The following is a 55,235-nucleotide window of genomic DNA, read 5'->3' on the forward strand; positions in this document are numbered from 1 at the left end:
AGAGGTCGAGGTGCAGGCCCAGGGCGTCGGCGACGAGGGCCTTGATGATGTCGCCGTGCGAGCACACCAGGTAGCAGGCGTCGTGTCCGTGCTCGCTCTCCATGCGGGCGTTCCAGTCCCGTACGGCGTCGACGGCACGGGCCTGCATGGCGCGCACGGACTCGCCGCCCGGGAAGGCGGCGGAGGACGGGTGGCGCTGGACGACCTCCCAGAGCGGTTCGCCCGCGAGCTCGGAGATCTTGCGGCCGGACCAGTCCCCGTAGTGGCACTCGCCGACGCGCTCGTCGGTGTGCAGGGGCAGGCCGGGGCGGGCGGCGAGCAGGGGCGCCAGGGTCTCGCGGCAGCGCTGGAGGGGGCTCGTGACGGCCGCTGCGAGCGGCACCTGCGCGAGCCGGGCCGGGAGGGCGGCCGCCTGGGCGGCGCCGCGCTCGTCCAGGGCGATGCCGGGGGTCCATCCCGCGAGCAGTCCCCCGGTGTTGGCGGTGGACCGGCCGTGCCGGACCAGGATCAGCGTGGGCATGGCCGCCAGCGTAGGCCGTTCCGGCGGATCGCGGTGGGCCGGTCTTCCGGTGGAAGAAGGGCGGCGTGGCGTGTGTACGAAGCCGATCAGCGGCAAAATGCCCAGCGTGATCGTGGACTGCGCCATCTACCGGGACGGACGCCGCACCGAAGGCCCCGCCGACTTCTCCGACGCCCTCGACGAGGCGCGCGCCTCGGGGGACGCCTTCTTGTGGGTCGGGCTGCACGAGCCGACGGAGGAGGAGTTCGACCTCATCACCAGCGAGTTCCAGTTGCACCCGCTGGCGGTGGAGGACGCGCTGAAGGCGCACCAGCGGCCGAAGCTGGAGGTCTACAACGGTTCGCTGTTCCTGGTGCTCAAGCCCGTCACGTACGACGACGAGGCGGACACGGTCGCGACGGGCGAGCTGATGCTGTTCGTGGGGGACTCCTTCGTCGTGACCGTGCGGCACGGCGAGGGCAGCCCGCTCGCGCAGGTGCGGCAGCGCCTGGAGCACGAGCGGGAGGTGCTGCGGCACGGGCCGACATCGGTGCTGTACGCGGTGTGCGACGCGGTCGTGGACCAGTACACGGAGGTCGCCACGGAGCTCCAGCTGGACCTGGAGGAGCTGGAGGCGGAGGTGTTCGCCCCGCTGGGCCGGGACAACCGGAACACCGCGTCGCGGATCTACTCCTTCAAGCGCCAGGTGCTGGAGTTCCGGCGGGCCACGATGCCGCTGGCCGAGCCGATGGAGCGGCTGGCGGGGGCGGGCGTGCCGTTCGTGCCGGAGCGGTCGCAGCCGTTCTTCCGCGACGTCAGCGACCACCTGACGCGGGCGAACGAGGCCGTCGAGGGCCTCGACCGGCTGCTGTCGGACATACTGTCCGCCCACCTCGCGCAGATGGGCGTCCAGCAGAACGACGACATGCGCAAGATCTCGGCGTGGGCGGCGATGGCGGCGGTCCCGACGATGATCGCCGGGATCTACGGGATGAACTTCACGCACATGTGGGAGCTGCGGCAGCCGTGGGGCTATCCGGCGGCCGTGCTGGTGATGGCGGGGCTGGTGTTCTGGCTGTACCACTTGTTCAAGCGGCGCGGGTGGCTGTGAGGCCGCGGCGGGAGGCGGCGCGCCGGAGCCCGCCGGGCCGGCCGCCCGTCAGGCGAACTCGGGCTCGGTGGCCGGTGTCCTGCCCAGTGCGTCGCGGTGCTCCGGCATGCGCAGGGTGACCATCCGCCGCCGGCCGGTCAGCCGCTCGCGGCAGTACACGGCCCGGATGCCGAGGGCCAGTGCGAGCGCCTTGGGCCGGGACCAGCCCAGGATCGCGCCCATGCGCGCCATGACGGCCAGGCTCACGTCCCGGTAGACGCGGGCCTCGGCGCGGGCGCTCTCCCGCAGGACCGCGCGGATGGTGCGGCCGTGGCCCCGGCGCGCCAGGCGCAGCAGCTCCTCGTGGCAGTACGCGAGGTGGTTGGCCTCGTCGTGGCCGATCATCCGGATCGCCCTGCCGACCTCGGGGTGGTCGCCGAAGTGCGTGGTGAGCATCTCCATCTGGTCGGCGGCGCGCTGCTCGGTGACGCGGCTGTGCGCGAGGTAGGTGACGATGTCCTCCACGGTCAGCGGCTTCTCGCCGCGGAGGAGGGCGTGGGGCAGGCCGATGCCGCGGCGTTCGAGGAGCATCGTGTAGTCGGTGGCGGGCGGCACGGGGACGGGGTCGAGGCCGCGCTTGCGCAGCAGGGCGAGGAAGATGCGGCCGTGCTTGTCCTCGTCGGCGCCGTGCCGGGCGATCTTCGGTGCGAGGGCGCGCTGTTCCTCCGGGACGAGGGCGGCGATCCGGCCGTTCTCCCAGCCGCCCTGCGCCTCGCCGCCCGCGGCGATGGAGCAGAAGAGCCGGTACGCCTCGTCGTTGCCGAGGATCTCCTGGAACAGGCTTCTGGCCGAGAGCACGACCGGCACCTCCGTTCACGGCACATATCCCGTATTTCGCGAATGTCCCGTGAAGTACGAGTCAAGTGCCGCGCGCGGGGAGCGGCAATCGGGGGCGCCGTCCGCTCGGCCGAATGCGCGACAGCGGGGGTGTCCGGGGCCGGATGCCGAAGGTGCGGCCGGGCGCGTAACCCGGCGCCGGTACGGGCGTTGTCTTCTGTACCGGCCGTGGCGGGGAGGCCCCCGAGCCCCCACCACGGCCGTTGGTCCGCCCTCCGCGGTCCTGCCTTCCCCCGTCAGGCCAGGTCTCCCCCCGGTTACGCCAGGCCGACGCGCTCCAGGGCGTCGACGCCCGCCCGCAGGCTCGCGAGCCGCTCGTCCAGCGTGAAGCCGGCCGGGGCGAGGGACAGGGTCGTCACACCGGCTGCGGCGTAGGCCTGCATACGGTCGGCGATGCGCTCCACGGAGCCGATGAGCGTGGTGGAGTCGATCAGGTCGCGCGGGACGGCCGCGGCGGCGCCCGCCTTGTCGCCCGACAGGTACTTCTCCTGGATCTCGGCGGCGGCCTTCTCGTAGCCCATGCGCTGCGCGAGCTTGTTGTAGAAGTTCTGCTTGGCGCTGCCCATGCCGCCGACGTAGAGGGCGGTGTACGGGCGGAAGAGGTCGGCCAGCCCGTCGACGTCGTCGCCCACGGCCATGGGGACGGTCGGGACGATGTCGAAGCCCTCCAGGTCCTTGCCGGACTTCGCGCGGCCGGCGCGGAGCGCGCCGAGCGTGGTCTCCTCGGCGTGCTCGGGGGCGAAGAAGACGAGGAGCGCGCCGTCGGCGATCTCGCCGGTCTGCTCCAGGTTTTTCGGGCCGATGGCGGCGATGTAGAGCGGGATGTGCTCCCGGACGGGGTGGACGGTGAGCTTGATGGGCTTGCCGGGGCCGCCGGGGAGCGGCAGCGTCCAGTGCGCGCCCTCGTGCGCGAGGCGCTCGCGGGACATGGCCTTGCGGATGATCTCGACGTACTCGCGGGTGCGGGCGAGGGGCTTGTCGAACCGCACCCCGTACCAGCCCTCGGAGACCTGCGGGCCGGACACGCCCAGGCCGAGCCGGAAGCGGCCGCCGGAGAGCGAGTCGAGGGTGGCGGCGGTCATCGCCGTCATGGTGGGCGTCCGGGCGGGGATCTGGAAGATGCCGGAGCCGACGTCGATGCGCTCGGTCTGGGCGGCGACCCAGGACAGGACGGTGGCCGCGTCGGAGCCGTAGGCCTCGGCGGCCCAGCAGACCGAGTAGCCCAGCCGGTCGGCCTCGCGGGCGACGGCCAGGTTGTCGGCGTCCATCCCCGCGCCCCAGTAGCCGAGGTTGATCCCGAGCTTCATACGACTCATGCGGGCTCCCCTTACTCATCAGTAACGTCGTCGTTGCGGGGACTGTAGCGCGCCGGCGCGGGGTACGTCACCGGGCGGCCGGATCCCCGGCCGGGTCGCCGGCGGGTCCCTCTCCCGGGTGGGGCCGCGGCGCGTCGTCCACGGGGCGCCGCGGGGCGTTGTCCACAGGCGGCCACGGCGCGGGCCGCGGCCGATAACCTCAGCGCTCATGGAACTAAGGCATCTCGGCCGCACGGGCCTGCGGGTCTCCCGGATCGGGCTCGGCACGCTCACCTGGGGCCGGGACACCGACGAGGGCGACGCCGCGGAGCAGTTGAAGACGTTCTGGGAGGCGGGCGGCACCCTGGTCGACACCGCGGACGTGTACGCGGACGGCGCCGCGGAGTATCTGCTCGGGCAGCTGATGGAGGATCTGGTGCCGCGGCGCGACCTGGTCATCGCGACCAAGTCGGGCAGCGTCCCCGATCCCGACCGGCGCTTCGACGGCTCCCGCGGCCATCTGCTCTCCGCGCTCGACGCCTCCCTGGAGCGGCTCGGCACGGACCACGTGGATCTGTGGCAGATCCACGCGTTCGATCCGCACACGCCCGTCGAGGAGACCCTCCAGGCCGTCGACATCGCCGTCACCAGCGGCCGCGCCCGCTATGCCGGCGTCTCCAACTTCTGCGGCTGGCAGCTCGCCCGGGCCGCCACGTGGCAGCTCGCGGCGCCCGGCGCCCGCACCCGCCTCGCCAGCACGCAGATGGAGTACTCGCTGCTGCAGCGCGGCATCGAGCGCGAGGTGCTGCCGGCCGCGCTCGAGCTCGGCATCGGCCTGCTGCCCTCCTCCCCGCTCGGCCGCGGCGTCCTCACCGGCAAGTACCGCCACGCGACGCCCGCCGACTCCCGCGGCGCCTCCGAGCACCTGGCGCCGTTCGTCGCCCCGTATCTGGACGAGACGGCGGGCCGTGTGGTCGACGCCGTCGCCACCGCCGCGGACGGCCTCGCCACGACGTCCCTGAAGGTCGCCCTCGCCTGGGTGCGCGACCGCCCCGGCGTCGTCGCCCCGATCGTCGGCGCGCGCACGGCGCAGCAGCTCAGGGCCGCGTTGTCAGTGGAGAGCCTTACGCTTCCGGACGAGATCTGCCGTGCGCTGGACGATGTCTCGGCGCCCGTGCACCGCTATCCCGATCAGGACTGGAGCACCCTGTGAACACCGATCGCCTCCCCGGCGACCCTGCGGACGTGGCCGACGCGGGGGTTACGGAGCCGGGCTCCCTCTCCGGGGACGAGCGAACGGCCCACGCCCCCACGACTCCCCCGGCCGACGAGAACACAGCCTCCGGCAAGCCCGAGCCCACCACGCCCCCGCGCGGCAACGCCGAACACACCGAGGCACCGCAGGCCGCGCAGCATGCGCCGGCCAACGCCGGGCACCAAGGCGCCGACCCCGCCCCCGAAGACGCCCCACGCACCAACACCCACGGCACCTCTCCCGAGGCCGAGCCCGCCACTCCCCCGCGCGGCGGCGCCGAGCACACCGACGCACCGCAGGCCGCGCAACATGCGCCGGGCAGCGTCGGGCGGCCCGGTCCGGCAGGTGACGGCAAGAGCGCCGTCGCCGAAGCGCTCGCGGCGGCCGTGCGGGCCGTGGAGAGCGGGGAGCGGTCGGCGGCGTCGTTCTTCACGGAGGCGCCGCGGCCCGCGCCCGCGCGCAAGGCCGCCCCCGCGCGCCCGCCCCGCCAGGCGGCCACCGCCCCCGCGCCCGCCCCCGCCGCGGCCCCCCGCATCGACGCGGAAGGCCTCGCCGGCATCCGGCAGGTCCTCGCCGCGGGCGGCGCCCCCGAGCAGCTCGCGGGCCCCGTCGCCGAGGCGCTGGGCGAGCAGGCCGCCGAAGCGCTCCGTGAGGACCCCTGGCAGCTGCTGGCCGTCCCGGGCGTGCGGCCCGAGCAGGCGGACGGCTTCGCGCGGGCCCTGCTGGGCCCGGAGGCCGGCCCCGGGGACGAGCGCCGGGCCCAGGCCCTGACCGGCTGGCTGCTGGAGCGCGCCGCGCTCGAAGGGCACACGGTCCTGGAGGCACCGGCCCTGACCGCGGCCCTCGCCCGGCACTCCGTCCCGGATCCGGACGGCGCACTGCAGTCCGCCATCGCCGAGGGCACCGTCCTCGTGTTCCAGGAGGCCGTGGAGCCCGCGCCCGGCTCCGCCGCGCCCCAGGGCGAGGATGAGGAGGTCCCGGTGCGCCTGCTCCTGGGCCTCGACCGCTACGCGATGGCCGAGGAGAGCCTCGCCGACGGCCTGGCCCGGCTGATCAGCACGTTCCCGGCGGAGCCCGGCGAGTGGGAGGAGGCGGCGACCGCCGCCCCCACGCCCTCCGCCGCCGAGCTGATCCGCGCCGCGGCCGCCGCCGGGCTCGTCACGCACAGCGGCGGCGAGGCGGCCCGCGCCGAGCCGGCCGCCCTGGTCGCCGCGGCCCGCGCCCTGGGCCTGCGCGCCTGCGCGGCCGCCCACACGGAGGACGGCCGCCGGCGCCTGGCCGCCTCGGGCGACCCCGAAGCGGTGACGGTGGCGGGCCTGCTGTCCGGCGCGGAGGGCCCCGGCCGGGACGAGGACGGCGCGCTCGCCCTCGATCTGCTGGCCGTCCTGGACGCCCCGCAGCTCGACGTGGAGACGGCGGCCGTGCTGGTGGAGTCGCTGGCCGACGGCACCCGCCTGGTGCTCAGCGGCGACCCGGCCGTGCTGTGGTCCGCGGGCCCGGGCCGGGTGTTCGCGGACGTCGTGGCGGCCCGCGCCTGCCCCGCGGTCGTCTCCCGCACGCCGGACGAGGGCCCGGTCGGCGAGCTCGTGTCGGGGATCGGCGTCGGCGAGCTGACGCAGCCCGCGGCTCCCGGCAAGGAGGTCGTGATCGTCCCGGTGCGGGATCCGGGCGAGGCCGTGCACCGGACGGTGCAGCTGGTCGCCGACTCCATCCCGCGGGCCATCGGGATCCCCGCCGCGGACACCCAGGTCATCACCCCCGGCCACGGCGGCCCCGCCGGCACCCGCGCGCTCAACGCGGCGCTGAAGGAGCGGCTGAACCCCGGCCCCGGCCGGTTCGGCGGCTTCGACCCGGGCGACCGCGTGGCGTACGTGCCGGCCCCGGGCCGCATGATCCCCGGCACGGTGACCGCCGCGGAGCCGGAGGGCCTCCGGCTGGACTGCGGCGGCTCCTCCGTGCTCGTCCCCCGGGAGCGCGTGGCCGAGGCGGTCCGCCACGGCTGGGCCGTCACCGCCCACCAGGCGGCCGGCACCCGCTGGCCGGCGGCCGTGGTCGTCCTGCCGGGCGACGCCGCCCGCACGCTGACGCGCTCGTGGATCTACACGGCGTTCGGCAGGGCCGAGCGGCACCTGTCCGTGGTGCACGGCGTGGACCAGGCACTGCCCCGCGCCGTCGCGGAGGTCCCGGCGAAGGAGCGGACGACCCGGCTGCGGGCCCTGCTGCGGGCCCAGGAGCGCCCGGCCGGCTGAGCGCGCCTCGCGCCGGGGGCCGGGGCCGGGCAGCGGCCTCCCGGTCCCCGGCGCGGATCAGCGCTTCGGCGGCGACGCCGGGGCACCGCCGTGACGGTCCCGCTCCGGGCCGCCGTCCGCCTCGTCATCCGCCTCGTCGTCGGCATCGTCGTCGGCATCGACGTCCAGGACGTCATCGACATCGTCCACGTCAACGACGTCATCCACGTCTTCGCCGTCGTCCCCGTCGTCGTCCAGATCCTGCTCCTCGTCGAAGACGGCGCTGACGTCGAAGCGGCAGATCACCCGCTGCGGATCGGCCTGGTCGAAGGGGGACGCCAGCCACTCCCCCGGCTCGGCCGGGTCCTCCGCCGCGGTGACCCAGAGCGTGGAGTCGCCCTCCTCCAGGCCGAACTCCTTGTGCCGGGAGGCGATCTCGTCCGGTTCGTACTCACCGAAGATCACACCGAGCGCGGCGTGCACGCTGCCCCCCACATTGCCCACGGCCGCCGCCGCGCCGGCCGGCGCGTCGACGTCGGGGTCGAGATCGGCGACGCGCTGGGCCTGGGCGAGGAGCCGCTGCGGCTCGATCACCGCGTAGTCGCGGCGGATCAGGACGCTCAGCGCACTCGGCTCCTCCGGGCCGGCATAGGCGGGCAGGGTGTCGTCACCGGGGATCTCGAAGGGCGTGACCTCGTCATAGGTGTCGTAGAGCAGCTCGTCGTAGGCCTCGGCTGTCGCGGCCAGCTCGTTGAACGCGGCGTAGACGGCAGGATCGTCCTCCCCCGACCGGCGTTCGACGGCGTCGAGGTGGCGGTCCAGAGCGGCTTTGACCGCCTCGGCGGCGGCGCGTACCTCGGCAGCGGATGGCTGCGCAGCATCAGACATAGTGCAGACGCTATCCGCACCGGGCCCGTTCCCGCACAATAGATGCGATGCCGGAATACGAATTCTGTGATGTGTATGTGCCGCGGGGGGTCTCCCGGGGTGCCGCCACACGCCTGCTGACCGACCACGCCGAGTACGGACACTGGGAGTTGGACCGACTTCGCCTCTACCCCGACGGCAGCCGAAGAGTGCGGCTGCGCCGCAGGATCATCCGCCAGGTGCGCGCCACCTGGTGACCATGCAGACGGAGCGGGCCCCGCGTGGCGGGACCCGCTCCGTGCTGTCATGCGCCGCTGCGAGTGGTCCGGTCAGTTCTGGCCGGCGCGCGCACGGCGGTAGATGACCGCCCCGCCGAGCAGCAGACCGGCGCTGGCGGCGCCGGCCATGCCCAGCTGGCCCGCGCCGGTGTGCGCGAGCTCAACGGCCTTGGCGGTGGCCGGACCGGTGGCCGCGGCCATGGCCGGGGCCATGTGCTCGGCCTTCACCTCGGCGGCGGGCTTGTGCGCGGCGTCCGTCCGCGCGGGGGTGGTGTGCCCCGCGGGGGTGTGGGCCGCCGGCTTGGCCGGGGTGTGGTCGGCCGGCTTGTGGTGCTCGCCGGAGTGGTCGGCCGGCGGCTTGTGGCCGTGGTCCCCGCCGGGCGGGTTGTGGTGCGACGGCTCGTGGTCGCAGTCACCGCCGCCCGGGTGGCCGGGGTGACCCGGGTGACCGGGATGGCCGGGGTGACCCGGGTGGTGACCCTGCCAGTCGTGCCCGCCCTCGTCGGTGTTGGCGCACTTGTTGCCGGTGGTGTGGTTGCCCACCCCGACGACGTTGACGCTGTTGCCGCAGGCGTTGACCGGCACCTCGACCGGCACCTGGACGGTGTTGCCCGAGGCCACACCGGGCGAGCCGGTGCTGGAGCCGTGGGCGCCGGAACCGCCGCCGTGGTTGCCGCCACCGTGGCCCTGACCGCCGTGCCCACCGCCGTAGTGACCGCCGTTGACGCACTGGTTGCCCGTGGCGGGGTTGAGCACGCCGATCACGTTCACGGTGTTGCCGCAGGCGTTGACCGGCACGTGCACCGGGACCTGGACGGTGTTGCCCGAGGCCACACCGGGCGAGTTGACCGAGTGGCCCGAGGCGCCCGAGGACGCCTGGGCGTAGCTGCCGGTGACGGCCGCGAGCACTCCGCTCGCCGCCGCTGCGGTGATCAGGCCCTTCTTGGTGACCTGTCGCATGAAGTCCTGCCTCTCTGCTTGCGCTATACGGATACGCGCCAGCAATAGGGACAAAGTGCCCACTGCTCGCGCGTCGAAAGCCCGGGCGGCTCCGGAGTGCACATATGTCACCTCGGAGCCGCCCTGTCAGACCCTTGCGGGTTGAGGCACGACGTCAGTCGTTGACGCAGGTGTTGCCGAAAGTGGGGTTGAGCAGCCCGACGATGTTGACCGAGTTGCCGCAGACGTTCACCGGCACCTGGACCGGGACCTGGACGACGTTGCCGGAGGCCACGCCGGGCGAGTTCACGGCGGCCCCCTGAGCTCCGCCGTCCGCAACGGCAAGGCCAGCACCCGCGAGCACGAGACCACCGGTAACGGCCGCGGAAGCGACGACCTTCTTGATCATGGATTCCTCCTTGTTGGCAATACGGTCCCAGCCGCGGACCGCACACCTGTAACGACGAGGAGGTAATCGGGCTACGCAACCCTCAAATCATTCACTCGTTACGGTTAACTCGGCACAAATTTACGGAGTTTAGCTGCCGATTCAGCACTGATCGAGGAAACGGTCGAGCACCCGTGCGCCGAACTTCAGGCCCTCCAGGGGCACTCGTTCGTCAACCCCGTGGAACATGCCGGCGAAGTCCAGCTCCGGCGGCAGCTGCAGCGGCGCGAAGCCGAAGCAGCGGATGCCCAGGTCGTCGAACGACTTCGCGTCCGTACCGCCCGAGAGCATGTACGGGACGGCGCGCGCGATCGGGTCCTCCGCCTTCAGCGCCGACTGCATGGCGTCGACCAGCTTGCCGTCGAAGCTCGTCTCCAGCGCCTTGTCCGCGTGCACGTCCTCGCGCCTGACCCGCGGCCCGAGGATGCGGTCGAGGTCGGCGAGGAACTCCTCCTCGTACCCCGGCAGGAACCTTCCGTCCACGTGCGCCGTGGCCTGCCCCGGGATCACGTTGACCTTGTACCCGGCGCCCAGCATCGTCGGGGCCGCGGAGTTGCGCAGCGTGGTGCCGATCATCTTGGCGATGCCGCCGAGCTTGGCGAGCGTCGTCTCCATGTCCTCGGGGTCGAGCGGGGTGCCGATCGCGTCGGACAGCTCGTCGAGGAAGGACCGCACGGTCTTGGTCATCCGGACCGGGAACTCGTGCCGCCCGAGGCGGCCGACCGCCTCGCACAGCTCCGTGATCGCGTTGTCCTTGTTCGTCATCGAACCGTGGCCCGCGGTGCCCTCGACCGTGAGCCGCATCCAGTGCATGCCCTTCTGGGCGGTCTCGATCAGATAGAGCCGCAGGTTCTCGTTGACCGTGAAGGAGAAGCCGCCGACCTCGCCGATCGCCTCGGTGACGCCCTCGAAGAGCCCGGGGTGCTTGTCGACCAGGTGCCGCGCGCCGTAGACGCCGCCCGCCTCCTCGTCCGCGAGGAAGGCGAGCACCACGTCGCGGGGCGGCTTGCGGCCGGTGCGCATCCGGTCGCGGACGACCGCGAGGGTCATCGCGTCCATGTCCTTCATGTCCACGGCGCCGCGGCCCCACAGGCACCCGTCCGCGATCTCGCCCGCGAAGGGGTCGTGCGTCCAGTCGACCGCGTTGGCCGGGACGACGTCGGTGTGGCCGTGGATGAGCAGTGCGGGCCGGGAGGGGTCCTCGCCCTCGATCCGCGCCACGGTCGAGGCGCGCCCCTTGTGGGACTCGAAGATCTGCGGTTCGAGCCCGACCTCGGCGAGCTTCTCCGCCACGTACTCGGCGGCGGCGCGTTCGCCGGGCCCGGAGTGGTCGCCGTAGTTGCTGGTGTCGATCCGGATCAGATCGCGGCAGAGGTCGACGACCTCGTCCTCGCCGCCCCTGCCGCTCCTGCCCGCCCCGGCCGGCTTCGACTCGCTCACGCTGCCTCCTCCTGGTTCGCTGCCGCGGGCCGCCCGGCGGGGCGGACCGCGGCGTGGGTCCTCCGCCATCCTCTCTCTCCGCCCGCCTCAGCCCAAGGCCGCAATGCTCCCGACATGCGCCCGCCACACTCCGCCGGACGGCCGTACCGGCCACGTGATCGAGCACCCCCAGATCTTTGGTATTGTTTTCCTCGTCGGAAGGGCAACGGCCCGGAAGACGAAACACCTGGTCCGGGTGGCGGAATGGCAGACGCGCTAGCTTGAGGTGCTAGTGCCCTTTATCGGGCGTGGGGGTTCAAGTCCCCCCTCGGACACCAGTGAGGAACCCCAGCAATGCTGGGGTTCTTTTGTTTTCCCGGCGCGGCTGTCCCGCGCGTTTTCCCCCGGGTTTTCCCTGCGGCCGGCCCCGGGGGTCCGTGCGTATCATCTGGCGGATGATCACGAACCAGTCCCGGCGCAGGGCGCCGGCGGTCTCTTCGGCCCCCTGCCGCATCACCGTCTGCCGCGGCTGCTGCTGCGGAGATCCGCAGAAGGTGCCGGGCGTCGACCACGCGGGGCAGATACCCCGGCTGCGGGCGGCGTTGGGCGATGCCGCGCAGGTGCGGGCGTCCGAGTGCCTGGACGTGTGCGACCAGGCGAACGTGGTGGTCGTCCAGCCGTCGGCGGCGGGGCGGGCGGCCGGGGGGCGGCCCGTGTGGCTGGGGCTGGTCAACGACGACGACGCGCTCGCGGACATCGCGGCCTGGATACGGGCGGGCGGGCCGGGGCTGGCCGAGCCGCCCGGCGTGCTCGACCTGTACGCGTTCACGGTGTCGCGACGGGTCGGGAAGGGCGTGGAGGAGTAGGCCCGCGGGCCCGCTCCTCCTTCCTCTCCGGTCAGTTCCCGCCCGGCCCGGCCACCGAGGCCGCCGCCTTCTCCAGCTGGAACGCCTCGTTGCCGAGACCGATGCTGCCGTGCACGCCGGGGCGTACGTACTTGAGGACGAGGCCGTAGCCGATGCCCGCGACGACGGCCGCCCCGATGGTGCCGGGCAGGATCCAGCGCAGGGCCGAGCCGGGGTCGGCGCCGAGGAGGACGTCGAAGTCCTTGACCGCGTACGCGGCGATCACGAGGAGGGCGGCCCCGGCGGCGCCGGACGCGACGAGGCGGGGCGCCTGGGCCCGGGCGGCGCCGCGCCGTACGAAGAAGGCGATGACGGCGGCCGACGCGGCGGCCATGAGCACGATCACGCCGAGGGCCCCCACGTTGCCGCTCCAGGTGAACAGCCGCAGGACGGGGGCCGTGGGATCGCCGTGCGGGCGGCCGTCGGTGAGCGCGAAGAGGAGCACCGCGAGCAGCGAGACGATGCTCTGCAGCAGGGATCCGTAGGCGGGGGCGCCGCTCGCGCGGGAGGTGCGGCCGACCGCGGCGGGCAGCAGGCCCTCGCGGCCCATGGCGAAGGCGTAGCGGGCGACGACGTTGTGGAAGCTGAGCATGGCGGCGAACATGCCGGTCACGTAGAAGACGTGCATGACGTCGGTGAAGGTGCTGCCGAGCCGGTCCTCGGTGAGGCCGAAGAGGAGGTCCGGGCCCTGCTCCTGGGCGAGGCCGACGATGTGCCCGGGGCCGGCGGCGACGCTGAGGGCCCATGAGCTGAGCGCGAAGAAGAGGGCGACGAAGCCGACGGCGAGGAAGGTGACGCGGGCGACGACGACGTTCGGGCGGCTGGTCTCCTCGGCGTAGACGGCGGCCTGCTCGAAGCCGACGAAGGCGGCGATGGTGAAGCAGAGGGCGGTGCCGAGCCCGCCGCCGGCGAGGGTCGTGGGGTCGAAGGCGTGGAAGGAGACGCCTTCCGGGCCGGGGCGGGCGACGCCCGCGACGTCGAAGACGACGACCATCACGCACTCGATGAGCAGCAGCACGCCGAGGACCTTGGCGCTGAGGTCTATCTTCAGCCAGCCGAGGACGCCGACGACGAGGACGGCGGCGAGGGCGGGGACCCACCAGGCGACGGAGACGCCGAGGTGCTTGTCGAGCAGGCCGGAGAGCTCGTAGCCGAAGATGCCGTAGATGCCGAACTGCATGGGGCTGTAGGCGACCAGGGCGACGACGGAGGCGGCGGCGCCGGCGGTGCCGCCGAGGCCGCGGGCGATGTACGCGTAGAAGGCGCCGGCGTTGTGGACGTGGCGGCTCATCTCGGCGTAGCCGAAGCTGAAGAGCGTCAGCACCACGCCGAGGATGACGAACAGCAGGGGCTGGCCGACGATGGCCATCGTGCCGTACGTGGTGGGCATGACGCCGGCCGTCACCATGAGGGGCGCGCTGGCGGCCACCACGGACAGGAGCAGGCCGGCGAGCCCTATGCGGTCGGCGCGCAGGCGTCTTTCCTGGCCCTTGAACGTGCTGATCTCGCTCGTGGTGCCCGTCGTCATGGCGGGGTGGTCCTTCCCGTGGGGTGAGCGGGGGCAGTGGTGCGTGGGGGGCGGGGGGCGGCCGGGCGCGCGGTCAGGCGGAGCCGAGGGCGGCGCGGCGCGCGTCCTGGAAGGCGCGGCCCGGGTCCTGGTCGGGATAGGACCAGGGCGCGCGGGTGGCGTGCGGCCCTATGCGCGTGAGGAGGGCCGCCGCCTCGGCGAGCCGGCCTTCGTGGAGCTTGGCGTGGGCGAGGTAGTTGAGGTCGACCTTGCGGCGGGGGTGGACGGCCCGGGCGGCGGTGTCTGTGTTCTCGTCGTTCTCGTCGATGTCCCATTCGAGCCACCAGTCGAAGGCGGCCTTCATCACCTGGCGGGCGCGGCGGCCGGCCCAGTGGCCGGAGCGGGCGGGGTCGCGGGGTTCGAGGCCGGCGCGGGCGAGGACGCGGTAGCGCTCGGCGTGGGCGACGACGGGCAGGACCGCCAACGGCGAGTCGGCGGGCGCCTGTTCGGCGGCCCAGGACGCGAAGTCGTACACCTCGTGCAGGGGGTCGTCGCGGTCGCCCTTCTGGTGCTCGGCGAGGCAGGCGGCCATGAGGTGGTGGGCGTGGTGGTGGTCGCGGTGGCGGGCGCGGACCTGGTCGAAGGCGCGCACGCGCTCGTCGTCGGTGCCGGTGCGGCGGGCGAGGATGAGGACGGCGAGCCAGGGGGACGGGTCGGTGGGGGCCATCCTGGCCGCCACGAGGCAGGCGGCGCGGGCCGTCTCGGGGCTCTCCTTGCCGCTGACGGCGCGGAACACGGCGGCGCAGGCGAGGAGGGCCGCGGCGTCCGGGCTGTCGGGCTCGGCGAGCTGCCACTCGCGCGCCCAGGCGAGGCTGGAGGGACCTTCGGCGAGGACGACGAGGCGGTGTCCGCGGCGGTCCCAGTCGTCGCCGGTCTCGGCGAGCAGATGGCGGGCCTCGGTCCAGCGGCCCCGGGCGAGGGCGTCACGGACGGTGGCGAGTTCGCCGTCGTCCAGGGCGGGGTCGAAGGTCACTCCGTCCTTGCCCCGGGAGCGGGCGGCCCGGGCAGCTTTCCCCAGGGGTGGCGGGGGCGTCATCTGCGGGCTTCCTCCACGGCGTACGTCCCCTCCGGGCGCCTGGGTCGGGGCGTCCGCATGCATCCACGTCAGTCACGCACAGCAAAGCGGTAGTCACTACTCCGAGTCAAGACCTGATCTTGGCACTGACTCGTCATCAACTCACCAGTCGGCAGTTGCGGTTACCGGCGTTCACTCCCCCGCCGGCCGCCACCCGATCCCGCCGCACGCCGCGGCCCGCTCCCCGCGTACACCCTCGCCCGCTCCCGCGCACGCCGGGGCGGCCCGGAGGTACCGTGGAAGCGGCACTTGATCCGCTCGTCCCGCCCCGGACCCGGTCCCGCACAACCAAGCGAGGAACAGGCGTTCGAGTCGTGGCGGGGCACTCCCGGGTGGTGTCGACCGTTGGAGGGGATGGCCGCCCGAAAGAGGGGTACTCGGCCGTCACACCGCCCACAAGGCGGCTATCGTTTTTCTGTCAAGTCCCCGACGACCGAGTGGTCTTGAGGTGCGCGACGTGATGGTCTTCGCCTTCGCCGTGAGCGCGGCCTGCTGCCTGGGCATCGGCTTCGTCCTCCAGCAGAGCGCCGCGCAGCGGGCCCCGATGAGCGATTTTCTCTCCCTGCGGCTCCTGCTCGACCTGGTCCGGATGCCGCGCTGGCTGGCCGGCATCGGGATGATGGTGTGCGGCATGGTGCTCGGCGCGATCGCGCTGGGGCAGGGCGAGGTCTCGCTGGTGGAGCCCCTGCTCGCGACGAACCTGCTGTTCGCGATGGCCCTCTCCCGCTGGCAGACGCGCCAGCCCCTGGGCCGTACGGGATGGGGCGGGCTGTGGCTGCTGGCCGGCGGCGTCGCGGCCTTCATCGTCGCGGGCCGCCCGCACCACGGCGACACCGTCACCGATCCCCTGCGGCACTGGCTGATCATCGGCCTGATGGTGGGCGGCGCCCTCGCCCTGGCGGCGGTCTCCAAGCGGTCGCGGATGAGCATCGAGGCGCCCCTGCTGGCGGTGGCCGCCGGGCTGCTCTACGGCCTGCAGGACGCCCTCACGCGCGTGAGCGGCCAGCGGCTCTCCCACGACGGCTGGACGGCGTTCTTCCTGAGCTGGCAGCCGTACGGGGTGCTGGTGCTCGGCGTGACGGCGCTGGTGTTCGTCCAGAGCGCCTTCGAGACGGCCCCGCTGCGGCTGTCCCTGCCCGCGCTCACGGCGGCGCAGCCGCTGGCGGGCATCGCGTGCGGGGTGGGGTTCCTGGGCGACCGGCTGCACACCTCGCCCGGGGCGCTGGCCTGGGAGGCGGCCGGGCTGGTGGCCATCGTGATCGGCATCGTGCTGATCGGGCGGCATCCGGCGATGCCGTCGGGGACGGCGGAGGTCGGCCGGGTGCGCGACCTGCAGCCGCACTAGCGCTGCGACGGCCGGGCGCCGGTGTTCCTGCGAGCGCTGCTTTCATGGGCGCATGAGCGATCAGGCAGCAAGCAACGAGGCACCGGGCGGTCACGCGGCGGACGACCGGACACCACCGCAGCCCGCGGACGAACTGCTGGACATCGTCGACGAGCAGGACCGGGTGGTGGGCCGGGCCACGCGCGGCGAGTCGTACGCCCGCGGGCTGCGTCACCGCTGTGTGTTCGTCCTCGCCCGGGACGCCGAGGGGCGGATCTTCGTCCACCGGCGGACGCCCGGGAAGCTGGTCTTCCCCTCGCGCCACGACATGTTCGTGGGCGGGGTCGTCGGGTCGGGCGAGTCCTACGACGAGGCGGCGCGGCGGGAGGCCGAGGAGGAGCTGGGCGTGTCGGGGCTGCCGGCGCCGGAGCCGCTGTTCCGGTTCCTCTACGAGGGTCCGGGCGGCTCCTGGTGGTCGGCGGTGTACGAGGTGCGGTGCGAGCTGCCGGTGAACCCGCAGGCGTCGGAGGTGGCCTGGCACGCGTTCCTCACCGAGGCGGAGCTGGAGGAGCGGCTCGGGGAGTGGGAGTGGGTGCCGGACGGCTTCGAGGCGTACCGGCGGCTCCGGGGCCGCTGAGGCCCTGCCGGGCGGGGCCGGGCGTCCACTCCGCGGCGGCGAACGGTAACGGCGCGCCGGGCCGGCGGTGCCGGACGAGCGGCGCCCGCTGCTCGTCCGGCCGCCGGCCCCCGCCCCCACCCGCTAGTCGACCGTGACGACGATCTTGCCCCGGGTGTGCCCCTCCTCGCTCAGCCGGTGCGCTTCCGCCGTGCGTTCCAGCGGGAAGACCTTCGCCACCTCGACGGTGAGCCCTCCGCTCTCCGCCAGGTCGGCGAGGGCGGTGAGGTCGGCCGCGTCGGGGCGGACGAAGACGTAGCGGCCGCCGTAGCCGGTGACGGACGGGTCGGCGACGGAGGCGAGCCGGCCGCCGTGGGCGAGCAGCCCGGGCGAGACGGTGAGCGCCTCCCCGCCGACGAGGTCGAGCACGGAGTCGACGCCCTCCGGAACCAGCGCCCGCACCCGCTCGGCGAGCCCGTCCCCGTACAGCACGGGCTCCGCGCCGAGGGAGCGCAGGTAGTCGTGGTTGCGCTCGCTCGCGGTGCCGATGACGCGGGCGCCGAAGTGCCGCGCGATCTGGACGGCCATGGTGCCCACGCCGCCGGACGCCGCGTGGACCAGCACGGTCTCGCCCTCCCACAGCCGGAGCGCCTTGATCAGCGCCTGGTAGGCGGTGAGCCCGGCCAGCGGGAGGCCCGCGGCCTGCTCGAAGGTGAGGCTCTTCGGCTTGCGCGCGAGGGTCCGTACGGGTGCCGCGACGTATTCGGCGAAGGTGCCGCGGGAGAGGAAGTCCTCCCGGACGTAGCCGATGACCTCGTCGCCCTCGGCGAACTCCGTGGCGTCGGCGCCCGGCCGGACCACGACGCCCGACACGTCCCAGCCGGGGATGACGGGGAAGACCGCGTCGAGGGCCGGGTCGAGGTAGCCGGACCGGGCCTTCCAGTCGACGGGGTTGACCGCGGCGGCCCTGACCTTGATCAGGACGGAGTCGGGGCCGACCTTGGGGTTCGGCCGCTCGCCGTACTCGAGGACCTCGGGCCCTCCGTAGGTCCGGTAGCTGATGGCCTTCATGGGTGGTGCTCCTCGCGGGGGGTCGGGCGGGCCGTACGTGGGGCGGCCGGGGCGGGCGCGCGCGTCAGGCGCCGGCGGGTGCAGTCTCAGCGTCCGCCGCGGCAGCGTGGTCCGCCACTTCGGCGCGCCGGGCGTGGATCGTCCGCAGTCCGGCCCCGGCGACGAGCGCGACCAGCAGGAACGCCGTGCCCGCGATGACGAAGGTCAGCGTGAACTGGCTCTCGGCGGGCAGCTTGGGAGCGCCCGGCGGCAGGTGCTCCAGGCTCTTGGAGGCCAGGACCGTGGTGATCATGGCGCTGCCGATGGCGCTGCCCGTGGAGCGGGAGATGGAGTTGATGCCGTTGGCGATGCCGGTCTGCCGGGGCGGGACGCTGGCCACGATCACGGCGGGCATGGCGGCGTAGCCGAAGCTGATGGCGGCGCCGACGAACATCCCGGCGGCGATCACGGAGATCGTGTGCTCGTGGTCGAGGGCGATCCACACGAAGCCGGCGGTGCCGATGAGGGAGGCGAGGAGCAGGACGAGGCGGGGGCCCTTGTGGCGGACGAGCTGGCCGCCGACCGGGGCGGCGAGCAGCGACACGATGGTGCTGGGCAGCAGGTACTCCACGGAGGCGCGCAGCACGCTGGCCGAGAAGCCGTATCCGGCGATCTTCTCCGGCATCTGGACGAGGTAGGACACGCCGATGAAGAGGGCGAAGGAGCCGAAGCCGACGAGGAGGCCCGCGATGTTGGCGAAGAGCACCGGGCGGTGGGCGAACATCTTCATGTCGACCAGCGGCTCGCGCACCTTGCGCTCGACCAGCGTCCACAGCGCGGCCATCACGACGGCGCCGGCGAAGCAGCCGATGGTGCGGCCGGAGGACCAGCCCCACTCGTGGCCCTGGGTGATGGGCAGCAGGAGCAGGACGAGGGTGGCGGCCAGGGTGAGCGCGCCCAGGACGTCGGTGCGGCCGCCGGTGGTCTCGCGGGTGGCGGGGACCAGGAAGACGACGGCGAGGAGGGCGAGCGAGGCGAGGCCGGTGGCCAGCCAGAAGGCGCTGCGGTAGTCGGGGTTGTCGCCGGAGGTGAGCAGGCCGGTGGCGACGAGCGCGAGGCCGCTGCCGAAGGCGAGGGTGCCGCTGACCATGGCCATGGCGCCGGGGAGCTTCGCCGGGCGGACCTCCTCGCGCAGCACGGAGAGCGCGAGCGGGAAGATCGCGGTGGCGGCGCCCTGGAGCACGCGGCCGACGATCAGCCACAGCAGGGAGTGGGTGACGGCGGCGAGGACGGAGCCGGCGACCATCACGACCAGCACGCCGACCAGGGTCTTCTTCTTGCCGTGCTGGTCGCCGAAGCGGCCGAGCAGCGGGGTGAAGACGGCGGCGGAGAGCAGGGTCGCCGTGGTGACCCAGCTGACGTTGGCGGAGGTGGTCTCCAGGTCGTTCTGGATGAGGCCGAGGATCGGGACGACCAGGGTCTGCATCATCGAGACGACCATGGCGGCAAGGCTCAGGGCGAAGACGATGACCGTCTCGTTGCGCTGAGTGCCGGGCGCTGCGGGGGCCTGGGAGGACATGGGGCGGTGGGGTTCCTTCGGGGTTCCGGCGTTACTTCACGACATTGATGCTTGAGATCGTCAAGCAACCCGGTCCACGGTAGGCCCGGATACTTCAGGTAGTCAAGTTAATGTTTTATTACCTCAACCTCTTGAGTACACTCGAGCCATGACTGCCACCCCACCCCGGACCCCGACCAAGGCACAGCTCCTGGAGCTCGTGGCGGCGCTCGGCACCGCCCAGTGGCAGGACTTCGCCGCCGCCGCTGCCCGGCACGGCCTCACGTCCGTCCAGGCCAAGCTGCTCGCCCAGCTCAAGGGCCCGGTCCCGATGCGCGGCCTCGCCACGCTGCTGGTCTGCGACGCCTCCAACGTCACCGGCATCGTGGACCGCCTGGAGGCCCGCGGCCTGGTGCGCCGCGAGCCCGACCCGTCCGACCGGCGCGTGAAGAACGTGGTCGCCACCGACGAGGGCCACGAGACCATCCGCCGCGTCCGCGCCGAGATGCAGGCCACCCACAGCGCGCTCGACGCCCTCGACGAGGAGGAGCGCACCACGCTGTACGGGCTGCTGGAGCGGCTGCGCCCGGGCATGGAGCACCGCGGCTGACACCCTCCGCGCCGTCCTCCCCGCGCCCGTATTCTGACGGGCAGTCCGTTCCGCGCACCCGGCGCGGAGGCAAGGGGAGGTCTTCCATGTGCAGCACGAGCCCGGTCGCGCCCGCAGGCGCGGAGCCGACCGAGCCCTACACCGTCGAGCTCGCCCCCGGTGTCAGGGCCTTCGTCCAGCCCGACGGAGGCTGGTGCCTGAACAACGCGGGCATCGTGACCGGCGGCGGCCGGACGGCCCTGATCGACACCACGGCGACCGAGCGCCGCGCGCGCCTGCTGCGCGACGCCGTCACGGACTCCGGCGCCCCCCTGCCCTCCACCATCGTCAACACGCACCACCACGGTGACCACACCTACGGCAACTTCGTCTTCCCGGAGGCCACGGTCGTCGGCCACCGCGAGTGCCGCCGGGAGACCCTCGCCGCCGGCCTGCAGCTGCACGGGATCTGGCCCGGGGTCGAGTACGGCGACGTCCGGATCACCCCCGCCGAGGTCACCTACGAGGACGCGCTCACGCTGCACGTCGGCGACACCGAGGTCCGGCTGATCCACCCCGGCCCGGCGCACACCACCGGCGACACCATCGCCTGGCTGCCGGAGCAGCGCATCGTCTTCACCGGCGACCTCGTCTTCAACGGCGGCACCCCCTTCCTCCTGATGGGCTCCCTCGCGGGCTCCCTGCGCTCCCTCGAAGTGCTGCGCGGCCTGGACGCCGAGACGGTCGTCCCCGGCCACGGCCCGGTCACCGACCCCGGCGCGTACGACGTCCTGGAGCGCTACTTCCGCTGGCTCCAGGACCTGGCCCGCACGGAGCACGCCGCCGGCCGCACCCCCCTGGAGGCCGCCCGCGCCGCCGACCTGGGCGAGTTCGCCGGCCTGCGCGAGAGCGAACGCCTGGTCGCCAACCTGCACCGCGCCTACGCCGAACTGGACGGCCTGCCCCTGGCGGCCCCCCTCGACATGCCGGTGGTCATCGGCGACATGATGGCGATGAACGGCGGGCAACTGATGACCTGCCACGCGTAGTCCGTGCCCGGCGCACCCTGGACGGCATACCGACCGGTCGGCATGATGGCCTGCGGACGGAGCGGTCAACTCCCCTGACGAGGAGCGTGCGATGAGCAAGGGCAATCCTCCCGGACTCGATCCGGAGCGGCTGCGGGGCCTGCTGGACCGGGAGCTTCCCGGGCTGGTGGGCGGGGAGCTGACGGCCGAGCTGATCGAGGGGGGACGGTCCAACCTCACCTACGCCGTCACCGACGGAACGGGCCGCTGGGTCGTGCGCCGTCCGCCGCTCGGCCACGTGCTGGCCACCGCGCACGACATGCGGCGCGAGCACCGGGTGATCAGTGCGCTGCACCGGACGGCGGTGCCGGTGCCCGAGGCGCTGCTGCTGTGCGAGGACGAGAGCGTTCTCGGGGCGCCGTTCTACGTGATGGAGTTCGTGGAGGGGACGCCGTACCGGACGGCCGGGCAGCTCTCGGCCATCGGGCCCGTCCGCACCCGCGAGGTCGTGCTGGGGCTGGCGGACACGCTCGTGCAGTTGCACGCCGTCGACCCGGAGGCGGCCGGGCTCGCGGACTTCGGGCGGCCGGACGGCTTCCTGGAGCGGCAGTTGCGGCGCTGGGGCAAGCAGCTGGAGGCCTCCCGCAGCCGGGAGCTGCCCGGCATCGACGCGCTGCGCTCCGGCCTGGCCGCGGCGCTGCCCGCCTCCCCCGCCGCCACCGTCGTGCACGGCGACTACCGGCTCGACAACGTCCTGATCGGCACGGACGACAGGGTCGCCGCCGTCCTCGACTGGGAGATGTCCACGCTCGGCGACCCGCTCACCGACCTCGGGCTGCTGGTGATGTACAGCGAGCAGGAGCCCGTGCCCGGCTCCCCCATCAGCACGACGCGCGAGGCCCCGGGGCACCCCGGTCCCGCCGAGATCGTGGAGCGCTACGCCGCCGCCTCCGGCCGCGACGTCTCCGCGCTGCCCTGGTACACGGCCTTCGCCTACTTCAAGCTCGCCGTGATCCTGGAGGGCATCCACTACCGCTACACCCTCGGGCAGACCGTCGGCGCCGGCTTCGACCGCATCGGGCAGCTCGTCCCGTACTTCATCGACAACGGACTCACCACCCTGCGGAAGGGCTGACCCGCCATGGACTTCGCCTTCGACGCGCGCACCGAGGAACTGCGCGGGCGGCTGCTCGCGTTCATGGACGAGCACGTGTACCCGGCGGAAGCCGTCGCCGAGGAGCAGCGGGCCGGCCTCGCCGACCCGTGGACCCCGCCGCCGGTCGTCGCCGAGCTGCAGCAGGAGGCGCGGCGGCAAGGGCTGTGGAACCTCTTCCTTCCCGACGAGGAGCACGGCGCCGGGCTCACCAACCTCCAGTACGCGCCGCTCGCCGAGATCACCGGCCGCAGCCCGCAGCTGGCCCCCACCGCCCTCAACTGCGCGGCCCCCGACACCGGGAACATGGAGCTGCTCGCCCAGTTCGGCACCGAGGAGCAGCGCAAGCGCTGGCTGGAGCCGCTGCTCGCCGGGCGGATCCGGTCGGCGTTCGCGATGACGGAGCCCGAGGTCGCCTCGTCCGACGCGACGAACATCGGGACCCGCATCGAGCGCGACGGCGACGCGTACGTCATCACCGGCCGCAAGTGGTACATCTCCGGGGCCATGAACCCCGCTTGCGAGATCTTCGTCGTGATGGGCAAGACCGACCCGGACGGCGACGACCCGCGGAGCCAGCAGTCGATGGTGCTGGTCCCCCGGGACACCCCCGGCCTGGAGGTCCGGCGCGCCATGCGCGTCTACGGCTACGAGGACCACTACCACGGCGGCCACGCCGAGGTCGTCCTCGACCGCGTGCGGGTGCCGGTGACGAACCTCGTCGGCGAGGAGGGCGGCGGCTTCGCCATCGCCCAGGCCCGGCTCGGCCCCGGCCGCATCCACCACTGCATGCGGCTGATCGGCATGGCCGAGCGGGCGATCGAGCTCATGTGCCGGCGCGCCCTGGACCGTACGGCCTTCGGCAAGCCGCTGGCCGGGCAGGGCGTCGTACAGCAGTGGATCGCCGACTCCCGGGTGGCGGTGGAGCAGTTGAGGCTGCTGGTGCTCAAGACGGCGTGGCTGATGGACACCGTGGGCAACCGCGGCGCGCACACCGAGATCCAGGCCATCAAGATCGCCACCCCGCGCACGGTCGCCGGCATCATCGACAAGGCCGTCCAGCTGCACGGGGCGGGCGGCGTGAGCCAGGACTTCCCCCTGGCGGAGCTCTGGGCGGCGGCGCGGACGCTGCAGCTGGCCGACGGGCCCGACGAGGTGCACCAGCGCTCGCTGGCGCGCCGCGAGTTGCGGCAGTACCGGTGACCACCGACTACGCATACCGGTAGCCGCGCGGGCCGCCCCGCGGCGTACCGGCCTCGCGCCGCGGGCAGGAATATCTGTACGAACGAGGCCGGAGGGGGAGGTCGCATGGCGGCCAAGTGGAAGGTGCGGGGGCCGCGGAACGCCGTGCGGCTCGGCGGACTGCCGTTCGCGGCGGCGGCGCTGACCGCCACCGTCGCGCTCTACATGGCGCTCGTGGCGTTCGGCAACATCACCGACTTCGGCACCAACCGGGAGTTCGTCCGGCACGTCCTGGCGATGGACACGACCTTCCAGGACGACGACCTGATGTGGCGGGCCATCACGGACCGCACGCTGCAGGACATCGCCTACGTCGCCATCATCGTCTGGGAGACGCTGGCCGCCGTGGTGCTCGTGGCCGGGACCGTCCTGTGGGTGCGCGGGCTCACGCGTCCGGGCGCCGGCTTCCAGCGCGCGCGGCGGGTCAGCACGCTGGGTCTGGTGATGGTCCTGCTGCTGTTCGGGGCGGGGTTCATCGCGATCGGCGGCGAGTGGTTCGCCATGTGGCAGTCGCAGAAGTGGAACGGCCTCCAGGCCGCCGGGCGGAACTTTCTGCTGGCCGGGTTCGTGCTCGTGCTGATCCACCTGCCGTCGCCGCAGTGGCAGTCCCAGCGGTAGCCCGCCGCTCCTGCGCCTCCAGCGCTTCCTGCGCGCCTCCTACGGCTGCTCGGAGAAGACCACGAGGGACCGGCCGCCCCGCCCCGCGAGCATGTCCTCGAACGCGCCCGCGATGCCGTCGAGGCCGATCCGCGCCGTCACCAGGGCGGACAGGTCGAAGCGGCCCTCGCGGACGTGCCCGGCGATGACCGGCAGGTCCTCGGCGGGATCGCTGTTGCCGTAGACGCAGCCCGAGAGGGTGCGCCCGAAGTAGAACAGCTCCAGCGCGGAGAACGTCACCTGCTGGTCCATCCCGCCGATGCCGACGACGGTCGTCCGGCCGCCCTTGCGCGTCGACGACCAGGCCGTGCGGATCGCGTCCGCCCGCCCCGCGCACTCGACGGCCACGTCCGCGCCCCGCCCGCCGGTGAGCCCGCGGACGGCCTTGGCCGTGTCCGCGCCCGCGACGACGAAGTCGGTGGCGCCGGCCGCCCGGGCCAGCTCCTCCTTCTCCGGGGAGACGTCCACGGCCACGATCGTGCCCGCGCCGGCGATCCGCGCGGACTGCAGGGTGGCGAGCCCGACCCCGCCGACGCCGTACACCGCGACCGACTCGCCCTCGCGCACCCGCGCGGAGTGGTGCACCGCGCCGTAGCCGGTGAGCACGGCGCAGCCCAGGAGGGCCGCCTCGACGGGCGGGATCCCCGCGGGCATCGGAATGGCCGCGTCCGCCCGGACGACGGTCTCCTCGGCGAAGACGGCGGTGCCGAGGCCCGGGTAGAGCGCGCTGCCGTCGGCGGCGAGGCGCGCGTACGGGGCGCCCGCGGCCGCCGCGGAGCCCGCGCACAGCCAGGGCTCGCCGATCCCGCAGAAGTGGCAGCCGCCGCAGGAGGGCGCCCAGTTGAGGACGACGAGATCGCCCGGCGCCACATGGGTCACCCCCTCGCCGACGGCGGTGACCCGGCCCGCGCCCTCGTGCCCGAGGACGGCGGGCACGGGCTGGCGCAGCGTCCCGTTGGCCAGGGAGAGGTCGGAGTGGCACACCCCCGCGGCGGCGAGCCGGATCCGCACCTGCCCGGGGCCGGGGCCGGGCAGATCGATCTCGGTTATCCGCAGCGGGGCACCCACGGCGGGCAGGACAGCGGCGCGGACCATGCCATTCCTCTCGACGGTGCGGGGGCGCGCAAGCACGTACGGCCATGCAGGTATACGCCCGTACAGCTACGACGGTGCAGGCGTGCGGGTCAGAACTGGAGCGACTTCGTCTGGAGGTACTCCCCCAGCCCGTGCACGCCCATCTCCCGGCCCACGCCCGACTCCTTGTAGCCGCCGAAGGGCGCCAGGATGTTGAACCTGCCGCCGTTGATCTCCACCTGACCGGCCTCCAGGCGCCGGGCGAAGGCCGCGGCCTTCTCCTCGTCGGCGGCCCAGACCGCGGCGGCGAGACCGTAGACCGTGCCGTTGGCGATGCGGGCGGCCTCGTCCTCGTCGTGGTACTTGATGAGGGAGATCACGGGGCCGAAGATCTCCTCCTGGGCGATGGTCATCTCGGGCGTGACGTCGGCGAAGACGGTCGGGCTGACGTAGTAGCCCTTGTCGTGGCCCTCGGGGGGCGTCGCGCCGCCCGCGACGAGGCGTGCCCCCTCCTCGATGCCTTTGTCGATGTAGCCCCGCACGCGCGCCTGCTGCTTGGCGTTGACGACCGGTCCCACCCGGACCCCGTCCCGCGTGGGGTCGCCGGGCGTGAACTCCGCGACCGCGGCGGCGGCGAGGGAGACGGCCTCCTCGTACACGTCGGCGTGGACGAGCGTGCGGGTGAGGGCGTTGCAGGACTGGCCGGTGTTGCGGCACACGTCGGCGACGTTCGCGGCGACGGCCTTGGCGAGGTCCGCGCCGGGCAGGATGACGTTGGCGGACTTGCCGCCCAGCTCCAGGGCGACGCGCTTGACGGCCGCGCCGGCGATCGCGCCGATCCGCTTGCCCACGGCCGTGGAGCCGGTGAAGGAGACGAGGTCGACGCCGGGGTGCTCGGCGAGCGCCTGCCCGGCCACGGGGCCGAGGCCGGTGACGAGGTTGAAGACGCCCGCGGGGACCCCGGCCGCGTCCACGCACTCGGCGAAGAGCTGTGCGGTCAGGGGGGTGTCCTCGGCGGGCTTGAGGACGATCGTGCAGCCCGCGGCCAGCGCCGGGGCGACCTTGGACACGATCTGGTGGAGCGGGTAGTTCCAGGGCGTGATGGCGCCGACGACGCCCACCGGTTCGTGGAGCACGGTCGAATTGTCGATCCGCTCCTCGAAGGGGTGGCTCGCGGCGAGCTCGGCGTACGAACCGGCGACGGCGATCGGCAGCCCGGTGTGGACGCGCTGCGCGAACCCCTTGGGCGAGCCGAGCTCGGCCGTGACCGTGGCGGCGATCTCGTCCTGGCGGGCGGCGAGCGCGTCGCGCAGGGCGGCGATGTACTCCCCGCGCTGCGCGGGCGGGGTGGCCGCCCAGCCGGGCAGGGCGGCGCGGGCGGCCCGGACGGCGGCGTCGACGTCCCGGGCGTCCCCGGCCGGAACGGCGCCGATGACCTGCTCGTCGGCCGGGTTCACGACCTCGATCGTCCCGGAGCCGGCGGCGGGCCGCCAGCTGCCGTCGATGTACATGCCGTCATGCGCGCTCACGGGTCGTCTCCTCGCAACAGCAGAAGCGGAACGGAAAGATCGGAAAGACTGCGGAAATCCCCACGCTAGCGCCGTACGCACCGCCCGTACCAGAGTGTGCCCCCGCCGCGGGTGTGGCCGTCGTCTCAATGCCGGAAGCCGCCGGTCACGTAAGGTCTGAGCTGTGCCGCAGATTTCGTACAAGATCCAGGAACTGACCGTCGGCCAGCTGTCCGCGCGCAGCGGCGCGGCCGTCTCGGCGCTGCACTTCTACGAGACCAAGGGCTTGATCAGCAGCCGCCGCACGGCCGGCAACCAGCGCCGCTACGACCGTGACGCCCTGCGCCGCGTGGCCTTCATCCGGGCCGCGCAGCGCGTCGGCATCCCGCTGGCCACGATTCGGGAGGCGCTCGCGGAGCTGCCCGACGAGCGCACTCCGAACAAGGAGGACTGGGCCCGGCTGTCGGAGACCTGGCGCGGCGAGCTGGAGCAGCGCATCAAGCAGCTGACCCGGCTGCGCGACCACTTGGACGACTGCATCGGCTGCGGCTGCCTGTCCCTGGCGAACTGCGCGCTGTCCAACCCCGACGACCTCATCGGCATGCAGGGAGCGGGCTCGCGGCTGCTGGTCGAGAGCTGACGGGCGCACGGGCGCGGGCCGGGCTACGGCAGGCCCGGTCCGTCCGCCCGCGCGTCCGTCCGCGCGTCACCAGAGGGCGGGCCGCCGCCCGGCCCACGGGCGGGCCTCCTCCAGCTGGGCGGAGAGCGAGATGAGCGTGGCCTCGTCGCCGTAGCGGCCGCCGAGCATGACCCCGACGGGCAGGCCCTCGGGCGTCCAGTGCAGCGGCAGGCTCACGGCCGGCTGGCCGGTCGCGTTGTAGAGCGGGCAGAACGGTGTGAAGGCGGGGACGGCCGCGAACTCCCCTGCCGGGTCCGCGTCGTTGCGCAGCCCGCCGACGGGCAGCGGGAGCCCGGCGAGGGTGGGCGACAGGAGCACGTCGTAGCCGGTGCCGTGCGGCTGGAGGACGTCGGCGACGAGCTGGGCCATCCCCCGCAGCCGCTGGAGGGCGGCGGCGAACTCCGTCCCGGTGACGCCGGCTCCGCGCTCGCGCAGGTGGCGGGTGAGGGGCAGCAGGAGCTCCTCGCGGCCCGGCGGCACGGGCAGGAGCGTCGACATCACTTCCCAGGCGCGGCCGAAGGACAGGCCGAGGGTCTCGTCGCCGGGGAGGGTGAGGTCCTCCACCTCGTGGCCGAGTTCCCGCAGCAGGTCCGCGGTCTGCTCCACGGCCCGCCGGCACTCGGGGTGCACCTCCACCCCCGGGACGGGCGCCTCCGTGATGCGGCCGATCCGCAGCCGGCCCGGGGTGCGCCGCGCGGCGCCGGTGAACGTCTCGCCGGGCGGGAGCGAGGGCGCGGCGTACGGGTCGCCGGGCATCGGGCCCGCGAGCACGTCGAGGAGGGCGGCGCCGTCCGCGACCGTACGGGCCAGCGGCCCCTGCGTCAGGAGGCCGGTCACGTCGTGCAGGTGCGGGCCCGTACTCACCCGGCCGCGGCTGGGTTTGATGCCGAACAGGCCGCACGCGGAGGCCGGGATGCGGATGGAGCCGCCGCCGTCAGTGGCGTGCGCGAGCGGTGCGAGGCCCGCGGCGACCGCGGCCGCCGCCCCGCCGCTGGACCCGCCCGCGGACCGGTCGAGGTCCCAGGGGGTGCGGGCGGGCGGCGCCACGTCGTTCTCGGTGTGCGGGGGCAGGCCGAATTCGGGCGTGTTGGTCTTGCCCAGCAGGATCGTGCCCGCTTCCCGCAGCCGGGTCACCACGTGGTCGTCCGTCGTCGGGACGTAGTCGGCGAGCGCCGCCGAGCCCATCGTGCAGCGCACGCCGGCGACCTGGCTGAGGTCCTTGACCGGTACGGGCACGCCGTGCAGGGGCGGCAGCGCGCGGCCCTCCCGCCGGGCGGCCAGGGCCGCGCTCCCGGCTTCGTCCGCCTGCTTCCGCGCCGTCTCGGGGGTGACGGTGATGAACGCCCCGACGGTGGCGTCCAGCCGCTCGATGCGCTCCAGGTAGTGCTCAGTCAGCTCGGCCGGCGAGACTTCGCCGGCCCGCACCGCCGCCCCCTGCTCCAACGCGGTCAGATCGTGCAACTGCGCCATGCCGCCCGCCTCTTCCTCCACACCGGTGTGCCGTGCACTGATCTTCGCACCGCCGGCGGACGGCGGACACCCCCTTCCCGGCCTCCTCGGTGTCCTTTTCCTTGCGGTCGCGGAACCGCTCACACCGCCGCGTAGCGGTCCTCCAGCACCCGGCGGCGGGCCGCGGCGAGCGCCCCCGCGGTCAGGACGGGCGCGGGCACGACGATGCCGCAGTCCGCGCAGACGGGGCCCTGCGCGGGGCAGCGGTCCAGATCGGGGCGCCATTCGAGACGGTCCTGCGTGCAGACCGGGCAGGAGTCACCGGGCTCGGCCTCCATGGCGGCGATCACCCGGCGCAGCACGTCGGAGAGCCGGGCGGCCGGGTAGACGGTGGGGCTCACGCAGGGCACGATGTCGCAGCCGCCCCAGGTGTTGCGGTGCCAGGCGTCGACGGCCGCGGGCTGCCGGATGCCGTCGTGCTTCTCCCGCTTGCGGCGGTCGGCGAAGGAGGCCTCGTAGGCCAGCCAGACCGCGCGGGCCTCCTCCAGTTCGGTCAGCGCGACGACCAGCCGGGCCGGGTCGGGGGCCCGGTCGGCCGGGGCGATCCCGGCCAGCTCGCACAGGTGGTGCCAGGTCGCCCGGTGCCCGTACGGGGCGAAGCGCTCGAGGCACTTGCGCAGGGAGGTCCGCCGCAAGGCGATGGTGTTCCGTGGATTGCGCACCTCTCGTGCGAGTGCTCTGAAACCTGCCACTGCATCCCACCTCCGACAGCGCGGACTCGGATCGACATGGAAGGGACGTAACTCATCGCCATTCGGATCCATCGGCCGCGGTGTGCGCCCGACTCCGCTCTGCTACCCCGAAGTCGCGGCGGGATGTGGGGACGCGAAAAGGTGGCGGATCCTCACTCTCCACTCACTCTTCGTTCACGCTCGGACGGTTCGGTTCACGACCGGGGCGGCAGGATCCGCCCGGCCAGGAGGATGACGCGGGCCAGTTCCTCGTGGCAGATGTCGCTGTGGGCGCCCGACGGGGGTCCGCCGCGGGCGACGACCGACGACGCGTCCACGCTCACGCAGCCCTCTGCGGGCAGTGCGCCGCCCAGGGCCTCGTCCAGGGCGATCCGGGCGCAGGGGTCCGTGGCCTGGATGCCGTCGTGGCCGATCGCGCCCCACCTGCTGCCGTCGATCCCGAGGATCTCGTCGTCCTCGCGGGACACGCAGGACGCGAGCGGGTAGAGGGTGCCCAGCGCCGAGTCGTGGCGCGAGTGGCAGGCCACCAGCGGTCCGCGGATCCGCCGCTGGAGTCCGTCGAGCGCCCCGCCGCGGCCCGTGTCGAACGGGAGGCGGGACGAGAAGGCGTAGTGCGAGAAGGCCCCTTGGAGGAGGGTGAGGCTGCTCAGGCAGGTGCCGTCGTCGGGCAGGGCGCGCAGCGCGTAGGACACGAGGCGGGCGCCGAAGCTGTGCCCGGCCAGGTGCACGCGCAGGCCGGTGGCGGATTCGGCCAGCAGGGCGAGCGCGGGCCCCAGGCCCTTCTCGCCGACGGTGCCCGCGCGCTCCTTCATCGTGAAGTACGACATCTGCCGCAGGACTTCGAGGGCGCCGCCCCACAGCCGTTTCAGGCCGCCGCCGAGGAAGGCCGGCGGCAGCGCGCCCATGCGGTCCAGGGCGGTGGCGAAGGTCTCGCAGACCTGCCGGGGGTCACCGGTGAGCAGATGGGCGCCCTCGTCCTGCGTGTCCTCCGCGGGCGGGGCCGCGGCTCCTCGCGGCCGCGCGGGGGCGAGACCGCGGACGAGAGTGACGAATTCCTCCAGGCGCGCCGGGTCCCCGGGCTGCTCCGCGGCCAGTTCGGCGATCCGGTCCATCACGGCCCGCTCGCAGGGCAGAATCCTGATCAGCGCCTCGCGGGTGGCGGCGTCGAGGACGGGCGGGGCGGGGGCCCCGGCCGCGGCCGCCTGCGGGAAGTCGGGGATCTCCTCCCCGGGGAAGCGCATCGACGGCCAGATGACGCCCGCGTAGCCGGCGCGGACGCCGGTCGCGCCGCGGAGCAGGCCCGGGAAGGGCGCGTAGAAGCGGGAGTAGAGGCCGGTGGCCCTGGGCCTGTCGTTGTTCCAGCCGTGTGCGAACACCACCAGGTCGGTGAGGCCCGCGCTCACGGCCCCGCGTATCAGGGCGTCGCGCTCGCCGGCGTCGGCGTCCCCGTCGGCGTCGAACGTGAGCTCCCAGTACGGTTCCGCACTCATGCCGGACATGGCACTCCCCCTCGAGCAGCCCGATGCCGGCGCATCGTCCCGCTGCCGAGGGGGACTGTCCAGACTTCCGTCACACGGTTCACGCTTCCGTGGCGGGGAACCGCGCGCACCGCGGTTCAAAGCATCGTCAGGGGGCCAGCAGTTCGGCCGCGCGGACGCGGTGGACGTGCAGGAGGAGGTCGTACGAGCGGCCGAGCGCGGTCATGTACTCCGGCACCGGGTAGGCGGTGCCGATGTTGCGGGTCGGCCGGGCGCCGGCCAGCCAGTCCCGCGCGGCGGGGGGCGCGGTGCGCATGTCGAGCAGCCAGGCCGGGCGGTGGGCGACCCGGTCGAGGGTGTGCTCGTTGCTGCCGGGGGCGGCCGGACCGAGGGTGACGGGCTTCGTGCGCCCCTGGTCGTCGAGGGTGTTGAAGGAGCCCTCGGAGAAGGTGAGCCGGACGTTGACGTACGCCGTGCCCAGCCGGTCGCGCAGGAACGCGCCCTGTGACTTCGGGTACTGCGCCGGGTCGTCGCTCACGTAGGCGACGTGGGCGTTGTGCGCGGACAGCATGACCTTCTGCCCGGTGTGCCGCTGCCACCAGACGGTGTTGGCGGCCATGACCTCGTCGCGGTAGCGCATGCAGTCGGCGACGGCCTTCGGGTCGTCGAGGTCGTAGACGTACATCCCGGCGGCCTGGGCGACGGCGCGCGCGTCCTGCACGGCGCTCTCGAAGGCGCGGCGGTCGCCGCGGGGGTGCTGCCCGGCCAGCAGGCCGTGGGCCTCCCGGGCCCGGGAGGCGTTCGCGCGCCGTTCGGCGAGCGGCTGTTTCAGCAGCGCCTGCATGGTGTCCCGGACGCTCGTGCCGGGCGCGGGGCGCTGCCCGCGGTAGAGCTCGGTGAAGCGGGGCAGGAGGTCCGGGTGGTGCTCGCGGACGTAGCCGGTCACGCGGTCGAAGAGGCCGGGGCCCGCGTAGGCCGCGTCGTTGCCCATGAACTGCACCTTGCGGGCGTGCTGGGTGTTGTAGTCGCGCATCCACTCGATGAGGGCGAGGTACTCGCGCGTGTTCCACAGGCGGTACGCGTCCTGGAACTCCTCGCGCATGATCTGCCGCACGTCGCCCGTGCCGTGCAGCACGTAGTCGTTGATGCGCAGGCCCGTGCTCCAGTTGGCCTCCAGGGCGAAGGTCGTGAACCCCTTCTCCTCCACGAGGTAGCGGAAGATGCGGTGCTTGTTGGTGAAGAACTCGTGCGAGCTGTGGGTGGCCTCGCCCACGCCGACGACCTCGGCGTCGCCGGCCATGGCGCCGAGCGGGCGCAGGTCCGCGAGGCTGCCGGCCGGATCGGTGGTGCGCAGGGGGTGGGCCGCGGCGGCGAGCGCCGCGACGGGACCGGCGGGACGGGCGCGCGCCTGCTGCACGAGGAGCGGGGCCCAGGAGAGGACGCACAGGAGCAGGGTGAGCAGCAGGGCGGCGGGGAGGCCGGTGCGCCGGCGGCGCTGCGGGTTCATGGGGGACCTTCCTCGGGTCGGCGGGCCGTACGGCGACGGCCCGTCCCACGATTCCGCGCGCGCCGCTTCGGCCGCCATCCGGTCCGCCCCCGGGGCGGGGTGTGGGCAACCCCCGGGCGGCGCGGGGGACGTCAGTCGTAGAGCAGGTGCTCCTCGCGCACCGAGCGGAAGGCCTCCAGCCCGGGCTGCCAGGCCTCCACGATGTCGTCCACGGACGCCCCGGCGTCGGTCATGGTGCGCACGGACGCCGTCCCCGCGAGCCGGTCGATCCACCGGTCCGGGCGCCACGCGAAGCCCGGCCACACCCGTTTGGCCGTCACGAGCAGCGCGACGCCGGTCCGCACCGGCCGGTACGCCGCCGGGTCGTGCACGTGCAGCTGGACCCCGCCGATGGTGCGCCCCTGGAACTTGGAGAAGGCGGGCACCGCGTAGGCCTCGCGGAAGCGCACGCCCGGCAGGTCCAGCGCGTTCAGGGCGTCGGCCCAGCGGTGGTCGATGCCCTCGGCGCCGACGAGTTCGAACGGGAGGGTCGTGCCGCGCCCCTCGGAGAGGGTCGTGCCCTCCAGCAGGCAGGTTCCCGCGTACGCGAGGGCGGTGCCGGGCGTGGGCATGTTGGGGCTGGGCGGCACCCAGGGCAGCCCGGTGGCGTCGAAGAAGTCGCCGCGCCGCCAGCCGCTCAGCGGCACGGTCTCCAGCCGCGCGGGCCGCCCGGCGACCGCCGGCACGTGCACCGCGTTGAAGAGCCGGGCCAGTTCGGCCACGGTCATGCCGTGCGCCTGCGCGACCGGCTCGCGGCCCACGCCCGAGGCCAGGGGGCGCTCCAGGACCGGCCCGTGCGCGCCGCGGCCGGTCACCGGGTTGGGCCGGTCCAGGACCACGACCCGCAGGCCCGCGAGCGCCGCGGCGATCAGGCAGTCGTACAGCGTCCAGACGTACGTGTAGAAGCGCGCGCCCACGTCCTGGATGTCGAACAGGACGGTGTCGGTCCCGGTGCGGCCGAACAGGCCGGCGAGCTCGCGGCCCCGTTTGCCGTAGATGTCGTGGACCGGCAGCCCGGTCGCCGGGTCCGTGCCCGTGGCTTCGGCGCCGCCGGCCTGGGCCGTGCCGCGGAAGCCGTGCTCGGGGCCGAAGACCGCCCGGAGGTCCACGCGGCGGTCCGCGTGCAGGACGTCCACGATGTGCCGCAGGCCTGCGGTGACGCCGGTGGGGTTGGTGACGACGCCGACGCGCTGCCCGGCGAGCAGAGCGTAGCCTTCGTCCGCCAGCCGGTCGAAGCCGGTGCGGACGCGCGGGGCGGCCGCGGCCTGCGCGGGCCGGGCGGCGGGGTACGCGAGCGCGCCCGCGGCGGCCGTGCCCAGGAGCCGGCGGCGCGTCACGTTCCGTGGGTTCGGGGGGAGTCCCCCGGGAGGGTGCCGCATGGGAACGGACAGTACTGGCCGCGCGGGCCGTCTCCCGGGGAGACACCGCCGGAGGGCGTGCCTCCGGGCCGGTTCCGGCCTCTTCCCCCGGTACATACCGACTGGTTAGTCTGCGCCGTGCAGCCGAGCCGAGGGAGACCGAGCGTGAGCATCGTGCGGGACGCGGGAGTTGTCGTCACGGGGGCGGGAGGCGGCATCGGCGCCGCGCTCGCCCGCCGGTTCGCGGCCGAAGGCGCGCGGGTCGTGGTCAACGACCTCGACCCCGCCAAGGCCGAGGCGGTCGCGGCGGAGATCGGCGCGACGGCCGTGCCCGGCGACGCGTCCGGCATCGTGCCGGCCGCCCGCGAGGCGCTCGGGGGCCGCGTCGACGTCTACTGCGCCAATGCGGGCGTCGCCCCGGCCGGCGGCCCCGAGGCGGAGGAGGACCTCTGGGAGGCCGCCTGGGACGTCAACGTCATGGCCCACGTGCGGGCGGCGCGCGAGCTGCTGCCCGAGTGGCTGGACCGCGGCAGCGGCCGGTTCGTGGCGACGGTCTCCGCGGCCGGGCTGCTCACGATGCTCGGCTCGGCCCCGTACAGCGTCTCCAAGCACGCGGCCCTGGCCTTCGCCGAGTGGCTGTCCCTGACGTACCGTCACTGCGGCGTCGACGTGCACGCCATCTGCCCGCAGGGCGTGCGGACGGACATGCTGCGCGGCACCGGCCCGGCCGGCGACCTGATCCTCGTGCCCACGGCGATCGAGCCCGCGCAGGTGGCGGACGCGCTCTTCGAAGGGATGGCCGCGGGCCGCTTCCTGATCCTCCCGCATCCGGAGGTCGCCGACTACTACGCGGCCCGCGCGACGGATCCGGACCGCTGGCTGCGCAGCATGAACCACCTCCAGCGCAAGCTGGAAGGGGGCCTGTGAGCACGCCCGCGGGCGACTCGGTTCCGGAGCGGCTGCTGGCCGCCGCGACCCGGCTCTTCGCCGATCAGGGCTACGACCGCACGTCCGTCCAGGAGATCGTGGCGGCCGCGGGCGTCACCAAGGGCGCCCTCTACCACTACTTCGGCTCGAAGGACGACCTGCTGCACGAGGTCTACGGGCGGGTGCTGCGGCTGCAGCAGGAGCGGCTGGACGCGTTCGCGAGCTCGCCGGCGCCCGTGGCGGAGCGGTTGCGCGAGGCCGCGGCGGACGTGGTGGTCACGACCATCGAGAACCTCGACGACACGACGATCTTCTTCCGGTCCATGCACCACCTGGGCCCCGAGAAGCTCGCGCAGGTCCGGGCGGAGCGGCGCCGCTACCACGAGCGCTTCCGGGCCCTGGTCGAGGAGGGCCAGCGCGCGGGGGTGTTCACCGCGGCCGTCCCCGCCGACCTGGTGGTCGACTACCACTTCGGCTCGGTCCACCACCTGGGCGCCTGGTACCAGGCGGCGGGCAGGCTGAGCGCCGGGGAGGTGGCCTCCCACCTCGCCGACCTGCTGATGCGCGCCCTGCGGCCGTAGCGCGCGGGTCCCGCCGCAGCTTCCTAAGCGCCCGCTCACCCCGGGGTATGGTGGTCGTTCCGCGGGCGCAGGGCCCGGGGCGGACCGGGAGAGCGGGGCGTGGGGATGGGCGCGGAGGGGCAGCAGGGCGGGCAGTGGGCCGAGGTCACGCCCGATGCCGCGCGGCGGCTGGTGACCGCCGCCGTCGAGGCCTTCGCCGAGCGCGGCTACCACGCCACCACCACCCGCGACATCGCGGGCCGCGCCGGCATGAGCCCGGCCGCGCTCTACATCCACTACAAGACGAAGGAAGAGCTGCTCTACCGGATCAGCATCGTCGGCCACCGGCTCGCCCTCGGCATCCTGCACCGGGCGCGGGACTCCGCCGGCAGCCCGGCGGACCGGCTCTCGGAGGCCGTGCGGTCCTTCGTCCGCTGGCACGCCGAGCACCACACCACGGCACGGGTCGTGCAGTACGAGCTGGGGGCGCTCGCCGAGGAGCACTACGCGGAGATCGTCGCCCTGCGCCGGGAGACCGACGCCACGGTCCGCTCCATCGTGGAGGACGGCGTGACGGCGGGCGAGTTCGCCACCGCGGACGTCCCGGGGACCGCGCTGGCCGTGCTGTCCCTGTGCATCGACGTCGCCCGCTGGTTCAACGCGGAGGGCAAGCGCTCGCCGGAGGAGGTGGGCGAGCTGTACGCGGACCTGGCCCTGCGGATGGTCGGATACGCGAAGAAGTAGCGCGTGCCGGGCGGCTGCGCTCCGGGGCGGCCCGGAACCGGCCCGTACACGCCGCTCCTGATCCATTGACGCGCCCCGCCGGGAATCCTACGGTCTCCCATAGGAATCCTCCGGCGCTGGGAGCAGGCGATGAGCGGTACGGGCAACGAGCAGGCGCGGAAGGCCGCCGAAGGGCTGGCCTACTCCGCCGGTTTCGGCAACGAGCACAGCAGCGAGGCCGTCGCCGGGGCGCTGCCCCACGGGCGCAACGCACCGCAGCGGGCCCCGCTCGGGCTGTACGCGGAGCAGCTGAGCGGCACGGCGTTCACCGAGCCCCGGCACAGCAACCGCCGGTCGTGGCTCTACCGCATCCGGCCCTCCGCCGCCCACCCGCCGTTCACCCGCACGGGCAACGGCCGGCTGGCGAGCGCGCCGTTCGCCGACGCCGTGCCCGACCCCAACCGGCTGCGCTGGGATCCGCTGCCCGAGCCGCCCGAGGGCACGGACTTCCTCGCCGGCCTGTGGACGCTCGGCGGCAACGGCGACGCCGCCCAGCGCTCCGGCATGGCCGTCCACCTCTACGCCGCGAACGCCTCGATGACCGACCGGGTCTTCAGCGACGCCGACGGCGAGCTGCTCGTCGTGCCCGAGCGCGGGGGGCTGCTGCTGCGGACGGAGTTCGGCCTGCTGCGGGCCGAGCCGGGGCACGTGGCGCTGATCCCGCGCGGCGTGCGCTTCCGCGTGGAGCTGCTGGACGGCTCCGCGCGCGGCTACGTCTGCGAGAACTACGGGCAGCCCTTCGTCCTCCCCGAGCTGGGCCCGATCGGCGCGAACGGGCTGGCGAACGCGCGCGACTTCCTCGCCCCGGTGGCCGCGTTCGAGGACGTCGAGGGCCCGGTCGAGGTGGTCAGCAAGTTCTGCGGGAACCTCTGGAGGGCGACGTACGACCACTCGCCGCTGGACGTGGTGGCCTGGCACGGCAACCTCGTCCCGTACGTGTACGACCTGCGCCGCTTCAACGTCATCGGCTCGATCAGCTACGACCACCCGGACCCGTCGATCTTCACGGTCCTCACGTCCCCGTCGGACACCCCGGGCCTGGCGGGGGTCGACTTCGTCGTCTTCGCGCCGCGCTGGCTGGTGGGCGAGGACACCTTCCGGCCGCCGTACTTCCACCGCAACGTGATGAGCGAGTACATGGGCCTGATCGAGGGCGCGTACGACGCCAAGGCCGCCGGGGAAGGCGGCTTCGTGCCGGGCGGCGGCTCGCTGCACAACATGATGTCGGCGCACGGGCCGGACCGGGACACCTTCGAGAAGGCCAGCGCGGCCGAGCTCCGGCCGCAGAAGGTGGACGACGGGCTGGCCTTCATGTTCGAGACCCGCTGGCCGCTCGTCACGACGGAGCAGGCCCGGACCGCCGGCCACCTCCAGACGGGCTACGACGACGTGTGGCAGGGTCTGGAGCGTCATTTCCCGCAGTCCCGCCGGTGATGCCCGTGAGGCAGGCCGCGGCTGTGCCGCCGTACGAGCCGGAGTGCCCGTGACCACCTTCGCCCCCGACTCCCTCGCGCTCAACCGCAAGCTGCCGCTGTGGTACCAGGTGTCGCAGTCGCTGCGGGCCTCCATACTCGGGCGCTGCCCGAGCGACCCGCTGCGCCTGCCCACCGAGGACGCCCTCGCCGAGCACTACGGCGTGAGCGTCCTGACCATGCGGCAGGCCCTGAAGGAGCTGGAGGAGGAGGGGCTGATCAGCCGGCACCGGCGGCGCGGCACCTTCATCGAGCCGAGCGCCCGGCGCGGCTCGCCCGTGCGGCTGCTCGGCTCGGTCGACGCGATCGTGGCGCAGCAGTCCGGCGAGCGGACGACGGTGCTCGGCCACGGGCCCGCGGCCGTCCCGGCGGAGCTGGCCGAGCACTTCCCCGGCCTCGCGGAGGCGGTGGTGTTCCGGCGGCTGCGCTGCGACGGCGAGTCGGGCGAGCCGACGAACTGGGCGGAGAACCTGGTCCGCCCGGAGCTCGCCGCCCGCATCGACGTGGCGGACCTCGCCCGCTGGCCGATGACGAAGGTGCTGCGGGACGCGGTGGGCGTGCGGATCAGCCGGATCACGGACACGGTCGAGGCCAGGCTCGCCGACCCGGAGACGGCGCGGCTGCTGCGGGTGCCGCTGCTGAGCCCGATCCTGCACTACACGGGCGTGACGTACGACGAGTCGGGCCGGGTCGCGGACGTGGCCCGGATCCGCTACCGGGGCGACCGGTTCTCCTTCACCGTCACGCTGGAGGCGGAGACGGGGACGGAGGAGACGGGCACGGAGCCGGAGCCGCGGGGCTGACGCGCCGCGGCTCGAAGCCGTCGAGGAGCCGGCCGAGGAGCCGTTCGAACGTCGCGTCGGGGTCCGCAGCGCCGGGGCCGGTGGCCAGGACGGCGGCCAGGCGCGGGTAGGCGCCGCCGGACAGTTCGCGCGCCAGGTGGGCCATGCGCGCGGCGTGTTCCTGGCCGGGCGGGAACGGCGAGGTGCGGGCCCGCTCGGCCTCCGAGAGCTCGTTCACCACATAGGCGGCGACGATGCCGTTCACCATCGAGATGAGCTCCAGCTTGGTGCCGCCGCCGGCGTCGAGCGGCTCCAGCAGGCCCAGGAAGTGCTCCAGGTAGCGCAGGGCGTTCGGGCTGAAGCCGTGGGCCGGTGACATCAGCCGCGGCAGCCAGGGGTGACGGTGCATCAGGGCGCGGGTCTGCCGGGCGAGGGCGAGGGTGTCCGCCCGCCAGTCACCGGAGGACTCCGCGGACAGGTCGTACTCGGCGCTGACCGCGTCGACCATCAGCTCGTACAGGTCCTCCTTGCGCGGGACGTAGTTGTAGAGCGACATGGTGCCGCAGCCGATCTCGGCGGCCACGCGGCGCATCGAGACGCCGTCCGGCCCCTCGGCGTCCGCGACGCGCACCGCCGCCGCCGCGATCTCGGCGCGCGTGTGCGCCGGCCGCGGGCCGCGGGCCGCGCGCTCGGGCCGGGCCCAGATCACCTCGGGGCGGGCCGTACGGCCACTGGCTGCCATGGAACATCACCTCGCACACCATCCTAGTTACGTACGGCGTACGGAGTGGGGTAGGGTCACGGCCATGACTACGTACGCTGTACTGAGTGAGGGGCTGGAGAAGCGCTTCGGCACCGTCCGTGCGCTGCGCGGGCTCGACCTCGCCGTGCCCGAGGGCACCGTCTGCGGACTCCTCGGGCGCAACGGCGCGGGCAAGTCCACCGCCGTCCGCCTCCTGACGACCCTCATCACCCCGGACGCGGGCACGGCGCGGGTCGCCGGGCACGACGTCCTCCGCGCGCCCCGGGACGTACGCCGCTCCATCGGCGTGACCGGGCAGTCGACCTCCGTGGACGCCGACCTGACGGGCCGTGAGAACCTGCGGCTGTTCGCCCGTCTGCACCGGCTCGACCGCGCGACCGCCCGCGCCCGCGCCGACGTCCTGCTCGACCACTTCGGGCTCGGGGAGGCCGCGGACCGCCCGGCCCGCACCTACTCCGGCGGCATGCGCCGCCGTCTCGACCTGGCCGCGAGCGTGCTGACCAAGCCCCGCGTGCTCTTCCTGGACGAGCCGACGACCGGCCTCGACGCCGCTGCCCGCGGCGCGATCTGGGACGCCGTCCGCGAGCTGGCGCAGCACGGCACCACCGTGCTGCTCACCACGCAATACCTGGAGGAGGCGGACCAGTTGGCCGACGAGGTCGTGCTGATCGACGGGGGCCGGGCGGCCGTACGGGGCACGCCCGCGCACCTCAAGGCCGAGCTCGGCGCCCGCGCCGAAATCGTCGTCACCGAGGAGGCCGCACTCGCGGGGGCGGCGGCCGTACTGGCCCGGGTCACGGGCGGGCGGCCGGTCCTCGACGCCGGGCGGCGCACGGCCGCCGCGGTCACCACCGACCGGGCTCTGACACTCCCTCACCTCGTGCGCGAGCTCGACGCGGCGGGCGTCCCCCTCGCCGACGCCGGCCTGCGGCAGCCCACGCTCGACGAGGTCTTCCTGCACCTGACCGCCGGCGACGAGACACGCCCCGAGGCCGAGGAGGCCGCCGCATGAGCACGTACGTCCTGTCCGACACCCGGGCCGTGCTCGGCCGTCACCTGCAGCGCATGCGCCGCGTGCCCGGGCTGCTCGTCATCACGCTGACCATGCCGGTGACGATGCTGCTGTTCTTCGGCTACGTCTTCGGCAGCGCAGTGGCGCTGGAGGGGGGCGCGAACTACCGGGCGTACCTCGTGCCGGGCCTGTTCGCCGTCACGGCCGTCAACGGGGTGATGACGGCGATGCTGGCGTCCGCGCAGGATTTCCAGCGCGGCGTCATGGACCGCTTCCGGACCCTGCCCATGAGCCGTTTCGCCCTCCCGGCCGGGCAGACGGCCGCGGACGTGGTCCTCGCGGCGATCGGGCTCGTCCCGCTCGTGCTCTGCGGGCTGGCCGTCGGCTGGCGGATCGAGGGCGGCACGGCCCGCGCCACGGCCGCCTTCGCGCTCCTGCTGCTCTTCCGCCTGGTCACGGCCTGGCTCGGCCACTATCTCGGCCTGCTGATCGGGAACGAGGAGAGCGCGGGCCAGCTGGCCGGGGCGACCTTCATGCTGCCGCTGCTGTCGAACGCCTACGTGCCGACGGAGGGCATGCCCGGCTGGCTGCGCACCGTGGCCGAGTGGAACCCCATCAGCGCCCTCACCACGGCCTGCCGCGAGCTCTTCGGCAACGGACACCCGGCCGCGGACGCGTCATGGCCGGTCGCCCACCCCGTCCTGGCGGCGACCGGCTGGGCCGTGCTGCTGCTCGCCGTCTTCGCACCGCTCACGGTCAGGCGGTACGCACGCGGCACGGCCTGAGCACGGCGTGCCGCAGAGGGTGCCGGACGTACGACGGCGCCGCGGCCGCGCCCTGGGGAGAGGGTGGAGGGCCGACGGCGTCGACGGTGGGGCGCTTGCGCTCGGGGCGGGACTTCAGTCGTGGTTGCCGAACAGGGAGCGACGCAGCCTTCTCAGCGGCGCCAAGAGGGAGACCTTCGCGGTCCGGCTCTGCTTGGTGCGTGCGTGATCACGCGTGGTCAGCTCACGCATCAGCAGGGTCGCCCCCTCGGCTTCGCGCTGGGGCACGGCAGGCCCGCCCAGCACCGCGAGATGGCGGTCGAGGCGCGCACTGGACGCGCCGCTGTTGCAGCTGATGGCAGGCACTCGTGGCCTGCCGCGCATTGCTATCTGATCCATTGAGACTCTCCCCACCCGAACGAGGCACCCGGCTCAGGCAGGGTAACCCTACCGCCCTCTTCCGTCACCCGCGCATCGGCGGGGCGGATTCACCACTCCGTCAAGGGCGTTGACAGGGCTGGCGTGAACCTGCCGTCACTGTGGGCGAGTTAGCGGGTCAAGGATATGCAGAAGAGGGGGCAATCACGCTCCGTTGCGGTAGATTCACCCCGAATCGCTCTCTTGCTGGAGGGGGCCCGTCGATGAGCGGGATGTCCGGGGGCGGTCCGGAGGGGGCACGGGTGCCGCCGGACCGGGTGGTGGCGGGCCGGTACCGGCTGCTGGAGGAGCTGGGCCGGGGCGGCATGGGAGTGGTGTGGCGCGCGCGGGACGAGGTCCTCGACCGCGAGGTGGCCGTCAAGGAGGTGCGCGCCCCGTCCGGCCTGCTCGACCACGAGATCCGGCAGCTGTACGTGCGCCTGGAGCGCGAGGCCAGGGCCGCGGCGCGGATCGGCCACCCCCATGTCGTCACCGTCTTCGACGTGGCCTCCGACGACGGGCGGCCGTGGATCGTGATGGAGCTGGTGCGCGGCCTCTCCCTGGCCGACGTGCTGGAGGCCGAGGGCCCGCTCCCCCCGGCGCGCGCGGCGCACATCGGCGCGGGGGTGCTCTCCGCGCTCCGGGGAGCGCACGCGGCGGGCGTGCTGCACCGCGACGTGAAACCGGGCAACGTCCTCCTCGCCAACGACGGGCGTGTCGTGCTCACCGACTTCGGCATCGCGACGGTCGAGGGGAGCTCGGCGCTGACGCGGACCGGGGAGCTGGTGGGCTCGCCCGAGTTCCTGGCCCCCGAGCGGGCGCTGGGGCATCCGCCGGGCCCCGAGTCCGACCTCTGGTCGCTGGGCGTGACGCTGTACGCGGCGGTGGAGGGCGTCTCCCCCTTCCGCCAGGACACTCCGCTCTCCACCATGCGGGCCGTGGTGGACCAGCAACTCCCCGCGCCGGTCCGGGCGGGTGCGCTCGCGCCCGTCCTGGAAGGGCTGCTGCGCAAGGATCCCGCCCTGCGGCTCGGTGCCGGGGAGGCGGAGGAGATGCTGCGGGTGGTGGCGCAGGGCGGCACTCTCCGCGCCCCGGGCGCTTCGCCCGCCTCCGAGGCGGAGACGGTCGCCGGGTACGCACCGCCGCGCCCTCCGGCCGGCAGTCCGGCGGGGCCCGCCGGGCAACACGGCGGATACGGCGGCGGTTCGGGCTTCGGCCCGCCGGCCGGCGGCCCTTCCGGACCCGCCGGTCCGGAAGGCGACGACACGCGCCGGCACCGGCCGGCCGTGGTGCTCGCGGTGGCCGCCGTCGTGCTGGCGCTGCTGGCCGCCGGCCTGGCATGGGCCTTGACCAGGGGCGAGGAGGACGACGGCGGCGGGAAGTCGTCCGGCAGGGCGAACTCCTCCGCGCCGGACAAGAACGCGGGGGCGGGGCAGGCGGGCAGCGGCTCGGGCAGGGCCTCGGACGACGGCGGCTCCAGCGGCGGCGCGAGCGTGCGGGCCTCCGTCGAGGCCGAGCGCGACGAGTACGCGGGCCCCTGCCCGCAGCGGCCCGCGGAGTCGGGCCCGTCGTTCCGGGTGACGTTCACCGTCGACCGCTCCCCCGTCCGTCTCGTCTATCACTGGGTGACCGGCAGCGGGCAGGCGGGCACCGAGCAGTCCGTCGACGTTCCGGGCAGCAGGACCGTCACCCTGCGGCACGTGGAAGTCGCCCGTGCCTCGGGCAGGGACTGGATCGCGGTCGAGGTCACGGGGCCGCAGAGGGCCACCTCCAATCGCGTGTCGTTCACGGTCAGCTGTCAGGACGGGACGTCCGGCAGGCCGCCGGGCAAGCCGTCGTCGCCGGGACCGGCGTCCTCGTCACGGCCGTCCCGGTCGCCGGGCCCGTCGTCCTCCGCTTCGTCGGGCCCGGCGTACGGGTACGGCTACGGGTCAGGCGGCTGAGGCGAAGACCGGCAGGTAGCCGCCGGACTGTCCCGCCGCGGTCGGGTGGTAGGAGCTGTCCACCGGGAAGGTCACGCTGTTGAGCCAGGGGCTGCCCGAGCAGAGCTCGTGCCCGGCGAAGCCGGCGGCGGCGTCCCCGTAGGAGAAGCCGTGGTCGGCGGCCCGCTTGGCGATCACGGAGTTGAGCAGGTCCGCGGCGGAGTTGATGGCCGACCTCTTGGTCTCGCTGAGCCCGGCGCAGGTGACGGCGCCGAGTTTGTAGAAGCGGGGATATCCGAGGACGACGACATGGGCGGCGGGGGCTCTGCCCTGGATTGCGGTATAGACCTTGTCGAGATCACCGGGAAGCGTGTTCTGGACATATGTGCGGGCTTGATTGATCCGGTTCAGACACGCGCTGTCACTGTTGAGAACGCACGTGACCATGGTGTCGCTGAATCCGGCGTCATTCCCTCCGATGCTGATGGAGACGAGGCCGGTGGATCTGTTCAGCGGGCCGAGCTGACCACTCAGAACATCACCCGTTCGGGCGCCCGAGCAGGCGGTGAAGGCGAAGCTCGCGGGGGCGTGCGCGGCCGCCCAGAGCGCGGGGTAGGACTTGGAGCTGCGTTTGCAGTCCCCGCTGTTCGTGTAGTAGCTCCCGGCCCCGAGGCCGGATGAGTAGGAGTCACCGAGCGCTACGTAGGCGGGAGTTGCCGATTGTTCGGACGCCTGGGCGGCGCCGGCTCCGGTGAGGGCCAGGGTGGCGGCGAGTGCGAACGCGGAGAGGGAGCCCGCGAGACGGGACAGCTTCATGGAACCTCCTTTACCAGGGTTTCTGCGCTACCCGTGGTAGCAGCCACCCGTGCGGAATGGAAGTGTCCATGTCAATGGTGTGAGCCAATGAACGCTCAATCACCTACACGTGGGGACAATCTGACGAGCCGACATATTCGTGCAGCATTCACCTGACCGAAAGCCTCCGGTTCTGTTCCGATACGGTAACCGGAGGCTGTTTGCACGGCCTTCACATCTTGACGTCGCTCCGCCGATTGCGCGACATTGAAGCCTCGGCATCCGGCGCTTCGGGGGGCAAAGTCGCCAATGCAGAGCTTCACAGATCCCACCGGTCTCACCGGCCCGTCCGGCACACCCGGCTCGTCCGTTCCTTCCAGCCCGTCCGGCACATCAGGCCCGCCCGTAAGCACCGGCGCTTCCGGCCCGGCCGCCGCCGTCGTCGTCGTCGAGCACACCGAAGCCCGGGCCGCACCGGACCGGCCGGGCGCCGCGGGCGGAGCACCGGCGGCGGACTCCCTCCCCGTGGTGGCCGGAGCCGCCACGGCGATCGCGGGCGTCGGCGCCGTGCTGGCCCTCGCGGACATCGGCTCGCCACTGCGCGCACCGTTCACGCTCTTCTTCCTGCTCGTCGCACCGGCCTGCGCTGTGGGGGCTGCGCTGCGGGGCCTCGATCCGCTCAGCAGGTCCGTGGTGGCGGCCGGCGGGGCCGTCGCCGTCGACATGCTGGTCGCTCAGGCCATGCTCGCGCTCCACACCTGGACGGTGCGGGGGGGCGTCGCCGCGGTCGCGGCCGTCAGCCTGCTGCTGTTCCTGCTGGCACACGTGCGGCGCCACCGGTGCCGGACGGCGAAAAATCGGGCTTCCTGACGTGAACATCAGCGTGTACCGGCCCGGCGAGCTCACCGCGGCCGACCGGGCGGCTTGGTCCGCCCTGCAGGCCAAGGCGGTGGAGGACGGCTCTCCGCAGCTCGCGAATCCTTTCCTCGCACCCGAGTTCGCCCTCGCCGTCGGCCGGTGCCGGGCCGGGGCGCGGATCGCGGTGGTGCGCGAGGACGGCGAGCCGGCCGGCTTCTTCCCGTACCAGCGCTCCCCGCTCGGGGTGGGCCGCGCGATCGGCCTCGGCGTCTCGGACGCCCAGGGCCTCATCCACCGGCCCGGCTTCCAGTGGGACGCCCGCGAGCTGCTGCACGCCTGCGGGCTGTCGGTGTGGGAGTTCGACCACCTCGTGGAGGGGCAGAAACCGTTCGAGGTGGGCGCCTCGGGGTCGTACCGGTCGCCCGTGGTGGACGTGGAGCAGGGCTTCGAGCCGTACCTCGCGGTCCTGCGCAAGCAGTCGCCGAAGTTCACCCGCACCACGCTCGCCAAGGAGCGCCGGCTCGGCCGGGACGCCGGCGAGGTGCGGTACGTGCACGACGAGCGCGATCCGGAGGCGCTGCGGACCCTGATCGCCTGGAAGTCCGCGCAGTACCGAAGAACGGGGCGCAGCGACCGGTTCGCGCGCCCCTGGATAGCGCGTCTGGTCGAGCAGCTCTTCCACACCAGGACGGAGTCCTTCGCGGGGCTGCTGTCGGTGCTCTACGCCGGGGACCGGCCGGTCGCGGCGCACTTCGGGCTGCGCTCGCGGCAGGTGCTCGCCTGCTGGTTCCCGTCGTACGACCCGGCGTTCGCGAAGTACTCGCCGGGCCTGGTGCTGCACCTGCGGATGGCCGAGGGGGCGGCCGCCGCGGGGATGGCCTACCTCGATCTCGGGCGGGGCGAGAAGGCGTACAAGAACTCGCTGAAGACCCGCGAACTGAGCGTGTCCGAGGGGTGGGTGACACGCCGTCATCCCGTGGCGCTGGGGCACCGGGCCCGGCGCGCGCCGGTGCGGGCGCTGCGCAACGCGGTGCTGTCCCGGCCCGAACTCTTCGAGCCCGCCGACAAGTTGCTCAAGCGCGTGGGCAGGTTGCGCCAGGGTGACTGACGGCGCATTGCGTCCCTTGCGCGCCGCTAGCGGCGCAAAGCGTCAACAGGACGCATGAGTTGGGCGCAAAAAACACCCAAAGGAGGAGTCACCGCACCAGCTCTTGCCATACAGTCTCAACCATCAATACCGTCGTACATCCACCCGCATCGGCCCATCATGCAAAGCGGCTCAAGGGGAGGGCAAGCGTCGCGATGGTGCCCGGGGCGGGGCGCGGTGGGGGGTGCCGCGTCCGGCTGATCAGAGTCGCCGAGTCGCGTAACCGCGCGGCCAGCAACCGTTGCCATCTCACCCGGCCCATGCGGCACTGAGTGCCGTCAGGGCCGGGTGAGTACCCCCTTTTCGAACCGGATACGCCACCGGACCGCTCGGGGCGGGCGGTCCACCGGACGAGAGGGACATCCGAGTCATGAGTTCTTTCCTGCGCCCGGCGGCTGATCAGGAAGGCCTGGTCGCCGCCCATTACCGCCCGGTGACGTCGCACTTCGCGATAGCTCCACCCGTGAGCGTCGTCATCCCCGCCATGAACGAGGCGGAGAACCTCCCGTACGTCTTCAAGACCCTGCCGGAGTGGATCCACGAGGTGGTCCTGGTCGACGGCAATTCCACCGACGACACGATCCGGGTCGCCCGGGAGCTGTGGCCCGGCGTCAAAGTGGTCCAGCAGCTCGGCAAGGGCAAGGGCGACGCCCTGATCACGGGCTTTGCCGCCTGCACGGGTGAGATCATCGTGATGGTCGACGCGGACGGCTCCGCCGACGGCAGCGAGATCGTGAGCTATGTGTCCGCCCTCGTCGGCGGTGCGGACTTCGCCAAGGGCTCCCGGTTCGCCAACGGCGGCGGCACGGACGACATGACGCCGATCCGCAAGCTCGGCAACCGCGTGCTGTGCTCGATCGTCAACCACAAGTTCGGCGCCCGCTACACCGACCTGTGCTACGGCTACAACGCCTTCTGGAAGCACTGCCTGGACGACATCGCCCTCGACTGCGCCGGCTTCGAGGTCGAGACCCTGATGAACATCAGAGTCGTCAAGGCGGGCCTGCGCGTCCAGGAGATTCCCAGCCATGAGTTCGTCCGCATCCACGGCGCCAGCAATCTGCGGGCCGTGCGGGACGGACTGCGCGTGCTGAAAGTGATCCTGCAGGAGCGCGGCACCCGGCGCCGCCGCCTGCAACGGCCGGCCATCGCGCCCGCCGCCAACCGCGGGGAAGTGTCTTGACCACCACCACTACCCCCGGCTCTCCCCCGTCCGGCGCGGGGGACGGCGCCGGCGCGGCCACCGGACCCTCGGTCTCGGTGGTCATCTGCGTCTACACCGAGGACCGCTGGGGCGACATCCTCGCCGCGGTGGCCTCCGTCCGCGAGCAGTCCCGGCCCGCGCTGGAGATCCTGGTGGTCGTGGACCACAATCCGGCCCTGCTGCGGCGGCTCGCCAAGCACTTCGGGGACGACGGCTGCGCCGGGGACGGGGTGCGGGTGCTCGCGAATGCGGGCCCCCGCGGCCTGTCCGCGGGCCGCAACACCGGCATCGAGGCCTCGTCCGGCGAGATCGTCGCCTTCCTCGACGACGACGCCGTCGCCGAGCGCGACTGGCTGCGGCACTTCGCCGAGGCCTACGCCGACCCGCGGGTCATGGCGGTCGGCGGCCGGACGAGGCCGGTGTGGGAGTCCCGGCGGCGGCCCGTCTGGTTCCCCGAGGAGTTCGACTGGGCCGTCGGCTGTACGTACCGGGGCCTGCCGCCCGGCAGGGTGCGGGTGCGCAACGTCCTCGGCGGCAACGCCTCCTTCCGCCGGTCGGCCTTCGAGCTGGTCGGCGGGTTCGCCGACGGCATCGGCCGCGACGGCCACCGGCTGCCCCTGGGCGGCGAGGAGACGGAGCTGTGCATCCGGCTGACCCGCGCCCTCCCGGAGGCGGTCCTGCTGATCGACGACCGGTCGGTCATCCACCACCGGGTGCCCGCGGCGCGCGAGCGCTTCCGCTATCTGTGGACCCGCTCGTACGCCGAGGGCCTCTCCAAGGCCCTCGTGTCGCGGAGCGTGGGGGCGCAGGCCGGGCTGGCGTCCGAGCGCCGGTACAGCACGCGGGTGCTGCCCGCCGGGATCGCGCGGGGGGTGCGCGACGCCCTGCTGGGCAGGCCCGGCGGTGCGGCGCGGGCCGGGGCGATCCTGGCCGGGCTGACGGCCGCGACCGGGGGCTATGCGGTGGGCACGCTGCGGGCGCGCCGGAGCGGCGGGCGGTATGCGGTGGCGGCCCAGGAGGCCACGGGGCCGAGACCCCCGGCCGGGGAGGCGGCCTCATGAACGCGTGCCGGGTCCCGATACTGATGTATCACGCCGTGGCGCACGCTCCCGCCCGCGCCACCCATGCCCTGTCGGTCTCGCCGCACGCGTTCACGCGGCAGATGCGGCTCCTGGCCGACCGCGGTTTCCATCCGCTGACGACCGAGGAGCTCGCCACGGCGTGGCGCTCCGGTTCCGGGCTGCCCCGGAAGCCGGTGCTGATCACGTTCGACGACGGCTACGAGGGCGTGCACCGGCACGCCCTCCCCACGCTGGTGGAGCACCGTTTCCGCGCCACGCTCTTCGCCTCCACGGGCTGGGTCCGCGGCGCGCACGAGACCGGGGGCGCGCTCGACCTGATGCTCAGCTGGGGCCAGGTGAGGGAGCTGGCCGCGGCGGGGATGGAGATCGGCGGGCACAGCCACACCCACCCGCAGCTCGACCAACTCCCCGATGACCAGCTGTGGTTCGAGGTGCTGCGGTGCCGCGAGATACTGGCCACGGAGCTGGGGCGCACACCGGTCTCGTTCGCCTACCCCTACGGCTATTCCAGCCGCAGGGTGCGGCGCATCGTGCGGGCGGCGGGCTTCGGCATCTCCCTGGCGGTGGGCAACGGCCTGGCCGCCCGGCCCCAGGGGCCCTACGCCCTGGAGCGGGTGACGGTGCGGCGCTCGACGGGGATGGCCGAGTTCGAGCGGCTCGTGGAGGGGCGGGGCGTGGGGCGGATCTTCGCCCGGGACCGGACGCTCACCAAGGGGTACGCCCTCTACCGCAGAACCCGTCAGGTCGTCAGGAAGGCTAGCGAGACCCGTGTCTGACACGTCCACCCGAACCGAGGAGCGGGAGACGGAGGGGCCGGCCGGCCGCAAGCTGCGGCTGCCGGGGCGGGGCGGCGGCAGCCCGCTGTTCCGCAACGCCTTCGCGCTGATGCTCAACACCGGCATCAGCGCCGTCCTCGGGCTCGGGTACTGGCTGATCGCCGCCCGGTACTACACGGAGGAGGCGGTCGGCCAGGGTTCGGCGGCCATCGCCGCGATGAAGCTCCTCGCGGGGCTCACCGCGGTGACCCTGACCGGGGGGCTGGCGCGGTTCATCCCGGTCGCCGGACGGACGACGGGCAGGCTCGTCTTCCGCACGTACGCGGGCAGTTCGCTGCTCGTGGCGTTCGCGGCGGGCCTCTTCCTGCTCACGCTGGACACGTGGGGGCCGTCGTACCGCTTCCTGCACGGCCCGCTCAACGGCCTGGGCTTCATCGCCGCCGTCATCGCCTGGTCGGTGCTCACCCTGCAGGACGGGGTGCTCACCGGCCTGCGCCGGGCGCTGTGGGTGCCCGTGGGCAACACGGTCTTCTCGGCCGTGAAGCTGGCCCTGCTGGTGGGGCTCGCGGCGACGCTCCCCACCTCCGGCGTGTTCGTGTCGTGGGTGGTCTCGATCGCCGTGTCGGTGCTGCCGCTGGGCTGGCTGGTCTTCCGCCGGCTCGTCCCCCGGCACGTCGCGGCGACGGAGGCGGCGGCGCGGCCCGCCTCGTACCGCGAGATGGGCCGCTTCCTCGCCGGGGACTACACGGGCTCGCTGTTCTCCCTGGCCGTGGTCTACCTCGTGCCGGTGATCATCGCCTCGCAGGTCAGCTCCGAGGACAACGCGTACTTCTACATCACCACCACCATCGGCGGCACGGTCAACCTGCTCGCGATCAACATGGGTGCGTCGCTGACCGTGGAGGGTTCGCACGACCCCGCGCGGCTGGCGGAGAACTGCCGGGCGGCGCTGCGCCGGATGGCCACGATCATGGTGCCGGTCTGCCTGCTGCTGTTCTTCCTCGCGCCGTACATCCTGCGCGTCTTCGGCCCCGGCTACGCCCATGCCGCCACTCCCCTGCTGCGCTGGTTCGCGGTGGGGGCGGCGCTGCGCGTGGTGATGGAGGTCTATTTCGCGGTGCTGCGGGCCCAGAGCCGCACGGCCGGGCTCGCGTACCTCCAGGGGCTGCTGTGCGTGCTGGTGCTGGGGCTGACGCTGCTGCTCCTGCCCCGCATGGGGCTCACGGGGGCAGGGGTGGCCGAGATCTCCAGCCTGGCGGTCATCGTGTCCGTCTCGGCGGTCAGGCTCCGCCGGATCCTGCGCGGTGCCCGGCCGGCGCCGTCCGCCTTCGCCCCCGACGTGGCCCCGGACGGCGATCTGGCCGACCTGGCGGCCCGCGGCGACCGGAGGGACGCCCCGCGCACCGAGCCGCACGGCGTCCGGCGCGGGGTGCGGCAGGGCATCGCCCGTGGCTTAGGAGGTGAGGGCGAGGAGGAGCCCGGGGACAGAGAGAGCGGTGGCTACGGCACCCGCTGGGCCCTGCGCGCCGCGCTCGACGCGGACACGATGCCGCTGGGCGTGCGGCTGGACTTCGATCACTTGGAGAGGCGCCCTGATCTCCGGCACACCCCGGAGGCAGTCGTCGTGTCCCACTCCGTCTCCCCGTCCGCTCCCGGACCGTCCGTCGCGCCGCCGGTGCGGGAGAAGCCGGGCAAGCAGGAGCGTCAGGGGTCGCAGGAGAAGGCAGCCGCTCCCCCGGGCCCGGCGCCGTGGTGGCGCGGCCCCGAGGCGGCGGTCTGGCTGCTGCTGGCGGCCGCCCTCGCGCTGTACTGGCTGCCGCTGGCGGGCGCCGGCGAGGCGGCGCTGGACCGGATGGGCGGGCTCGGCCTGGTGTCCGTGCTGCCCGCGGCCACGCTGGCGGGGGTCGTGCTGCTGATCGCGGCGTTCGCGGCGGCCCTGTGGCTGGACGGTCAGCGCCGCCGGCTGCTGACGGCCGTCCTGCTGCTGACGGTGGTGTGCCTGCACGCCCTGCCGGCGGTGCTGGAGGCGCAGCCGCGCTTCGCGACGGCCTGGCAGCACCTGGGCTTCCTGGACTTCATCGACCGTACGGGCGTGGCGGCGCCGGATCTGGACGCCCGCTGGAGCTGGCCCGGGTTCTTCGCCCTGATGGCGTTCGCCGCGCGGGTGGCGGGCGTGAGCGACCTCACCGAGGTGCTGCGCTGGTGGCCGATGGTGATCCAGCTGCTGTGCCTGGCGCCGCTCGCGCTGCTGTTGCGGGCCGTGCGCGCGGGGTGGCGGGCGAAGTGGACGGCGGCCTGGCTCTTCGTGCTGTGCGGCTGGGTGGGGCAGGACTACTTCTCGCCGCAGGCGCTCAACTACTTCTTCTACCTGCTGTTCGCCGCGGTGCTGCTGGTGTGGTTCCGCTGGCCCCGGCAGCTGCGCGGCACGCTGGTCCCCGGCGAGGCGGAGCCGCTGCCGGCCGGCCGGGGGGCGCAGGGCGCGCTGCTGGCGGTGGTGGTCGCGCTGTTCGCGGCGTCGGTGGTCAGCCACCAGCTGACGCCGTTCGTGATGCTGGGCGTGCTGACCGCGCTGGTCGTCACCCGCCGTTCGACGCTGCGCGGGCTGCCGCTGCTGTGCGGCGTGATGCTGGTGGTGTGGGTGGGCTTCCTGGCCGAGCCGTACTGGTCGGGCCACTTCGACGAGCTGTTCGGCGGCCTGGGGTCCCTGGGCGGCAACGTCTCCTCGTCGGTCTCGGGCCGGATCGAGGGCGGCAGCCCGGTCCACAAGCTGGTGCTCTACACCCGGGTGGTGCTCGCGGGCGGGGTGCTGGCCTTCGCCGCGATCGGCTGGTGGCGCCGGCGCCGCGCCGGGATCGGCGACGTGGCCCTGCTGGTGCTGACCGCTGTGCCGTTCCTGGCGTTCGGCATGCAGTCCTACGGCGGCGAAGTGGCCCTGCGGGTGTTCCTGTTCGCGCTGCCGGGCGCCTGCGTCCTGGCGGCGCTCGCGCTGTTCCCGCGCGCCGCGGAGGGCTCCCGCCGCCCGCTCGCCGCGCCGCTGGCGGCGCTGCTGGCGGGCCTGGTCCTGGTCCTCGGCTTCCTGGTGGCCCGCTGGGGCAACGAGCCCTTCGAGCGGGTGCGGCCGGGCGAGGTCGCCGCGATGGACTTCGTGTACGCCCACGACAAGCCGACCGTACGGCTGCTGTGGATGAGCAGTGACCCGGCGAAGAACGTCACCCCGGCCATGCCGTGGGGCGCCAAGGACATGGAGCGCGTGCAGTACGACGCGATGCTCGCCCCGCGCGACCCGGTCCGGGTGGACGATCTGGTCGCCTCGCTCCGGAAGGCGGGCCCCGGCGCGTATCTGATGGTCAACCGCGGCCAGTCGGTGTATCTCCAGCTGGACGCGGGCTACGCGGCCGACTGGGACGGCCGGGTGCGGCACACGCTCGACGGCCGGCCGGAGCTGCGCCGGGCGTTCTGGAACGACGACGCCGTGCTGTACGAGCTGAAGCAGAAGCCCGCCGGGGCGGTGCCGCAGCCCAGGCCGGGGCCGGCCGGGCCGCGGGTGACGTGGACCCCGGTGTCGGTGGTCGGGGCGCTGGCGGCCGCGGCGCTGCTGGTGCTGCTGACGGCGCGGGAGATGATGCGCGTGATGGCCCGGCCGGGGGTGCGGCAGCTGCGCCGGCTGCAGGCGTCGTACTGGTTCGCGCTGCCGCTGCTGCTGGTCCTGCTGGCGTCGCTGGTGCAGCGGTTCGCGACGATGTCGTAGAAGGCCGTAGAAGTCCGCAGGAAGCCGTGCGAAGAGGAGCCGTACGGGCTCCGGGCCGGGCGGGTCAGTCCGACCAGCGGATCTCGTTGGGCGCCAGGTCCACCGGCTTGCCGTCCACTTCGGCGGTCAGCCGGCGGTCCTGCATGTTGACGACGAGGACGCTGCTGCCTGCGGCGAGGGCGCTGACGGCGTCGCGGTTGTCCCCCGTGACGTCGGGGACGCGCAGGTCTGCGCCGGGCGGGAAGGCCTTGCCGAAGCGCTTCAGCAGGTCCAGCATCGGCAGCCCGTCCCCGCCGCCCTTCAGTTCGGTGCTGCGCCACAGACAGCCGGGGCAGTCCGCGCCGGTCTCCTCGGGGTTCCAGTAGAAGGCGGCGGAGACGCCGGCTCTCGCGAGCTGCATCATGGCCGTGGCGTGGACGGCGAGGCGGTGCTGCTCGGTCCAGAGCTTGCGGTCGTCGTTGGCGTCGGCGGGCTCCACGTACCACTCGGCCCACCAGACCGGCAGGTCGACGGTCCTGCGCAGCCATCTGGTCACGTCGCCGAACTTACCGGTCGCGGCGAACTCGTCGGGGAAGAGCTTGCTGCCCTCGCGGGTGTAACTGGCTCCGTCGACGACGAGGAAGTCGGCGCCCTTCTTGTGGTCGTTCCAGTACGTGAGGGCGTCGATCGACCGCTGGTCGAGCGAGCCCCAGGGGCCTTGCACGGAGGAGGCGTTGGAGGTGGCGCCGGGCGGGTTGCTGTCCATGCTGATGTACGGGCCGCCGACGGCGTTGGCGCTGTTCCGTTTCTTCAGCTCCGCGTAGACGAGGTTGTACAGCTCGGTGTAGCCCTCGTAGTTCCAGCGGTTGCGGCTCTCGTCGTAGAAGCCCTTGAACTCGTTCCAGACGATGAAATGACGAATGTCCGGATAGCGCCCGGCGATGACGCCGGCGAGCTTGGCGAAGTCCTTGTAGTGGGCGCGGTCGGGCGCCTTCTCCAGGGACTTCTGCGACCAGTCGGTGCGCTCGCCGCCGCCCTTCATCCAGTCGGGCGCGCAGCACAGGGTGAGGACGGGCACCGAGCCGGTCTTGCGCATGAGGGCCACGCGGCGGTCGAGGTCGCCGAAGTTGTACGCGCCGGGCCTGGGTTCGGGGTTGTCGGCGCCCCAGCCCATGATGTGCTGGTTCTGCGGCATGGGGGTGGCGGCGAGGAGCCCGGCGGTGGTCCGGCGGGCGGCGTCGTCGCCGCGGTCGGCGCTGTACTGGGTGTGCGTGAAGCCCCAGCCGAGCTCCAGGGCCGCCGAGCGGCCGCCGTTCGGGCCGTCGGGGGGCGTCCCGTCACCGGCCTGCCGGCTGGTCGCCCACAGGACGAGGAGCAGGGCCAGCACGGCCGCCCCGGCTGTCACCAGCACGGCGAACCGCCATCGCCCCGCCCGCCGATACGTCCGGACTGCGCCACGTCGTCCCATCACGGGCAAGCGTATCCGCGGCCGAAACACTGTGGGCGCGTTCCGGACGAACGCGGGCGGGTGTCGTGCTTCCGGTGCCGGCGCGTCGTCGAAGCGGTCCGGGAATCGGGGGAAAACCTGTGTGCGCAAGGGGCTCCGGTGCCGGATCATGGGCGGCATGTGTGCCGACCGCCGACCCAGCGCCAGGAGGCAGGCCCTGCCCACCGACCGGGACTTCACTCCGACCGAGAAATCGCTGCCCATCCGGCTGAACGTGGACGACAGCGACTCGCCGTCCGACGTCATCGACGCCCTCTTCCTCGGCCGGTTCGCCACCGGCGAGCAGCCGTTCGCGCACAGCCACTCCGTGGACCGCGTCAAGTCCGGGGCCACCCTGCTGCCGCCCGCGGGCCACGTGGTGCGCTCCGCGCGGGACGACGACCGCAGTGCGACCCTCGCCGAGGGCGACGGCTGGACGCTGCTGGTCTCCCGCTGGAACCGGGGGGCGGACGTGTCCGTCACGGCCACCAGCGACGAGCTGGCCCGGAAGGTGCTCGGCCAGGCTGTCGAGGGCGCGGAGGACGAGCCCGAGCCGCAGCCGGAGCACGTGACCATGGGCTTCTGGTACGTCTCGCCGCGGCGCGGCCCGCACCGCACGACGCGGCAGATCTCCGCCGGCACGTGGGAGGAGGTCCGGCCCAACTACACCGCGCGGGTCGCGGACGCCATGGACCGGCTGATGAAGATCACCCCGGATGACATCGCGGGGCGGCTGCTGCTCCTGCACGGCCCGCCCGGCACGGGCAAGACGTCCGCCCTGCGCACGCTCGCGCGCTCGTGGCGGGACTGGTGCCAGGTGGACTGCGTGCTGGATCCCGAGCGGCTGTTCAACGACGTCGGCTATCTGATGGACATCGCCATCGGCGAGGACGACGGCGGCTCCAAGGGACGCTGGCGGCTGCTGCTCCTGGAGG

At 73.6% G+C, this 55,235-nt stretch carries 50 protein-coding genes and 1 tRNA gene (2 of these 51 running past the window's edge); 29 read left to right on the top strand and 22 right to left on the bottom strand.

Features of this window, described 5'->3' with window-relative positions:
- Nucleotides 1-520, bottom strand: the 5' portion of a protein-coding gene (locus ACFZCD_RS27575) for a histidine phosphatase family protein (RefSeq protein ID WP_391835396.1). 185 nt of this gene lie to the left of the window's left edge; the window shows 520 of its 705 coding nt (coding positions 1-520); its start codon is at nucleotides 518-520; the stop codon falls past the left edge of the window.
- Between the two features lie 97 nt (nucleotides 521-617).
- Between ACFZCD_RS27575 and ACFZCD_RS27580 the strand changes: the two genes are divergently transcribed.
- A complete protein-coding gene (locus tag ACFZCD_RS27580; protein WP_391835655.1) occupies nucleotides 618-1,610 on the top strand; it encodes a magnesium and cobalt transport protein CorA in 993 nt (330 codons plus the stop codon).
- 48 nt (nucleotides 1,611-1,658) lie between these two features.
- On the opposite strand, the gene ACFZCD_RS27585 is transcribed toward ACFZCD_RS27580, so the two are convergent.
- Nucleotides 1,659-2,447 carry a ferritin-like domain-containing protein gene (locus tag ACFZCD_RS27585; protein WP_391835397.1) on the bottom strand — a complete coding sequence of 263 codons (789 nt, stop codon included), beginning with the start codon at nucleotides 2,445-2,447 and terminating at the stop codon, nucleotides 1,659-1,661.
- Between the two features lie 296 nt (nucleotides 2,448-2,743).
- Complete coding sequence (locus ACFZCD_RS27590) at nucleotides 2,744-3,793, bottom strand: LLM class F420-dependent oxidoreductase (RefSeq protein ID WP_391835657.1); 1,050 nt, start codon at nucleotides 3,791-3,793, stop codon at nucleotides 2,744-2,746.
- Nucleotides 3,794-4,010: 217 nt separating this feature from the next.
- On the opposite strand from ACFZCD_RS27590, the gene ACFZCD_RS27595 reads away from it, so the two are divergent.
- Together ACFZCD_RS27595 and ACFZCD_RS27600 are read left to right on the top strand one after the other, a co-directional pair.
- Complete coding sequence (locus tag ACFZCD_RS27595) at nucleotides 4,011-4,994, top strand: aldo/keto reductase (RefSeq protein WP_391835399.1); 984 nt, start codon at nucleotides 4,011-4,013, stop codon at nucleotides 4,992-4,994.
- The gene (locus tag ACFZCD_RS27600) at nucleotides 4,991-7,285 is read left to right on the top strand and encodes a helix-hairpin-helix domain-containing protein (protein ID WP_391835400.1); all 2,295 of its coding nucleotides are present in this window, start codon (nucleotides 4,991-4,993) and stop codon (nucleotides 7,283-7,285) included. The genes ACFZCD_RS27595 and ACFZCD_RS27600 overlap by 4 nt, the downstream gene beginning before the upstream one ends.
- Nucleotides 7,286-7,342: 57 nt before the next feature.
- Here the strand turns inward: ACFZCD_RS27600 and ACFZCD_RS27605 are convergent, their stop codons facing one another.
- Nucleotides 7,343-8,152, bottom strand: coding sequence for a hypothetical protein (locus ACFZCD_RS27605; protein ID WP_391835402.1), 810 nt, complete (start codon nucleotides 8,150-8,152; stop codon nucleotides 7,343-7,345).
- A 47-nt stretch (nucleotides 8,153-8,199) separates the two neighbouring features.
- On the opposite strand from ACFZCD_RS27605, the gene ACFZCD_RS27610 reads away from it, so the two are divergent.
- Complete coding sequence (locus ACFZCD_RS27610; protein WP_106678739.1) at nucleotides 8,200-8,388, top strand: DUF5703 family protein; 189 nt, start codon at nucleotides 8,200-8,202, stop codon at nucleotides 8,386-8,388.
- A 72-nt stretch (nucleotides 8,389-8,460) separates the two neighbouring features.
- Here ACFZCD_RS27610 and ACFZCD_RS27615 read toward each other — a convergent pair whose 3' ends face one another.
- The 3 genes from ACFZCD_RS27615 to ACFZCD_RS27625 form a co-directional block, all read right to left on the bottom strand.
- Nucleotides 8,461-9,369, bottom strand: a complete 909-nt coding sequence (locus ACFZCD_RS27615) for a chaplin (RefSeq protein WP_391835404.1) — start codon at nucleotides 9,367-9,369, stop codon at nucleotides 8,461-8,463.
- Between the two features lie 154 nt (nucleotides 9,370-9,523).
- The gene (locus tag ACFZCD_RS27620; protein ID WP_391835406.1) at nucleotides 9,524-9,757 is read right to left on the bottom strand and encodes a chaplin; all 234 of its coding nucleotides are present in this window, start codon (nucleotides 9,755-9,757) and stop codon (nucleotides 9,524-9,526) included.
- Between the two features lie 141 nt (nucleotides 9,758-9,898).
- A complete protein-coding gene (locus ACFZCD_RS27625; RefSeq protein WP_391835408.1) occupies nucleotides 9,899-11,236 on the bottom strand; it encodes a M20/M25/M40 family metallo-hydrolase in 1,338 nt (445 codons plus the stop codon).
- A gap of 229 nt (nucleotides 11,237-11,465) precedes the next feature.
- Here ACFZCD_RS27625 and ACFZCD_RS27630 point away from each other — a divergent pair.
- Nucleotides 11,466-11,553: transfer RNA gene (locus ACFZCD_RS27630), tRNA-Leu, on the top strand.
- Nucleotides 11,554-11,670: 117 nt separating this feature from the next.
- On the top strand, nucleotides 11,671-12,081 hold the full coding sequence (locus tag ACFZCD_RS27635; RefSeq protein ID WP_391835410.1) for a (2Fe-2S) ferredoxin domain-containing protein: 411 nt from the start codon (nucleotides 11,671-11,673) through the stop codon (nucleotides 12,079-12,081).
- A 31-nt stretch (nucleotides 12,082-12,112) separates the two neighbouring features.
- On the opposite strand, the gene ACFZCD_RS27640 is transcribed toward ACFZCD_RS27635, so the two are convergent.
- Complete coding sequence (locus ACFZCD_RS27640) at nucleotides 12,113-13,648, bottom strand: APC family permease (RefSeq protein ID WP_391835412.1); 1,536 nt, start codon at nucleotides 13,646-13,648, stop codon at nucleotides 12,113-12,115.
- Between the two features lie 73 nt (nucleotides 13,649-13,721).
- Entirely contained in the window at nucleotides 13,722-14,723 is a 1,002-nt protein-coding gene (locus ACFZCD_RS27645) for a hypothetical protein (protein ID WP_391835414.1), read from the bottom strand.
- Between the two features lie 499 nt (nucleotides 14,724-15,222).
- Between ACFZCD_RS27645 and ACFZCD_RS27650 the strand changes: the two genes are divergently transcribed.
- Entirely contained in the window at nucleotides 15,223-16,107 is an 885-nt protein-coding gene (locus tag ACFZCD_RS27650; protein ID WP_391835659.1) for a DMT family transporter, read from the top strand.
- A 52-nt stretch (nucleotides 16,108-16,159) separates the two neighbouring features.
- On the top strand, nucleotides 16,160-16,723 hold the full coding sequence (locus ACFZCD_RS27655; protein ID WP_391835416.1) for an NUDIX hydrolase: 564 nt from the start codon (nucleotides 16,160-16,162) through the stop codon (nucleotides 16,721-16,723).
- A 123-nt stretch (nucleotides 16,724-16,846) separates the two neighbouring features.
- Here ACFZCD_RS27655 and ACFZCD_RS27660 read toward each other — a convergent pair whose 3' ends face one another.
- Together ACFZCD_RS27660 and ACFZCD_RS27665 are read right to left on the bottom strand one after the other, a co-directional pair.
- Nucleotides 16,847-17,773 carry an NADP-dependent oxidoreductase gene (locus tag ACFZCD_RS27660; protein ID WP_391835418.1) on the bottom strand — a complete coding sequence of 309 codons (927 nt, stop codon included), beginning with the start codon at nucleotides 17,771-17,773 and terminating at the stop codon, nucleotides 16,847-16,849.
- Nucleotides 17,774-17,837: 64 nt separating this feature from the next.
- Nucleotides 17,838-19,331, bottom strand: coding sequence for an MFS transporter (locus ACFZCD_RS27665; protein WP_391835420.1), 1,494 nt, complete (start codon nucleotides 19,329-19,331; stop codon nucleotides 17,838-17,840).
- 148 nt (nucleotides 19,332-19,479) lie between these two features.
- Between ACFZCD_RS27665 and ACFZCD_RS27670 the strand changes: the two genes are divergently transcribed.
- From ACFZCD_RS27670 to ACFZCD_RS27690, 5 genes are all read left to right on the top strand, one after another.
- A complete protein-coding gene (locus ACFZCD_RS27670; RefSeq protein ID WP_391835422.1) occupies nucleotides 19,480-19,920 on the top strand; it encodes a MarR family winged helix-turn-helix transcriptional regulator in 441 nt (146 codons plus the stop codon).
- Between the two features lie 86 nt (nucleotides 19,921-20,006).
- Complete coding sequence (locus ACFZCD_RS27675; protein ID WP_391835424.1) at nucleotides 20,007-20,948, top strand: MBL fold metallo-hydrolase; 942 nt, start codon at nucleotides 20,007-20,009, stop codon at nucleotides 20,946-20,948.
- Between the two features lie 91 nt (nucleotides 20,949-21,039).
- Nucleotides 21,040-22,062, top strand: coding sequence for a phosphotransferase family protein (locus ACFZCD_RS27680; RefSeq protein ID WP_391835425.1), 1,023 nt, complete (start codon nucleotides 21,040-21,042; stop codon nucleotides 22,060-22,062).
- Between the two features lie 6 nt (nucleotides 22,063-22,068).
- Nucleotides 22,069-23,283, top strand: coding sequence for an acyl-CoA dehydrogenase family protein (locus tag ACFZCD_RS27685; protein WP_391835427.1), 1,215 nt, complete (start codon nucleotides 22,069-22,071; stop codon nucleotides 23,281-23,283).
- Nucleotides 23,284-23,388: 105 nt separating this feature from the next.
- Nucleotides 23,389-23,940, top strand: coding sequence for a DUF2165 domain-containing protein (locus ACFZCD_RS27690; RefSeq protein ID WP_391835429.1), 552 nt, complete (start codon nucleotides 23,389-23,391; stop codon nucleotides 23,938-23,940).
- A 39-nt stretch (nucleotides 23,941-23,979) separates the two neighbouring features.
- Here the strand turns inward: ACFZCD_RS27690 and ACFZCD_RS27695 are convergent, their stop codons facing one another.
- Together ACFZCD_RS27695 and ACFZCD_RS27700 are read right to left on the bottom strand one after the other, a co-directional pair.
- On the bottom strand, nucleotides 23,980-25,074 hold the full coding sequence (locus tag ACFZCD_RS27695; protein WP_391835431.1) for a zinc-binding dehydrogenase: 1,095 nt from the start codon (nucleotides 25,072-25,074) through the stop codon (nucleotides 23,980-23,982).
- 89 nt (nucleotides 25,075-25,163) lie between these two features.
- On the bottom strand, nucleotides 25,164-26,582 hold the full coding sequence (locus ACFZCD_RS27700) for an aldehyde dehydrogenase family protein (RefSeq protein ID WP_391835433.1): 1,419 nt from the start codon (nucleotides 26,580-26,582) through the stop codon (nucleotides 25,164-25,166).
- 163 nt (nucleotides 26,583-26,745) lie between these two features.
- Between ACFZCD_RS27700 and soxR the strand changes: the two genes are divergently transcribed.
- Nucleotides 26,746-27,201 carry a redox-sensitive transcriptional activator SoxR gene (gene soxR, locus ACFZCD_RS27705; protein WP_391835435.1) on the top strand — a complete coding sequence of 152 codons (456 nt, stop codon included), beginning with the start codon at nucleotides 26,746-26,748 and terminating at the stop codon, nucleotides 27,199-27,201.
- A 66-nt stretch (nucleotides 27,202-27,267) separates the two neighbouring features.
- Here soxR and ACFZCD_RS27710 read toward each other — a convergent pair whose 3' ends face one another.
- The 5 genes from ACFZCD_RS27710 to ACFZCD_RS27730 form a co-directional block, all read right to left on the bottom strand.
- Nucleotides 27,268-28,710, bottom strand: coding sequence for an amidase (locus tag ACFZCD_RS27710; RefSeq protein WP_391835437.1), 1,443 nt, complete (start codon nucleotides 28,708-28,710; stop codon nucleotides 27,268-27,270).
- 119 nt (nucleotides 28,711-28,829) lie between these two features.
- Complete coding sequence (locus tag ACFZCD_RS27715) at nucleotides 28,830-29,441, bottom strand: hypothetical protein (protein ID WP_391835439.1); 612 nt, start codon at nucleotides 29,439-29,441, stop codon at nucleotides 28,830-28,832.
- A gap of 194 nt (nucleotides 29,442-29,635) precedes the next feature.
- On the bottom strand, nucleotides 29,636-30,931 hold the full coding sequence (locus tag ACFZCD_RS27720; protein WP_391835441.1) for a serine-threonine protein kinase: 1,296 nt from the start codon (nucleotides 30,929-30,931) through the stop codon (nucleotides 29,636-29,638).
- Between the two features lie 136 nt (nucleotides 30,932-31,067).
- Nucleotides 31,068-32,426: an erythromycin esterase family protein gene (locus ACFZCD_RS27725; protein ID WP_391835443.1), complete on the bottom strand. Its 1,359-nt coding sequence runs from the start codon at nucleotides 32,424-32,426 to the stop codon at nucleotides 31,068-31,070.
- Nucleotides 32,427-32,557: 131 nt separating this feature from the next.
- Complete coding sequence (locus ACFZCD_RS27730; RefSeq protein WP_391835445.1) at nucleotides 32,558-33,844, bottom strand: exo-beta-N-acetylmuramidase NamZ domain-containing protein; 1,287 nt, start codon at nucleotides 33,842-33,844, stop codon at nucleotides 32,558-32,560.
- Nucleotides 33,845-33,988: 144 nt separating this feature from the next.
- Between ACFZCD_RS27730 and ACFZCD_RS27735 the strand changes: the two genes are divergently transcribed.
- The 5 genes from ACFZCD_RS27735 (at nucleotide 33,989) to ACFZCD_RS27755 (ending at nucleotide 38,368) form a co-directional block, all read left to right on the top strand.
- Nucleotides 33,989-34,750 (top strand): SDR family oxidoreductase, encoded by a 762-nt coding sequence (locus ACFZCD_RS27735; protein ID WP_391835447.1) that lies wholly within the window; start codon nucleotides 33,989-33,991, stop codon nucleotides 34,748-34,750.
- Complete coding sequence (locus ACFZCD_RS27740) at nucleotides 34,747-35,331, top strand: TetR/AcrR family transcriptional regulator (RefSeq protein WP_391835449.1); 585 nt, start codon at nucleotides 34,747-34,749, stop codon at nucleotides 35,329-35,331. Before ACFZCD_RS27735 ends, ACFZCD_RS27740 begins: the two co-directional genes overlap by 4 nt.
- A gap of 105 nt (nucleotides 35,332-35,436) precedes the next feature.
- Nucleotides 35,437-36,054 (top strand): TetR/AcrR family transcriptional regulator, encoded by a 618-nt coding sequence (locus tag ACFZCD_RS27745; RefSeq protein WP_391835661.1) that lies wholly within the window; start codon nucleotides 35,437-35,439, stop codon nucleotides 36,052-36,054.
- A gap of 129 nt (nucleotides 36,055-36,183) precedes the next feature.
- The gene (gene hmgA / locus ACFZCD_RS27750) at nucleotides 36,184-37,527 is read left to right on the top strand and encodes a homogentisate 1,2-dioxygenase (RefSeq protein ID WP_391835451.1); all 1,344 of its coding nucleotides are present in this window, start codon (nucleotides 36,184-36,186) and stop codon (nucleotides 37,525-37,527) included.
- 49 nt (nucleotides 37,528-37,576) lie between these two features.
- A complete protein-coding gene (locus ACFZCD_RS27755) occupies nucleotides 37,577-38,368 on the top strand; it encodes a GntR family transcriptional regulator (RefSeq protein ID WP_391835453.1) in 792 nt (263 codons plus the stop codon).
- Here ACFZCD_RS27755 and ACFZCD_RS27760 read toward each other — a convergent pair.
- Complete coding sequence (locus ACFZCD_RS27760; protein WP_391835455.1) at nucleotides 38,307-39,089, bottom strand: TetR/AcrR family transcriptional regulator C-terminal domain-containing protein; 783 nt, start codon at nucleotides 39,087-39,089, stop codon at nucleotides 38,307-38,309. The two genes, ACFZCD_RS27755 and ACFZCD_RS27760, sit on opposite strands and share 62 nt — an antisense overlap.
- Before the next feature lie 64 nt (nucleotides 39,090-39,153).
- Here ACFZCD_RS27760 and ACFZCD_RS27765 point away from each other — a divergent pair, with 64 nt between their 5' ends.
- Together ACFZCD_RS27765 and ACFZCD_RS27770 are read left to right on the top strand one after the other, a co-directional pair.
- On the top strand, nucleotides 39,154-40,122 hold the full coding sequence (locus tag ACFZCD_RS27765; RefSeq protein WP_391835457.1) for an ATP-binding cassette domain-containing protein: 969 nt from the start codon (nucleotides 39,154-39,156) through the stop codon (nucleotides 40,120-40,122).
- Entirely contained in the window at nucleotides 40,119-40,907 is a 789-nt protein-coding gene (locus tag ACFZCD_RS27770) for an ABC transporter permease (RefSeq protein WP_391835459.1), read from the top strand. Before ACFZCD_RS27765 ends, ACFZCD_RS27770 begins: the two co-directional genes overlap by 4 nt.
- A 114-nt stretch (nucleotides 40,908-41,021) precedes the next feature.
- Here ACFZCD_RS27770 and ACFZCD_RS27775 read toward each other — a convergent pair whose 3' ends face one another.
- Nucleotides 41,022-41,285, bottom strand: a complete 264-nt coding sequence (locus ACFZCD_RS27775; protein ID WP_391835461.1) for a hypothetical protein — start codon at nucleotides 41,283-41,285, stop codon at nucleotides 41,022-41,024.
- A gap of 242 nt (nucleotides 41,286-41,527) precedes the next feature.
- Here ACFZCD_RS27775 and ACFZCD_RS27780 point away from each other — a divergent pair, with 242 nt between their 5' ends.
- Nucleotides 41,528-43,246 carry a serine/threonine-protein kinase gene (locus tag ACFZCD_RS27780; protein WP_391835463.1) on the top strand — a complete coding sequence of 573 codons (1,719 nt, stop codon included), beginning with the start codon at nucleotides 41,528-41,530 and terminating at the stop codon, nucleotides 43,244-43,246.
- Here the strand turns inward: ACFZCD_RS27780 and ACFZCD_RS27785 are convergent.
- On the bottom strand, nucleotides 43,235-44,041 hold the full coding sequence (locus ACFZCD_RS27785) for an SGNH/GDSL hydrolase family protein (RefSeq protein ID WP_391835465.1): 807 nt from the start codon (nucleotides 44,039-44,041) through the stop codon (nucleotides 43,235-43,237). The two genes, ACFZCD_RS27780 and ACFZCD_RS27785, sit on opposite strands and share 12 nt — an antisense overlap.
- Nucleotides 44,042-44,329: 288 nt before the next feature.
- Here ACFZCD_RS27785 and ACFZCD_RS27790 point away from each other — a divergent pair, with 288 nt between their 5' ends.
- From ACFZCD_RS27790 to ACFZCD_RS27815, 6 genes are all read left to right on the top strand, one after another.
- On the top strand, nucleotides 44,330-44,890 hold the full coding sequence (locus ACFZCD_RS27790; RefSeq protein WP_391835467.1) for a hypothetical protein: 561 nt from the start codon (nucleotides 44,330-44,332) through the stop codon (nucleotides 44,888-44,890).
- 1 nt (nucleotide 44,891) lies between these two features.
- Entirely contained in the window at nucleotides 44,892-45,986 is a 1,095-nt protein-coding gene (locus ACFZCD_RS27795) for a GNAT family N-acetyltransferase (protein WP_391835469.1), read from the top strand.
- 409 nt (nucleotides 45,987-46,395) lie between these two features.
- Complete coding sequence (locus ACFZCD_RS27800; RefSeq protein ID WP_391835471.1) at nucleotides 46,396-47,208, top strand: glycosyltransferase family 2 protein; 813 nt, start codon at nucleotides 46,396-46,398, stop codon at nucleotides 47,206-47,208.
- 77 nt (nucleotides 47,209-47,285) lie between these two features.
- Nucleotides 47,286-48,290 (top strand): glycosyltransferase family 2 protein, encoded by a 1,005-nt coding sequence (locus tag ACFZCD_RS27805; RefSeq protein ID WP_391835663.1) that lies wholly within the window; start codon nucleotides 47,286-47,288, stop codon nucleotides 48,288-48,290.
- The gene (locus ACFZCD_RS27810) at nucleotides 48,287-49,087 is read left to right on the top strand and encodes a polysaccharide deacetylase family protein (protein WP_391835473.1); all 801 of its coding nucleotides are present in this window, start codon (nucleotides 48,287-48,289) and stop codon (nucleotides 49,085-49,087) included. Before ACFZCD_RS27805 ends, ACFZCD_RS27810 begins: the two co-directional genes overlap by 4 nt.
- Entirely contained in the window at nucleotides 49,080-52,835 is a 3,756-nt protein-coding gene (locus tag ACFZCD_RS27815) for a lipopolysaccharide biosynthesis protein (protein WP_391835475.1), read from the top strand. Before ACFZCD_RS27810 ends, ACFZCD_RS27815 begins: the two co-directional genes overlap by 8 nt.
- Nucleotides 52,836-52,899: 64 nt before the next feature.
- On the opposite strand, the gene ACFZCD_RS27820 is transcribed toward ACFZCD_RS27815, so the two are convergent.
- On the bottom strand, nucleotides 52,900-54,282 hold the full coding sequence (locus ACFZCD_RS27820; protein WP_391835477.1) for a xylan 1,4-beta-xylosidase: 1,383 nt from the start codon (nucleotides 54,280-54,282) through the stop codon (nucleotides 52,900-52,902).
- A gap of 157 nt (nucleotides 54,283-54,439) precedes the next feature.
- Between ACFZCD_RS27820 and ACFZCD_RS27825 the strand changes: the two genes are divergently transcribed.
- Nucleotides 54,440-55,235, top strand: the 5' portion of a protein-coding gene (locus ACFZCD_RS27825; RefSeq protein ID WP_391835479.1) for a DUF5925 domain-containing protein. It continues 356 nt past the right edge of the window; only the first 796 of its 1,152 coding nucleotides appear in the window; the start codon lies at nucleotides 54,440-54,442; its stop codon lies off the right edge, out of view.

This window comes from Streptomyces sp. NPDC008001, assembly GCF_042958085.1.
In the GTDB taxonomy this organism is placed as follows: Bacteria; Actinomycetota; Actinomycetes; order Streptomycetales; family Streptomycetaceae; genus Streptomyces.

What these genes read in the sequence shown, in the direction of transcription:
- ACFZCD_RS27580 (WP_391835655.1), top strand. Translation starts at nt 618, where the DNA reads ATGCCCAGCGTGATCGTGGACTGCGCCATCTACCGGGACGGACGCCGC.
- ACFZCD_RS27590 (WP_391835657.1), bottom strand. Translation starts at nt 3,793, where the DNA reads ATGAAGCTCGGGATCAACCTCGGCTACTGGGGCGCGGGGATGGACGCC.
- ACFZCD_RS27595 (WP_391835399.1), top strand. Translation starts at nt 4,011, where the DNA reads ATGGAACTAAGGCATCTCGGCCGCACGGGCCTGCGGGTCTCCCGGATC.
- ACFZCD_RS27605 (WP_391835402.1), bottom strand. Translation starts at nt 8,152, where the DNA reads ATGTCTGATGCTGCGCAGCCATCCGCTGCCGAGGTACGCGCCGCCGCC.
- ACFZCD_RS27610 (WP_106678739.1), top strand. Translation starts at nt 8,200, where the DNA reads ATGCCGGAATACGAATTCTGTGATGTGTATGTGCCGCGGGGGGTCTCC.
- ACFZCD_RS27615 (WP_391835404.1), bottom strand. Translation starts at nt 9,369, where the DNA reads ATGCGACAGGTCACCAAGAAGGGCCTGATCACCGCAGCGGCGGCGAGC.
- ACFZCD_RS27620 (WP_391835406.1), bottom strand. Translation starts at nt 9,757, where the DNA reads ATGATCAAGAAGGTCGTCGCTTCCGCGGCCGTTACCGGTGGTCTCGTG.
- ACFZCD_RS27635 (WP_391835410.1), top strand. Translation starts at nt 11,671, where the DNA reads ATGATCACGAACCAGTCCCGGCGCAGGGCGCCGGCGGTCTCTTCGGCC.
- ACFZCD_RS27640 (WP_391835412.1), bottom strand. Translation starts at nt 13,648, where the DNA reads ATGACGACGGGCACCACGAGCGAGATCAGCACGTTCAAGGGCCAGGAA.
- ACFZCD_RS27645 (WP_391835414.1), bottom strand. Translation starts at nt 14,723, where the DNA reads ATGACGCCCCCGCCACCCCTGGGGAAAGCTGCCCGGGCCGCCCGCTCC.
- ACFZCD_RS27650 (WP_391835659.1), top strand. Translation starts at nt 15,223, where the DNA reads ATGGTCTTCGCCTTCGCCGTGAGCGCGGCCTGCTGCCTGGGCATCGGC.
- ACFZCD_RS27655 (WP_391835416.1), top strand. Translation starts at nt 16,160, where the DNA reads ATGAGCGATCAGGCAGCAAGCAACGAGGCACCGGGCGGTCACGCGGCG.
- ACFZCD_RS27660 (WP_391835418.1), bottom strand. Translation starts at nt 17,773, where the DNA reads ATGAAGGCCATCAGCTACCGGACCTACGGAGGGCCCGAGGTCCTCGAG.
- ACFZCD_RS27665 (WP_391835420.1), bottom strand. Translation starts at nt 19,331, where the DNA reads ATGTCCTCCCAGGCCCCCGCAGCGCCCGGCACTCAGCGCAACGAGACG.
- ACFZCD_RS27670 (WP_391835422.1), top strand. Translation starts at nt 19,480, where the DNA reads ATGACTGCCACCCCACCCCGGACCCCGACCAAGGCACAGCTCCTGGAG.
- ACFZCD_RS27675 (WP_391835424.1), top strand. Translation starts at nt 20,007, where the DNA reads ATGTGCAGCACGAGCCCGGTCGCGCCCGCAGGCGCGGAGCCGACCGAG.
- ACFZCD_RS27680 (WP_391835425.1), top strand. Translation starts at nt 21,040, where the DNA reads ATGAGCAAGGGCAATCCTCCCGGACTCGATCCGGAGCGGCTGCGGGGC.
- ACFZCD_RS27685 (WP_391835427.1), top strand. Translation starts at nt 22,069, where the DNA reads ATGGACTTCGCCTTCGACGCGCGCACCGAGGAACTGCGCGGGCGGCTG.
- ACFZCD_RS27690 (WP_391835429.1), top strand. Translation starts at nt 23,389, where the DNA reads ATGGCGGCCAAGTGGAAGGTGCGGGGGCCGCGGAACGCCGTGCGGCTC.
- ACFZCD_RS27695 (WP_391835431.1), bottom strand. Translation starts at nt 25,074, where the DNA reads ATGGTCCGCGCCGCTGTCCTGCCCGCCGTGGGTGCCCCGCTGCGGATA.
- ACFZCD_RS27710 (WP_391835437.1), bottom strand. Translation starts at nt 28,710, where the DNA reads ATGGCGCAGTTGCACGATCTGACCGCGTTGGAGCAGGGGGCGGCGGTG.
- ACFZCD_RS27720 (WP_391835441.1), bottom strand. Translation starts at nt 30,931, where the DNA reads ATGAGTGCGGAACCGTACTGGGAGCTCACGTTCGACGCCGACGGGGAC.
- ACFZCD_RS27725 (WP_391835443.1), bottom strand. Translation starts at nt 32,426, where the DNA reads ATGAACCCGCAGCGCCGCCGGCGCACCGGCCTCCCCGCCGCCCTGCTG.
- ACFZCD_RS27730 (WP_391835445.1), bottom strand. Translation starts at nt 33,844, where the DNA reads ATGCGGCACCCTCCCGGGGGACTCCCCCCGAACCCACGGAACGTGACG.
- ACFZCD_RS27745 (WP_391835661.1), top strand. Translation starts at nt 35,437, where the DNA reads ATGGGCGCGGAGGGGCAGCAGGGCGGGCAGTGGGCCGAGGTCACGCCC.
- hmgA (WP_391835451.1), top strand. Translation starts at nt 36,184, where the DNA reads ATGAGCGGTACGGGCAACGAGCAGGCGCGGAAGGCCGCCGAAGGGCTG.
- ACFZCD_RS27760 (WP_391835455.1), bottom strand. Translation starts at nt 39,089, where the DNA reads ATGGCAGCCAGTGGCCGTACGGCCCGCCCCGAGGTGATCTGGGCCCGG.
- ACFZCD_RS27765 (WP_391835457.1), top strand. Translation starts at nt 39,154, where the DNA reads ATGACTACGTACGCTGTACTGAGTGAGGGGCTGGAGAAGCGCTTCGGC.
- ACFZCD_RS27770 (WP_391835459.1), top strand. Translation starts at nt 40,119, where the DNA reads ATGAGCACGTACGTCCTGTCCGACACCCGGGCCGTGCTCGGCCGTCAC.
- ACFZCD_RS27775 (WP_391835461.1), bottom strand. Translation starts at nt 41,285, where the DNA reads ATGGATCAGATAGCAATGCGCGGCAGGCCACGAGTGCCTGCCATCAGC.
- ACFZCD_RS27780 (WP_391835463.1), top strand. Translation starts at nt 41,528, where the DNA reads ATGAGCGGGATGTCCGGGGGCGGTCCGGAGGGGGCACGGGTGCCGCCG.
- ACFZCD_RS27785 (WP_391835465.1), bottom strand. Translation starts at nt 44,041, where the DNA reads ATGAAGCTGTCCCGTCTCGCGGGCTCCCTCTCCGCGTTCGCACTCGCC.
- ACFZCD_RS27790 (WP_391835467.1), top strand. Translation starts at nt 44,330, where the DNA reads ATGCAGAGCTTCACAGATCCCACCGGTCTCACCGGCCCGTCCGGCACA.
- ACFZCD_RS27800 (WP_391835471.1), top strand. Translation starts at nt 46,396, where the DNA reads ATGAGTTCTTTCCTGCGCCCGGCGGCTGATCAGGAAGGCCTGGTCGCC.
- ACFZCD_RS27810 (WP_391835473.1), top strand. Translation starts at nt 48,287, where the DNA reads ATGAACGCGTGCCGGGTCCCGATACTGATGTATCACGCCGTGGCGCAC.
- ACFZCD_RS27820 (WP_391835477.1), bottom strand. Translation starts at nt 54,282, where the DNA reads ATGGGACGACGTGGCGCAGTCCGGACGTATCGGCGGGCGGGGCGATGG.